Here is a 53,104-nt window from a genome sequence, read left to right as displayed (position 1 = left end):
GCATGTCGACGAAGGGCATGGCATGCGTCGCGTCGAAGTGCGCTGCGCGAGCTGCGATTCGCACCTGGGCCACGTCTTCCCCGACGGCCCGAAGCCGACCGGCCTGCGCTATTGCATCAATTCGGCCGCGCTGGACTTCCACCCCGTCGCCGAAGTGGGCGGCGGCTAGATCAAGCCTGCGTCAGGCCCGACAGCGCCGCCACGTGCGCGACGCTGCATTCGGCGAGCGCCTGCAGGTCGTATCCCCCCTCGAGCAACGACACCACCCGGCCGCACGCGTGGCGGCCGGCGATGGCCGTCAGTTCACCGGTGAGCCAGGCGTAATCGTCGGCCTGCAATTGCAGTTGCGCGAGCGGATCGCGCCAGTGGGCGTCGAAGCCCGCGGACACGATCACCAGTTGCGGGCGGAAATCCTCCAGCGCGGGCAACAGGCGCTCGCGCCACGCAGCGCGGAAACCTTCGCCGCCCGAACCGGGCGGCAGCGGCGCGTTGAAGATGTTCCCGTCGCCGCGTTCTTCGACGTAGCCGGTGTCCGGATACAGCGGCGACTGGTGCGAACTGAGGTAAAGCACGCGCGGGTCGTGTTCGAAGATCGCCTGCGTGCCGTTGCCGTGGTGCACGTCGAAATCGATGATCGCCACGCGATCCAGCTTGCCGTGTTCGATGGCGTGCGCGGCGGCCACCGCGGCGCTGTTGAACAGGCAGAAGCCCATCGCCACGTCGCCCGTCGCGTGGTGGCCGGGCGGACGCACGGCGCAGAACGCCCGCGTGGCACCGCCATGCAACACCGCATCGGTCGCGGCGACGGCGGCGCCGGCCGCGCGCAACGCAGCTTCGGCCGACGCGGGCGAGAGCACGGTGTCGGCATCCAGGTGCACGCGCGCCCTGGGCTGTGTATCGAGCACGGTGGCGATCAATTCCGGCGTATGCACGCGCAACAACTGGCCGCGCGTGGCGCGCGGCGCTTCGTGCCAATCCAGTGCGGGGAACGCGGCGTGCAGCGCATCGAGCACGGCGCGCAGGCGTTCGGGGCGTTCGGCGTGGCCCGGGCCGGTGTCGTGCGCCAGGCACGCCGGGTGGGTCCAGGCCTGCATCATTTGCGGCGCTCGTGTTTCCACAGCACTTCGCCGTGCCCCGAGTCGCGCGCCAGCACGCGCGCGAGCACGAACAGCAGGTCGGACAGGCGATTGAGGTAGCGGATCGCTTCGCCGCGCACGGCGTCGTGGCGCGCGAGGGTAACGGTTTCGCGTTCGGCGCGGCGCACGATGGTGCGCGCAAGATGGCAACGCGCCGCGGCTTCGCCGCCGCCGGGCAGGATGAAATCCTTCAGCGGCGGGAGCGGATCGTTGAAGGCATCCAGGTGCCGTTCGAGCGCATCGATGTCGCTTTCCTGGATCGCCGCATGCCCCGGGATGCACAGCTCGCCACCCAGGTCGAACAACTGGTGCTGCACGGTCGTCAGCAGCGCGGCGATGGCCTCGCCCTGCGGCGCCGGCATGGGTGCGGCGAGCAGCAGGCCGATCGCGGAGTTGGCTTCATCGACGGTGCCGTAGGCCGCAACGCGCGCCGAATCCTTGGCCACGCGCGTGCCGTCGCCGAGACCGGTCGTGCCGTCGTCGCCGGTCTTGGTGTAGATCTTGCTGAGGCGATTGCCCATCGACGCGCGTCGGCAGGGCGATCAGACCGTCTGCGCGCGCAGCGCCGGCACGTGGCGGCGCAACAGCGCGAACCCGCCGAACAGCAGCGCCGAGTAGAACAACGTGCCGAGCACGGTCCACTGGAAGAAGGGCAGCGCCTGCACGTAGCAGGGGACGATCCCCGTCGTGCACGCCGGGTAGCCGGGCACCATCTGTGCGGTGAGCCACACGCCGAAGTTGCTCACCAGGAAGAACAGCACCGAGCCGGCCAGCGAATAGCCCAGCACGCGCGCGCCGGTCACCTTGCCGCGCAGGCCGAAGCCCAGCAGCGTGGTCAGCGCGATGCACGCGTAGACGATCCAGAAGCTCGGCGTGGAGAAGTATTCGGCATACGAGCCGCCCATCCGCTGCGCGAGCACCAGGTCGGACACGAACATGCCCGCCAGCGGCACCAGCACCGCCCACTTGCGCGCGGCGAAGTAGGCACCGCCGAACAGCGCGATGGCCTCGACCGGCGAGAAGTTCGGCGGATGCGGCAAAAGGCGCGTCAGCGCGGCGATCAGGATCAGGCCGGCCAGGGCGATGGGACCGGGCGCGATGGCGGCGGAAGAAGAAGGCTCGCGATTCATGCGTTGACGGGCGATGGAGCGGATGGACCGTTAGCATACTCCACCCGCCCCCACGGACCTCCTGCGCCCATGCCCACCCCCCGTTTCGATGTGGCGATCGTCGGCGGCGGGCTCGTGGGCGCAAGCCTTGCCATCGCGCTGGACCGCATCGGCCGCAGCGTCGCGCTGGTGGAGGCCGCACCGCCTGGCGCACCGCCGGCCGTGTTCGACGAACGCAACCTGAGCTTTGCCGAGGCGACCGTCCACGGCTTGCGCGCGCTGGGCGTGCTGCAACGCCTGCGCGCGCCCGTCGGGCTCATCCGTCGCATCCATGTCAGCCGCGCCGGCGATTTCGGGCGCGTGGTGCTCGATGCCGCCGAACACGGTCGCGAGGCCTTCGGCCAGGTCGTCGTCGCGCGCGATTTCGGCCTGGCGCTCGAAGAAGGTCTGACTGCCTGCACGCACGTGACGCGGTTTCGCCCGATGCGCTTCGAAGGCACGTCGATGGGTGAAGACGCGCGCGTCCTGCACTTGCGCGACGCGCAGGGCGACGCGCATGCCATCGAAGCGCAATTGCTCGTCGGCGCCGACGGCACGCGCAGCGGCGTGCGCGACGCATTGGGCATCGGCGCCGACGAACACGATTTCATGCAGACCCTGTTCGTCGCACGCATCCGCGCCGAACGTGCGCCAGACGGCACCGCCTACGAGCGCTTCGGCGCGAACGGCCCGACGGCGCTGTTGCCGCGCGGCGATGGGCATTTCGGCGTCGTGCATGGCGTTGGGCGCGTCGAAGCGGACGCCGTTGCGGCGCTACCCGAAACGGCGTGGCTCGAACGCCTGCAAGCAGCGTTCGGCTGGCGCGTCGGACGACTGCTGTCGAGCGGCCCGCGCAGCGCGTATCCGATCTTGCAGGTCGTCGCGCACGCATTGACCGCGCAGCGTGCGGCGATCGTCGGCAACGCCGCGCAGACGCTCCATCCCATCGGCGCGCAAGGATTCAACCTGGGCCTGCGCGATGCGTTGACGCTCGCCGAATTGATCGAAGCCGGCGGCGATGCGGGCGAGCCGGCGCTGCTCGCCGAACACGCGCGGCGTCGCGCGGACGATCGCGAACGCACGCTGCAATTCTCCGGCGGCCTCGCGCGCCTGACGGCGAACGACGGCGCAGCGATGCGCCCGCTGCGCAGCCTCGGGTTCGGCGCCGTGCAACATCTGCCGGCGCTGCGCGCGCAACTGGTCGGCGGCGCACTGGGCTATCGCGGCGACGTGCCGCGCCTGTGCAGGGGCGAGGCATGAGCCGTCGCGGACGCCTGGATGCGGTGATCGTCGGCGGCGGCGTCGTCGGATGCGCCGCCGCGCTTGCGTTGGCGAAGCAGGGGCTCGAGGTCGCGCTGCTGGAAGCGCATGTGCCCGCCGCGTGGTCGCCTGCCAAGCGCGACCTGCGCGTCTATGCCTTCGCACCCGACAACGCCGCGCTGCTCGATCGCATCGGCGTGTGGCGCGGCGTGCGCGAAGCGCGCCTCCAACCCTATCGCCGCATGCGTGTGTGGGACGCGGCGGGCGGCGGCGAATTCGCATTCGACGCGGACACGCTCGCGCGCGCCGAACTCGGGTGGATCGTCGAACACAATCTCCTCGTCGACCGCTTGTGGAACGCGTTGCCCGCCGCCGGCGTGCGCGTGCAGGCACCTGCGCGCGCCGAAGGGATCGAAGCGCACGACGAAGGCGTGCGCGTGCGACTGGACGATGGCGTGACGCTCGATGCGCGCGTGGTCCTCGCCGCCGACGGCGCGGAGTCGGCCGTGCGCACGATGGCCGGGTTCGAGACGGACCTGCACGATTACGCGCAGAAGGGCATCGTCGCGTACATCGCGAGTGAACGCCCGCACGAAGACACCGCGTGGCAACGCTTCCTGCCGGGCGGCCCGCTCGCGCTGTTGCCCTGTACGCCCGGAGACCATGGCGAGCACCTGAGCTCGATCGTGTGGACCTTGCCCGACGCCCAAGCGCAACGCCTGCTCGCACTGGACACCGACGCCTTCGGCCTCGAACTCACCAACGCCTTCGAACATCGCCTCGGCGCGCTGAAGCTGCATTCCACGCGCGCGGCCTTCCCGCTGCGCCGGCAACTCGCGAACGATTACGCCAAGGGCCGCGTGCTGCTGCTGGGCGACGCCGCGCACGTCGTGCATCCGCTGGCGGGGCAGGGCGTGAACCTCGGTCTGCGCGACGTATGCGCCCTGGTGCAATCGATCGAAGACGCCAGCGCACGACGCACCGACTGGACCGCGCCGCATCGCATCGCGCGTTGGGCACGTGCGCGTCGCAGCGAGAACGCCACCAACGCGCACGCCTTCAGCGCCATCAATGCATTGTTCTCGAACGACGACATGGCCACCACGCTGCTGCGCGGCCCGTTGTTGGGCCTGGCCGGCAAGATGCCGCCGCTGGCGCATGCCCTCTGGCGACACGCCGCAGGGGTGTGATCCAACGAAAACGCCGGCAAATGCCGGCGTTTTCGTTCCCGGGTCGCAACACCTGGTTACTGCAACCAGCCCTTCATTTCTTCCTTGGACAGGCGTCCGTTGTGGTTGGTGTCGACCACGTGGAATTCGCGCATCAAGTCGTCGTTGCCGCTCGCGCGGACTTCAGCACGACTGACGCTGCCATCGCCGTTCTTGTCGAGCGCGCTCCAGTCGACCTTGTAGTTCGACGAAATCGAATCCGGCGCGTGCTCATGCACGCTCACCGGCGCGCCCGGCGGCGGAGGCGGTGCAGCCGGCGGCATCGGTGCGCCCGGCGGCGGAGGCGGCGGCGTCGGCGCTTCCGGCGGCGCGGGGACACCGGACGGAGGCGGCATCGGCGCAGCCGGCGGCATCGGCGGTTGATCCGTCGGCGGCATCGGGGGCGCGGGTGTCGGCGGCGTGGGTGGAGTCGGCGGCGTCGGCGGCATGGGCGGCATCGGCTGCGTCTGCGGATCCGTCGGCGGCGGCGTGGTGGTGGTTTGCGCGAAGGCCGGCGCGATCGCCAGCGCCGCGAGCAAACCAAGGAACAACGGGGTCTTGCGGGTCATTGCGAGCACTCCCTGCGATGGATTGCGCGACCGTAGGAGCGCGGGGATCAAACGCCCGTCAATTCACGCGACCGCCGATCGCCGCCGTTCAGCTGCCGCGCGCCATCGCGAAGACCGTGATCTCTTCGCGGTCGTGATAGAGCTGTTTGGCGCGGATGCGCAACGGACGCTGGCTCTGCTGTTCGAACAAGGCCAGGCACTCGCGTGTTTCGTCCCAGCGTTTCTTCATCGGCAACTTCAGGTTGAACACCGCGTGCTTGCACCAGCCTTCGCGGAACCATTGCGCCATGCGCGCGGCGACGCGCTTGGGCGACTCGACCATGTCGCACACCATCCAGTCGAGCGGCTTGGGCGGTTGCCACTGGAAGCCGTCGGCGCGCAAGTGTTCGACCAGGCCGCTGTCGAGCACGTGCTGGCGCAGCGGGCCGTTGTCGATCGCGGTGACGCGCACGCCATGTCGCGTGAGCACCCAGGTCCAACCACCGGGCGCGGCGCCGAGATCGGCCGCGCGCATGCCCGACTGCAGCCAGCGCGCGCGTTCGTCGGGTTCGAGCAGGACGAGGAAGGCTTCGTCGAGTTTGGATGCCGAGCGCGACGGCGCGTCCTGCAGCGTGCGCAAACGCGGGATACCCAGGGGCCAGGGCGACGCATCGCGCGGATGTCCGCTGGCGAGCAGCACGTGGTCGCCGGTGAGGAAGCACACATGCAGGCTGGGCAAGGCCACGTCGGCCTGCGCCGTCAACAAGCCCGCCTTGCGCAAGGCCGGCCGCAATGCGTTGCCGAAGCTGCGCGCGAGGCCGGCGAGTTGGCGCGCTTCATCCGAATCGGGATGTTCGACGATCAGATCGCCGAAGGCCGCGCGTTCGAACAGGGCCGCCACGATCGGCGTGATGCGGTCCTTTGCGTCGAGCCCGCGCAGATCCGCGAGCAGGCGCAGCTTCTGCCGCGCGAAGATGATGTCGCGCAAGGGCAGTGCCTGTGCGAGTGCGTGGCCCTGCGTGCTGAAGAATTGCACGAAGCCGGTGTTGCGTTCCGCGCGCGCCCAACCGGCATCGCCGGCCTGCGCCGCGCGTTCGCCGAGCTCGGCGGCCAGCTCCGGTTCGAAACCGGGGCGGCAATAGCACAGCAGTCCGTTGGCGCGTTCGGCTTCCACGCTCAGTAGAACGCGCCGCCGGACGCGCCGTAACGGCGCAGCACGTCGCACGCGGCGTCGCGATGCAGGTCGCGGGTGACGGCGATGCCGCGGCGTTCGAGTTCGCCAACCCAGTCGTTCGGCAAGGGGCCTTCGTCGAATTCGGTCAGGCGCATGACGTCTTCCGAACGCGCGCCGATGAGCAAGGCATCGATGCCGGCCCAGAAGGTCGCGCCGTAACACTGGCAACACGGCTGCGCGGAGGTCGCGAGCACGATGGGGCCTGCGCCTTCGCCGGGCGCTGATTCGTTGAGACGCATGCGTTGCATGCGTTGTTGCGCGAGCATGTACGCCATGATTTCGGCGTGCGCGACCGAGCACGCATGCGGCTCCACGCGATTCACGCCGACGGCGATGATGCGATCGTCGGGCCCGAAGACCGCCGCGCCGAACGGGCCGCCGGTGCGTGCTTCGACGTTGCGCGCCGACAGATCGATCGCCAGCGCGACCTTGTCGGCATCGCTCGCATAGGTGCGCGTGGTGTCGACCGCGTCGTGCACCCAGGCCGGCAAGGTGAGGTGGACCTGCGCGTAAAGCATCAGCGCACCGACGAGGCTGGCGCGGGATCGATCACGGGATCGATCGCTTCGCGCTTGGCGATGCATTTGTCTTGCACGCAGCGACATTGCGTGCCGACGCACTTGGGCTTCGCGCTGCAATCCGCATCGACCTTGCACGTCATGTCCGCAACGCGCTGCGGCGGCGGCAGCTGTTGCGAAGGATCCTGCGCCGCCGGCGCGGCGCAGGCGGCGAGCGCCATGCACGCGCACAGCATGGGCAGGCGCAGCGCGTTCATCCCTTCGTCGCCCAGTTGTCGCGCAAGGTGACGCTGCGATTGAACACCGGCGCGTCGCTGCGGTGGTCGCGGCGATCGGCCACGAAGTAACCGAGGCGTTCGAACTGGTAATTCTGCTCGGGCGCGGCGAGCGCGGCGGCCGGTTCGACCCAGGCGCGCACGACGGTGCGCGATTCGGGATTGAGGTGATCGCGGTAGGTCTTGCCGTCGGTGTCGTCGTCGGGATCGGGGACGCTGAACAGTCGGTCGTACAGGCGGACTTCCGCTGCGACCGCGTGCTTCGCACTGACCCAGTGGATCGTGCCCTTCACCTTGCGGTCGGCGCCGGCCATGCCGGGGCGCGATTCGGGATCGAGCCAGCCGCGCAATTCGACCACGTTGCCGTCGGCGTCCTTGATCACTTCATCCACGCGCGCGATGCCCGCGCCGCGCAAACGGATTTCGCCGCCGGGCACCAGGCGCTTCCAACCCTTCGGCGGGACTTCGGCGAAGTCGTCCTGCTCGATCCACAGCTCGCGCGAGAACGGAATCTCGCGCTCGCCCTGCGTTTCGTCCTTCGGATGGTTGGCGAAGCGCAGCGTCTCTTCGTGGCCTTCGGGCAGGTTCGTGAGCACGAACTTCAACGGCGCAAGCACCGCCATGCGGCGCGGCGCATGCGCGTCGAGGTCTTCGCGCAACGTGTTCTCGAGCACCGAGAAATCGATCAGCGAGTTCTGCTTCGACAGGCCCAGGCGCGAAACGAACAGCTTCAGCGCCGATGCCGTGTAACCGCGGCGGCGGATGCCCTGCAGGCTCGGCATGCGCGGGTCGTCCCAGCTCTCGACCAGGCCGTCCTGCACCAGCGCCATGAGCTTGCGCTTGCTCATCACGGTGTAATTGAGGTTGAGGCGCGAGAACTCGATCTGGCGCGGCTTGCTCGCTTCGAAGGGCAGGCCCTTGCCGGTGAGCGGCGCGACCAGTTCGGGGTGGTGCGCGAGGTCGACCTTGTCCACGCACCAGTCGTACAGCGGGCGATGGTCTTCGAACTCGAGCGTGCACAGCGAATGCGTGATGCCTTCGACCGCGTCGCTCAGCGAGTGCGCGTAGTCGTACATCGGGTAGATCGGCCAGGTGTTGCCGGTCTGGTGGTGTTCGGCGTGCTTGATGCGATACAGCGCCGGATCGCGCAGGTTGATGTTGCCGGCGGCCATGTCGATCTTCGCGCGCAGCGTGCGCGCGCCATCGGGGAATTCGCCGGCGCGCATGCGGCGGAACAGGTCGAGGTTTTCTTCGACGCTGCGGTCGCGATACGGGGAGTTGCGACCCGGCTCGGTCAGCGTGCCGCGGTATTCGCGCACCTGCTCGGCGGTGAGGTCGCAGACGAAGGCGTCGCCCTGGGTGATCAGCTTTTCGCCGGCCAGGTACAGGACCTCGAAGTAATCCGAGGCGTGGCGCAGGTCGTGCCATTCGAAGCCCAGCCAGCGCACGTCGTCCTTGATGGCCTCCACGTACACCGGGTCTTCCTTCACCGGGTTGGTGTCGTCCAGGCGCAGGTTGCACCAGCCGCCGAATTCGGCGGCGATGCCGAAGTCGGTCCAGATGGCGCGCGCGTGCCCGATGTGAAGGAACCCGTTGGGCTCCGGCGGGAAGCGGGTCTTGATCGACGCGTGGCGGCCGGTGGCCAGGTCCTCGCGGACGATCTGCCGGATGAAGTCGGTGGGGCGCGGGGCGTCGGCGGCGTCGGCGGCCGGGGGGGCGGGGGCTGTGGACACGATGGGTTCTGGAGGCGGGCCCGGCGAGCCAGGCGTAATGTGACGGGCAGCGAGTTTAGCCGACGGCCTGTCCAGGCACCGGTTTGCGTTGAATGGCATGAAAGTTGCGACACAGTTCTCCAACCGGGGGTGACCGCGTATGCGGGTCGTGTACGAAGCAGCGCACGTGATCGATGCCCATCTGGTGCGCCACGCACTGGAAGCGGCGGGCATGCACGTGTTCGTGCGCGGCGAGGCGCTGCTCGGCGGGCTCGGGGAACTCGGGGTTTTCGGGCTGGTGCAGGTCTGCGTGCTGGAGACCGACTGGGCGCAGGCGCGCGCGGTGGTCGAAGGCCTCGCCCTGTCGGTCGCGTCGGGGGATGCGCCGGAGGTGCCCCCACTTCCCTTGCCGGGATTGGCCACCTGAACGCGCGGCCGACCATCGGGGGAAGGTCGGCCAGGGCGAACGCCTTCGGCGAAGGGCGCGCGGCCGTCCTGTGCGTCCTTGCCTGGGTCATGGCCTGGGGAATGGCGTTGCTGCCGGTCGATGCGGCCGCGGTCGCCCATCGGCCCGTCGTCACGCGCGTGGTCGAAGGCGACAGCGTGCGCGTACCGCCCTCCGATACGCCTGTCCGCATTCCCCTGCGCCTGAACCGCGGGGACGCCAGCATCGACCGCCTGTGGGTGCAGCGGACGATGGTCGACGAGATCTGGCTGGAAGCCCGCGCGGGGCATGGCACGTGGCGCTCGCCGGTGCAGTCCTTCTTCCGCCCCGAGGATGACGGCCCGTCGTTTCCGACAGGCTTCGCGTTCCAGCTTCCGCCGGGCGTGGAAGACGTCGACCTGATGGTGTCCACCCACGCGCCTGTGCGGCTGCGGCCCACCTCGCAGACGGCGACCGCCGTGGCCGAAATGCAACAGCGCGGCAGCGCGCTCGCCGGCGCCAATTACGCGAGCCTGGCCGTGCTCGCCTTCATCGCGTTGTCGTTGTTCGCGGCGGTGCGCGATCGCATCTATCTCGCGTTGCTGGCCTTGTCGGTGACGGCGTTCGCGTGGTTCGTCGCATCGAACGGGCATTTGTTCGCGTGGCCCGGCGTGCGTTGGTTCGCGCTGTGGGGCGCGCAGGGCGTGTGGGCGCTGCAGTTGTTGCATTGCGCGGCCGCGACCTGGCTCGCGCAGCGCTATGCGGAACTGGAAGTCGCGCAGCGCAGGCTCGATCGCGCCGGCGATTACTTGCGTTACGTCGCGCTCGGGCTCGCCGCGATCGCGCTGCTGCGACTGGAATTCCTGTCGATGCCGCTGGCGTGGGCAGCCGCGCTCACCGGCGGCGCGACGATGGCCTACATCGTCGCCACCGCCCTGGTCGCGGTGCGCCGCCGCATCTGGAACAGCTTGTCGGTGCTCACCGTCGTGCTGGTCCTCGCCGGTGCGTTCGCGTTGCGCGCGTTCATGCCCTTCGGCATCCACGGGTTCTGGGTGCGCTATGGACCGCAACTCGCGCTGACGGTGTGCGTGTTGCTGGTGGCGGTCGGCATGATCGGGCGGATCGCGCACGTGCGCGACGAACGCGATCGCGAACGCCTCGCACGCGGCGACAGCGAACGCCGCCTGGAACGCGAAGCCGCCCGCGTGGACCTGGTGCAGCAACTGCAACGACGCCTGCGCGAGTTGCCCGCGGGGGACCTGGAATGGGCGGCGTTCCGCAGCGTGTTCGAACGCCTGCTGCCGCTGCTGCGCCTGGAATCGGCGGCGTTGGTCGCCTACGGCTTCCACGGTTTCGACCTGTTGCTCGCCGAACCGATTTCGAGCAAACCGCATTACACCGACCTGCTCGCCACGCGCATGGGCATGATGAAAGGCCTGGCGCGCACGCAGGCGCCGGTGCAGTTGCAGCTCGGCAACGGCGAGGCCCTGCACTTGTTGCACGGCGTGGTGCCGCTGCCGATTCGCCCGCCGTCGTGGGGGGTGTTGCTCCTGCAGCGCAGCGACGGCTCGAGTTTCACCGACGAAGAACTCGCGCTCGCCAGCGACTTCGGCCGCCTGGCGGTGCAACACGCCGACGAAGCGGCGGCGGCCCTCAACTTGCGGCGCTCGGCCGAACTGGACGCGCTGACGGGCACCTTCAACCGCCGCACGATCGACCTCTGGCTGTCGCGCTCCTTCTCCGAAGCGCATCGCGAAGACCAATTGCTGTCGGTGTTGTTCGTCGACATCGACCACTTCAAATCCATCAACGATTCGCACGGCCACGCCGCGGGCGATGCGGTGCTGCGCCAGGTGTCCGACGTCTTGCGCAAGGAATTGCAGCCGACCGATCTGCTGGGCCGTTACGGCGGCGAGGAATTCGTCATCGTGCTGCCGGGGCGCAACGGCGACGACGCGCGCCAACTCGGCGAACGCATCCGCGCGGCGATCGAACTGGTGCGCCTGGATTACGAAGGCAAGCCGATCCGCATCACTGTCAGCGTCGGCGTGGCCACGCGCCTGCCGCGCGAGAACGAACCGGCGGCGGCCGTCGCGCGCGCCGACCAGGCGCTGTATGCGGCCAAGCGCGGCGGACGCAACCGGGTGAACGTGGCGCCGGCGGTGTTCACGTGAAGCAAGAGCGGGAATGGGGAATGGGGAATAGTTGATTCGTTACGGGTGTCGGCGACGCTGCAACGGCGACGGAAGTACTATTCCCAATTCCCAATTCCCAATTCCCCATTCCCGAGCCCCATGCTCACCCTCGTCATCGGCAACAAGAACTACTCCTCCTGGTCGCTCCGTCCCTTCCTCGTGCTGCGCACCTTCGGCGTGGCGTTCGATGAAGTGCGCATCCTGCTCGATACGCCGCACTTCCAGCAGGACGTCGTTAAGTGGGCGCCCAACCTGCGCGTGCCCGCATTGCACGACGATGGGCTTGTGATCTGGGATTCGCTGGCGATCTGCGAATACGTCAACGAGCAATACCTCGATGGCAAGGGCTGGCCCTCCGACGTTGCGGCACGCGCGCAGGCGCGTTCGGCGGCCGCGGAAATGCATTCGGGCTTCATGGCGCTGCGCAAGCAGTGCCCGATGAACATGCGCCGCACGCCCGACAACTATCGCTGGAACGAAGAGGGCGAGCGCGACATCCAGCGCGTCCAGGCGTTGTGGCGCGAATTGAAGCAGGCGCATGGGCAGGGTGGTCCGTTCCTGTGTGGCGCGTTCTCGATCGTCGACGCGATGTTCGCGCCGGTGGTGTCGCGCTTTTTGTCCTACGGCGTGCCGATGGACGACACGGCGCGCGCCTTCAGCGATGCGATCCAGTCGCTGCCGGCCTGGCAGGAATGGCGCGACGCCGGTTTCGCCGAGGTCGAATATCTCGAGGACACGGAGAAGTTCCGCGCATGACCGCCGCCGCCCCGCGCGGCGCGCTCGCGACGATGCTGCTCGGCGCGGTGCTGATCAGCACGTCGGCGGTGTTCGTCCGCTGGGTCGAGATGGGGCCGACGGCCTCGGCGTTCTGGCGCATGGCGCTGGCCACCGCGATGTTGTTGCCCGTGCTGGCGGTCGCCGTGCGGCGCGGTGCATCGACGTTCAAACCCACGCCGCGCGTCCTCGGCCTGGTCGCCATCGCCGCGGTGTTCTTCGCGCTCGATCTGTGGATGTGGCATCGGAGCATCCTGTACGTCGGCGTGGGCATGGCGACTTTGCTCGGCAACTTCCAGGTATTCGCGCTCGCCACTTATGGCGCGTTGGCGCTCGGCGAACACGGGGGCTGGCGTTTGTGGGCAGGTTTGTCGCTCGCGATCGCGGGCCTGGCGCTGATGCTCGTGCCGGGTTGGTCGCACTTCGATGAAAACTTCCACGTCGGCGTGTGGTTCGGCCTCGGCACCGCGGCGGCGTATGCGGGCTTCCTGATCGCATTCCGCAAGGCGCAGGCCACGCGCGGCGGGGCATCGAACGAATCGCTGTTGTGGTGGATGTGCCTGTGCACGGCGTTGTTGTTGCTGCCGATGACGCTCGCCGGTGGCGAAGCGCTGCCGCCGCGCAGTGGTGCCGACTGGGGTTCGCTGCTCGCCTATGCGTTCATCGCGCAGGTGTGCGGTTGGCTGGTGATCGGCAGGGCGATGCCGAAGTTGTCGGCCGGCGTGTTGGGCCTGTGCCTGTTGCTGCAGCCGCTGATGGCTTACGTCTGGGACGCAAGCCTGTTCGGCACGCGCCTGGATGCGCTGGGCATCACGGGGCTCGGCCTGTCGCTGGCGGGCATCTTCCTCGGGCTGACGCGCGGCACGCGCGCGGCGGCGTGAGCGGTCACTGCCGCGCGATCGAACACACGTAGACGACTTCGCATGCGCCGTTGCCGCTGTCTTCGCGCGTGAGCGAACTGCGCCAGTGCCATCCATCCGGCGCGTCGGCCTCGACGAGCCAACCGTCGATGCGGACGTTGTCGCCGCTGCGCACCTGCGACAGCACGCGCGCGGCATCGGCGTTGGCCGGGATCATGTGCATGTTCGCGCTGGAGCGGATGATTTCGCGCGTGGGGATCGGCGGCGCACCGCGCCAGCGATAGTGGTACCAACGATTCGACTGGTCGATGTTCAGTTGCGACAGCACCGTGTCTTCGCGCATGCGGCCCCAGCCCAATGCCAGGTCGGTGGGCGAGAGGTCGGCCTCGCGGCCGAGCGTGTAGTCCTCCCGCGACAGCACGCGCGCATCGACGCTGAAGCCCGCGAGCGGCTGCAAGCGCGCAGGCTCCAGGCGGATGTCGCCGAAGCCTTCCGGCACCGGGCTCTGCAGGGGCGCATCGCCGGCGGGCACGCGCGGCGGCGCGGGGCACGAAATGGAAGCGCCGGCAACGGCTGCCGGCGCTTCGGGCGTGCGATGCCACCACCACCAGCCGATGACGACGACCACCACGACGACGGCCCATTTGCGCAGGCTCATGCACGTTTTCCTTTCGCGACGGCTGCGCGCTTGACCGGTGGCGGCCCGAGCTGCGCCATGGGCGTGAACAAGTCCGGCGGCAGCGTGCGGAAAATTTCGGCGAGGCGCCCGAGGAACGCGCCCATCGCCGAACTCTTGCGCCACACCATCGCGATCCTGCGACTGGGCTGCGTGCCGCGGAAGGACAGCAGATGGATGTCGTTGGAGCGCGCGACCGGCGGCTTCACCGCGAGCGTGGGCAGCAAGGTGACGCCGACATTCGCGGCGACCATCTGCCGGAGCGTCTCCAGGCTCGTCGCCTGGAAGTCGCGCATTTCGCCTGCGCCGGCGAGTTGGCAGACATCGAGCGCCTGGTCGCGCAGGCAATGACCGTCTTCGAGCAGCAGCAGGCGTTCGTCGGCGAGATCCTTCAGCGACAGGTCGCTGCGCCTGGCGAGCTTGTGCGTTTCGGGGACGGCGAGCAGGAAGGGCTCCTCGAACAGGAATTCCACGTGCAATTGGTCGTCGTGCACCGGCAGTGCGAGCAGCCCGGCATCGAGCCGGCCGTCGCGCAGGCGCGAGAGGATGACATCGCTCTTCTCTTCGACGAGCAGCAGTTCGAGATTCGGAAAGCGCGCGCGGATGCGCGGCACCACGTGCGGCAACAGATACGGACCGAGTGTGGGGAACAGGCCCAGGCGCACGGTGCCCGCTTCGGGATCGCGGCTGCGGCGGGCGGCTTCGCGCATCTGTTCGACCTCGGCCACGATGCGGCGCGCGCGATCGGCGATGTCTCGACCGGCCGGCGTGAGCATGACCTTGCGCGGCGCGCGCTCGACGAGCGAGACGCCGAGCTCTTCCTCCAGTTTGCGGATCTGCGTGGACAGCGTCGGCTGGCTGACGAAGCTGGCTTCGGCTGCGCGGCCGAAGTGCTTGTGGTCGGCGAGGGCCACCAGATAACGCAGGTCGCGGAGGTTCATGAACGATAGCCTATACCTATCGTCAACATCCAAACAATCGACTTGCCGTATGAGACGACGAACGGCAGACTGCCTGTCTTCGCTGGGGGAATGCACCCGGCGGCCCCATGTTTCTCCCTACCCCCTGTGCGATTAGGAGCACTCCTGCATGCTGACCGTCGGCGACAAGTTCCCCCAGTTCAACCTGAAGGCCACCGTCTCGAACGACCTGAACAACGCGTTCGTCGACATCACCAACGAGACGTACAAGGGCAAGTGGCTGGTCGTGTTCTTCTACCCGAAGGACTTCACCTTCGTGTGCCCGACCGAGATCACCGGTTTCGCCAAGCTCGACCAGGCCTTCAAGGATCGTGACGCGCAGCTGCTGACCGGTTCGACCGACAGCGAGTTCGTGCACCACGCCTGGCGCACGCACCACAAGGACCTCAACAGCCTGCCGTTCCCGATGCTGGCCGACATCAAGCGCGAGCTGACCTCGGCGCTGGGCATCCTGGGTTCGGATGGCGTGGCGCAGCGCGCGACGTTCATCGTCGACCCGAACGGCGAAATCCAGTTCGTCTACGTGACCGCCGGTTCCGTCGGCCGCAACCCGGAAGAAGTGCTGCGCGTGCTCGATGCGTTGCAGACCGACGAGTTGTGCCCGTGCAACTGGAAGCAAGGCGAAGAGACGCTGAAGGTCGCCTGAGAAAGCGACACCCTTCGCCCCGCGCGCGCCGTGCCCCCTCGCGGCGTCTCCCTCCCCCGAAACGCGCGGGGCATTCGTGGCCGGGCATCCCCCGGCCACGTTCTTATCGGAGCCACGGAATGAACCTGCAGGACCTGCGCAACACGATCCCCGATTACGCCAAGGATCTGAAACTCAACCTCGACTCGGTGCTGAGCGAAACCGGCGCCGCCGGCCTGGACGCCAAGCGCATCCGCGTCATCGCGCTGGCCTGCGCGATCGCAGCGCGCCACCGCCCGCTGGTCGAAGCCATCGAAGCCTTCGCCGCCGAGCAGCTTTCGCCGGAAGAAATGAACGGCGCGCGTTCGGCTGCCGCGATCATGGCGATGAACAACATCTACTACCGCGCCACCCACCTGATCCACAACGACGAATACGGCACGATGCGCGCGGGCCTGCGCATGAACATCATGGCCAACCCCGGCGTCGACAAGATGACCTTCGAACTCGCCTCGCTCGCCGTGTCGGCCATCAACGGCTGCGGCGCGTGCCTGGATTCGCACGAACGCACGCTGCGCATGCACGACATCAGCGCGCAGGGCGTGCAGAGCGCGCTGAAGATCGCGGCGGTGGTGCATGCGGTTGCGGTGACGTTGGAGCAGTCTGGGCACTGATCCACAGGATTGCACGCTCAGAAGTTTCTCCGTTGGTCCATTGAAGCCTCGGCGCGACGTCGAGGCTAACGCCGCTGCCTGCAGGTCATTTCGAAACGTAACGTCCGGTAACCGTTAAGAGGGTCTTAACCCTCGCGGTTTCATCTACGACCGGAGTACGCAAGGAATGAACCAACGTCATCCCGTTTCCCGCCGCGCCTTGTCGCGCCGGTTCCAGCGCACGGCGCTCGCCGCGGCCCTCGGCTTTTGCTTCGCGACGAATGTCCACGCACAAAGTTCGGTGGGTTCGATCTTCGGCGACACCAGCGCAAACGCGTCCGTCCAGATCGAGAACGTCGACACCGGTACGCGTCGCGAGATCACCGCCGACGCCACGGGTCGCTTCACCTTTCCGCAGCTGGCGCCCGGCCGTTATCGCGTCATCTCCGGGGGCGCGACCAAGGACGTGCAGGTCAAGGTCGGTACGGGCAGCGAGGTGGATTTCACGCGCGCGGCCAACGAGCTGGCGACGGTCGTCGTCGAAGGCGCGAGTACATTCAATCCCGTCGACGTCTCGTCGGTGGAATCCACGACGGTCTTCACCGCCGCGCAGCTCGAACAACTTCCCATTTCCCGCAACGTGACCAGTGTTGCCTTGCTCGCACCAGGCACGGTGCGCGGCGACACCGGTCTCGGGAACGGCAACCTTGCGTCGTTCGGTGGTTCGTCGGTCGCCGAGAACGGGTATTACATCAACGGCTTCGACGTCACCAACATCCGCAACTTCCTCTCGTTCGCCGAATTGCCGTTCGACGCGATCGCCGAGCAACAGGTCAAGACAGGTGGTTACGGCGCCGAGTACGGTCGTTCGCTCGGTGGCGTGATCGGCCTGGTCACCAAGCGCGGCACGAACGAATGGAAAAGCGGGGCGAGCATGTATTGGCGCCCGGGTTCGCTTGCCGAGAACGGCACCGACGTGCTGAGCCGCGATCCTGCGCGCATCGGCACCAATGATCCGCTGTATGTCTATCGCTCCGACAACACGTCCGATCGCCTGAGCTACAACGTCTGGGGCGGCGGCGCGCTGATCAAGGACAAGCTCTTCATGTTCGGCCTGGTGGAAGGCCAGGACGATACCGATGACATCTACGGGAGGGACATCAGCGAACATCGCAAAAACGACTCGCCCAGCGCCTTGCTCAAGCTCGACTGGAACATCACCGACAGCCACATCGTCGAATTCACCGGCATCTACAACAAGTCCGAGCAGACCACGCACCACTACGCCAATCCCACCGGGGTTCTGAACTCGGGCCAGCACGGCACCTTGCTCAATACCTCCACGCTGGAAAACGGTGGCGAGGTCTACATCGCGAAGTACACCGGCTATCTCACGGATTCGTTCACCATTTCCGCGCAATACGGCTACCTCAACAACGTCAACAACTTCCAGTCGGAGTTGCCCGGCGCCGACTGCCCGGCGATCTACGACAGCCGCGCCCCGGGCCTGCCGCTCAGGAAAGTAGGGTGCTGGACGGAAGCGCAGTTCACGGTTCGCGACGCCGCCTTCGGGGGCCAACCTGACGAGGACACCCGCAATGCCTGGCGCATCGACGCCGAATGGCAGGCGGGCGACCATCGCCTGCGCTTCGGCCTGGACCACGAAAAGTTCGAGTCGACGCACGCCGGCACCACGTACAGCGGTGGCAACTACTACCGCTATTTCCGCGCGTCCGACATCTTCGGTGCCGGGGCGACGGGCGACGTCGTCCGCCACCGCACGACGTATTCGGAAAGCGGTGCGTACAACGTCGTGAACAACGCGGCGTACGTGGAAGACAACTGGCAGGTCAACGACAAGTGGATGGTGTATGCCGGCCTGCGCGCGGAGACCTTCGAGAACAACAACGCGCAGGGACAGACGTTCATCGAATCGGACACGCTGTTCGCCCCGCGCCTGGGCTTCTCGTGGGACGTGTTCGGCGATTCGAGCTTCAAGGTGTTCGGCAACGCGGGCCGCTATTACATCCCGGTGGCGAGCAACACCAATATCCGCGCCTCGGCGACCGAGTACTCGACCGAAACCTGGTACGTGCTCGATGGCGTGAACCCCGACGGCACGCCGATCATCGGTGCCGTCGTCGACCCCACCGCCGTCAACGGCTCGCTGTTGCCGCCGGATCCGCGCACCGTGGCCGCGACGAACCTCGACCCGATGTACCAGGACGAATACATCCTCGGCTTCCAGAAGCAGCTCACGCCGAACTGGATGCTGGGCATGCGCGCGATCCACCGCGACATCAAGGCGGGCATGGACGACATCTGCTCGAAGAACGGCTTCAACCAATGGGCGGCGGACAATGGTTTCAACCCGACCTTCGCGGCAGACGGCTTCGGCATCGACATGCCGAACTGTTTCATCGCCAACCCGGGCAAGGATGTCACGATCGCGCTGGATCCGACCAACTCCGGCACGCTCCAGCTCTACAACGTGCCGGCGCACTATCTCGGCCTGCCCGAATACCAGCGGACCTACAACGCGGTCGAATTCTTCTGGGAGCGTTCGAAGGCCGACAACTGGTACCTGCAGGGCTCATATACATTCGCGAAGAGCCGCGGCAACGCCGAGGGGTACGTCAACTCCACGCTCGAGCAGGAAGACGCAGGCCTGACGCAGGACTTCGACTTCGCGGCCTTCGAGCAGGGCGCCTACGGCTACCTGCCGAATGATCGCCGGCACTCGCTGAAGTTGTTCGGTTCCTACGACCTGAGCGACCAATGGTCGGTGGGTGCGAACCTGCTGGTCCAGTCGGGCCGTCCGGTGAGCTGCTACGGGTTCATCCCCACCGAGGCCCTCAACATCGGCGCGCCCGACGAGGACACGCTCGGTCTGTACAGCGCATCGAGCTTCTATTGCCCCGACGCAAACGGCCAGTTCGCGGTCGCAGCCGCCGGTCCGGATGGCGTCATCGGTACGGCCGACGATACCGAGCGTCGCTATCGCCTCGGTAATCGCGGTGACCAAGGGCGTACCCCGTGGACGCAAACGATTGACCTGGGCGTGTCCTACACCCCGACGTGGGCGCAGAAGAAGCTGACCCTGCAGATGACCGTGCTGAACGTCCTGAATGCGCAGACGGCGACGGAATGGAATGAAACATCGCAGACCACTCGCCTGGATGCCTCAACGCGTCCGGATTACCTCAACGATGTGAACTACCAGACCCCGCGTTCAGTGGAGTTCGTGGCGCGTTACCGCTTCTGATCACCCCGGAGGGCGGCCGTGGTGCGGTCGCCCTCCAATGCGGGGTGAGTCACGCTCACTAGGACTTTCGTCATGGGTCCTTCCCGGTGCCCCGACGTACTCTCGGCGGCTTCGCCCCTGGAGCCACCCTCGATGCCCTTGCTTCGCCGCAGTCTCCTCGCCACCGCGCTCGTCGCCTCGCTCGGCGTCGCGCATGCCGCCGATTCCTCCGGCGTGCCGCAAGGCCCGCTCCCGCGCAACGTCGTGCCGTCGCTGGTTTCGCTCGAGCTCAAGCTCGATCCGAAGCAGGCCAACTTCTCCGGCACCACGCGCATCGAAGCGCAGGTCGCCGAAGCCACCGATTCGTTCTGGATGCACGGCCGCGATCTGAAGATCTCCAAGGCCGAGGCGATCGTCGGCAAGAAGCGCATCGCGCTGACGGCGACGCCGGCCGACGTGTCGGGCGTGCTGAAGATGCAGGCCGCAGAGAAGATCCCGGCGGGCAAGGCGGTCATCGAAATCGCGTATGAGGCCCCGTTCGGCGAGTTGCAGGGCGCGTATCGCGTCAAGCCCGACGGCAACGACTACGTCGTGACGCAGATGGAGCCGATCGGTGCGCGCAACACCTTCCCGTCGTTCGACGAGCCCTCGTTCAAGCAGCCCTGGGACATCACGCTGATCGTTCCGGAGAACGACGCCGCCATCGCGAACAGTGCCGAAGCGAAGACCGAAAAACTGCCCGGCGGTTGGAAGAAGGTCACCTTCAATCGCACGCAGGCGTTGCCCAGTTATCTCATCGCCTTCGCCGTCGGCCCGTGGGATGTGCCGGCTGGTCCGGACATCGGCCCGAACGGCGAGCGCACCACGCCGATCAAGCTGCGTGGCGTGGCGGCGAAGGGGCAGGGCGGCCGCATGCAGTACTCGCTGGCCAACACGCCGGAAATCGTGAAGGCGCTGGAAACCTATTTCGGCACGCCGTATCCCTTCGACAAGCTCGACAACGTCGCGGCGCCCGACTTCTGGGCCGGCGCGATGGAGAACGCGGGCATGATCGTCTACCGCGACAGCCTGATGTTCCCCGACGAGAAGTCCTCGGTGTCGCAGCGCCAGTCGTTCTGGGGCGTGAGCGCGCACGAACTCGCGCACCAGTGGTTCGGCGACCTGGTCACGATGCGCTGGTGGGACGACCTGTGGCTCAACGAAGCCTTCGCCACCTGGATGGGCAACAAGATCCACGGCCAGTTGCGCCCCGAGGCGCATACCGACCGCGGCCTGCTCGAAGGCGCGATCGGTGCGATGGGCGCCGACAGCCTGTCCAGCACGCGTCGCATCCATGAGCCGATCCACGACTTCACGCAGATCCAGTCGGCCTTCGACGGCATCACCTACCAGAAGGGCGGCGCGGTGCTCGGCATGTTCGAGCGCTACATCGGCGAGGACCAGTTCCGCACCGGCATCCGCAACTATCTGCACGACCACGCGCGCGGCAATGCCACGAGCGCCGACCTGATCGCCGCGGTGGCGAAGCAGAGCGACGATCCGGTCGCCGTCGATGCGGCGTTCAAGAGCTTCATCGACCAGCCGGGCGTGCCCTTCCTGAAAGTCGCCGTCGAATGCGGCGCGGGCAAGCCGGCGCTGGTGGTCGCGCAGCAGCGTTACCTGCCGCTCGGTTCGTCGGCCAGCGCGAACATGACGTGGGGCATCCCGCTGAGTGTGCGCTATGCGGACAACGGCACGATCCGCGAGCAGAAGGGCATCATCACGGGCCAGTCGGCGCGTTTCGAACTGAAGGACGCCACGTCCTGCCCGCAGTGGGTCATGCCGAATGCGCACGGCGCGGGCTATTACCGCTTCGCACTGGAGCCGAAGTTCCAGAAGTCGCTGTCCGATGCGTTCGCCAAGCTCGATGAGCGCGAGCAGCGCGTCTACGCCGATTCGGTCACGTCGGCTTACGGCGCGGGCCAGCTCTCGCCGAAGGAACTGCTCGCCGCGCTGCCGCAGTTCACCACCGCGCAGGTGCGCCAGACGGTCACCGCCGGCATGGGTTCGATCGGCTGGATGGACGAACAACTCCTGACCAGCGAAGCCGAACGCACCGCGTTCCGCGCGAAGGCCGCGGAGATCTATCGTCCGCGCCTGACCGGCCTGGGCCTGTCGCCGAAGGACGGCGAGGCCGACGATGATCGCCTGCTGCGCGCGTCGCTCGTGGGCTTCTTCGCCGGGACCCTGAAGGATCCGCAGGTGCGCGCCGAAATGGGCAAGCAGGGTCGTGCGGTCCTCGGCCTGGGCGGCGATGGCCAGTTGCACGCCGACGCGGTGCCGAAGGATCTGCGCGCGGTCGCGCTGGAAGTGGCGGTGCAGGAAGGCGGCAAGGCGGCATTCGATGCCGCCGAGAAGCACTTCCGCGCCAGCCAGGATCCGACGATCCGTTCGCAGTTGCTCTCGGCGATGGGCGCGACCCAGGATGCCCAACTCACCGAACGCGCCCGTGCGCTGGTCTTCGAAAAGGGCCTGCTCCGCCGCAACGAGATCTTCCCGATCGTCGGCGGCCAGACCGACGACGAGAAGACGCGTCCGGCGCTGCGCCAGTGGGTGGATTCGCACTTCAGCGAACTCGAGGCGCGCCTGGCGCCGGCGGGTGCGGCACTGGTCGGCCTGTACTCGGCGGGCATGTGCAGCGATTCGGAAGCGGCCGATGTCGAGTCGCGCTTCGCCGATCGCATGAAGTCGATCGAAGGCGGCCCGCTGGAGCTCAAGCAGACCGCCGAAGCGATCCGCCTGTGCTCGGCGCAGAAGACGGCCCGCAAGGGCATGCCGCTGGCCTTCGAAGCACCGAAGGCGAAAAAGTAAGGAAGGCACGCGCGGCATGGGGCGCATCTTGGTTAGGATGCGCCCCATGGCCGACCCTTCCCCCGTTCGCGTCGACGACCTGCTGAAGGACGCGCGCGCGAAGGTCGAACACGCCGACGCCGAATGGCTCCTCGCCTTCGTGCTCGGCAAATCGCGCAGCTGGTTGTACGCACGCGGCGACGATCCCGTCGCCGACGATGCCGCGCAACGCTACGCATCGCTGCTCGCACGGCGCATCGCCGGCGAACCGCTCGCCTATCTCACCGGTCGCAAGGGCTTCTGGCGTTTCGAACTCCAGGTCACGCCCGATACGTTGGTCCCGCGTCCGGAAACCGAACTCCTCGTCGAACTCGCCCTCGCGCACCTCTCGCGCGAAGACGTCATTCGCGTCGCCGATCTTGGAACCGGCAGCGGCGCGATCGCGCTGGCCATCGCCTACGAACGGCCGCGCGCGGAGATCATCGCCGTCGACGACAGTGCCGCCGCGCTCGAAGTCGCGCAATCCAACGCACGCGCATTGCGGTTGACCAACGTCGAATTCCGCAACGGCCATTGGTGCGAACCGCTGGGCGATGGTTTGTTCGACGCCATCGCGAGCAATCCGCCGTACATCGCGCTGGGCGACCTGCACCTGGATGCGTTGCGCTATGAACCGGCGTCCGCGTTGTCGTCCGGCCACGACGGCCTCGATGCGATCCGCGACATCGTGCGCACCGCGCCCGCGCACCTCAGGCCCGGCGGTGCGTTGCTCATCGAACACGGCCGCGACCAGGGCGCCGCGGTGCGCGCGTTGTTCACGCAAGCGGGCTTGATCGACATCGACACGGGCCTGGACATGGAACGCCGCGAACGCGTGACCAGCGGCATCAAACCCGGCGGACCATCGCTGGGCTAGACTCCCAGCCTCACCTGGATCTTGCCCAGCGGCGGAGGCCGATCATGTTGCGCGAACTGTATCCCGACCTCCAGCCGTTCGACACCGGCACGCTGAAGCTCGACGCGCGCCACACGATGTATTACGAACAGTGCGGCAATCCCGACGGCAAGCCCGTCGTGATGTTGCACGGCGGGCCGGGCGGCGGTTGCAGCGACAAGATGCGTCGCTTCCACGATCCGAAGAAATATCGAATCGTGTTGTACGACCAGCGCGGCAGCGGGCGTTCGACGCCGCACGCGGATCTGGTCGACAACACGACCTGGCACCTGGTCGCCGACATCGAAACGCTGCGCGAAAAGTTGCGCATCGATCGCTGGCAGGTGTTCGGGGGTTCGTGGGGTTCGACGCTCGCGCTGGCCTACGCCGAAAAACATCCCGAGCGCGTGACCGAACTGGTGCTGCGCGGCATCTTCATGCTGCGCCGCTGGGAGCTGGAGTGGTTCTACCAGGAGGGCGCCTCGCGCCTGTTCCCCGATGTGTGGGAACACTATCTCGCGGCGATTCCACCGGTGGAACGGCACGACATGATGAGCGCCTACCACCGTCGCCTGACCAGCGAGGACGAGGCGACGCGCCTGGCCGCCGCGCGCGCGTGGAGCGTGTGGGAGGGCGCGACGAGTTTCCTGCGCATGGACCCGGATTTCATCAGCGGCCACGACGAGCCGGAATTCGCGCTGGCCTTCGCGCGCATCGAAAACCATTACTTCGTCAACGGCGGGTTCTTCGAAGACGAAAACCAGCTGCTGCGCGACGTGCACCGCATCGCGTCGATCCCGGGCGTCATCGTCCATGGCCGTTACGACGTGGTGTGCCCGATCAAGAGCGCGTGGGAACTCAAGCAAGCGTGGCCTGGCGCGGAGCTGGTGATCACGCCGACGTCGGGCCATTCGGCCTTCGAACCGGAGAACACCGACGCGCTGGTGCGCGCGACGGACAAGTTCGCCTGATGCTCCCTCCCCTGCGAAGGCAGGGGAGGGCTGGGGTGGGGTTCAGTCGGCTCGCAACGAACCATCCGGATTTCTTTCAAGCATCCAAAGCCCCGCCCACAACTTCAGATCGAGCTCGTAACCCTCGCGCGATTTCTGCATCAGCCACGCCGCGGCACCCGCCCGCGGCACCGCATGCACGATGATGTCTTCACCATCGACGCCACCGCCCGGCCCGGTGCGGACCAGGCCTTCGGCACGCACGAACGCGATGCGCTCGTTGCTCATGCCCGCCGACGTCGGCCCGACCAGCAACACTTCGACATGCGAAGGCCGCCAACCGGTTTCTTCCTCGAGTTCGCGCGTCGCCGCCAGTTCCAGCGTGTCGTCGCCCGACTGATCGCCGACCAGGCCCGCCGGCATCTCGATCGTCTTCGAGCCCAGGGGTACGCGGTATTGCTCGACGAACAACACCTCGTCCTCGGGCGTGGCCGCGACGATGATCACCGCCATGCCGTCGCCGTGCGTGCGTTCGCACGATTCCCAATGGCCGCGTTTCACAAGGCGCAGCCACTGGCCTTCGCAGAGGGTCGTTTTTTCGTCGTTCGTCGGGCGGTCCATGCCCCGATGCTATCCCGCGACGGTGACCGAAGTCTGCACGCCGGAGGCTTCCTGCAGCCGGCGACGCGTCAGCGGGCCGAAACGCAGGGATTCGCACAGGCCGATCAACGCCGCGCCGTCGGCCTGGCCGCGATGGAAGGTGGCGTGCGACAGCGGCGCATCGAGTGCGATCGTCGTCAGCTGGCGCCAGAGCAGCGCCTGTTCCTTGTTCGCGCGCAATTTCACCGCCACTTGCGCAGCGCCGCGGATGCGCAGGAACTGCACTTCGTCCACGCGCGCGAGCAGCGCATCGAGGCTGCCGAAATGCGCGAGCAGGATCGCCGCGGTCTTCGGGCCCACGCCCGGCACGCCGGGGATGTTGTCGACGCTGTCGCCGGTCAGCGCGAGGTAGTCGGCGATCTGGTGCGCTTCGACGCCGTGTCGATCCTTCACGCCCGCCATGGTCCAGCGCACGTTCTTGGCGTAATCCCATTGCTCGTCCAGCCCGGCGAGCAATTGCGAGAGATCCTTGTCGGCCGACACGATCACCGCGCGGTGGCCCGCGGCGCGCCCGACATGCACCGCGGTGCCGATCAGATCGTCCGCTTCGTAATCCGAATGCGCGAGCACGGCCAGGCCGAGCGCGCGGCACAGGGCTTTGCAATGCGCGAACTGGCGCTTGAGCTCTTCCGGCGCCGATTCGCGATTGGCCTTGTAGGCCGGGTAGAGCGCGTTTCGGAAACAACTGTCGAGCGCTTCGTCGAAGGCGATGGCGATCTGGCGCGGGCGCTCGCGTTCGAGCAGCTCCAGCAGGAAGCGCGCGAAACCGTGGACGGCGTTGGTCGGCCAACCGTCGGCGTCGTGGAATTCGTTCGGCATCGAATGCCATGCGCGGAACACGTACATGCTCGCGTCGACCAAGTAGAGCGGCGGCTGCACGGAGGCCGGTGCGTTCATGCGGGGCTCCAGTCGGTGAGCAGTGCTTGCGGATCGGGGCGATCGCGCTCGGGTGCGTCGAGTTTCGGCGTGCCGATGTGGATGAAGCCGACGACGTGTTCGTCTTCCGCCAGGCCGAAGACCTGCGCGATCGCCGGATCGTAGGCCGGCCAGCCCGTGAGCCATTGCGCGCCGAAGCCGCAGGCCTGCGCGGCCTGCAACAACGCGAAGCACACGCAGGACGCGGCGCTGAAGCGTTCGGAAGCGGGGATTTTTTCGTCGGGACCTTGCTTGGCGACGACGATCAGCACCAGCGGCGCATGCGCGAAACGGTTGCGGTCTTTTTCGATCGCACCTTCGCCGGCCTGCGGATCGCGTTCGAGCGTGCGCGCCGCGAGGCGTTCGCCCAGCGCATGGCGCGCGTCGCCGGCCACGCGGATGAAGCGGAAAGGCACGCGCTTGCCGTGGTCGGGCACGCGCACGGCGGCGGACAGGATCCGCGCAAACGTGGCCGGATCGGGACCTGGTTCACCCAATTGCTTGGCCGGCACCGACCGTCGCGCGTTCAGGAAATGCAGTTCGTCGGATGGTTTGGGGTCAACTGGGGACATGGGTCACAGAACCGGAATTTCGAAGGTGAGTTGACACAACGCGACACTATGCTGCCCCTCAGTGTCGCATTTGGTCACATGGTGTCGCGGTCAGGGAGATCGACATGTCGGGGCAGGCAACGGGGCTGGACACCACGCAGCGGGCCAATCCGGCAGGCGTGCTGGAAGAAATGAAGCGCCTGGCCGTCGAACAACTCGGCGGCGTACCCAGCGCATTGTACGCGCCGGTGGCCGAGGCCCTGGATGATGCCGCGCGCCGCGCCGGCCTGATCCAGATCCGCCGCGGCGACCACATCGCGCTGCTCAACCTGCGCCAGCGCAACGCCGGCAACGTGATGCGTTTCCGCCAGTTGATCGCGCAGGGCTTCGAGGATTTCCGCGCGCTGCCCAACCGCATGCGCAACGGCCAGCAGCTCGGCCTGGTCGAAGACCGCCACCTGGGTTTCCATTACGCGGGCCAGAAGCTCGCCGAATCCATCGGCCAGCGCTACGTGCGCCAGTTGGAGATGCTCGACCAGCGGCTGGAAGCCCTGGCGCAGGAACTGGGCGCCAATTCTTCGTCCAACCCGATCGGCGCCACGCGCCTGGCCGGTGCGTTCCTCGCGACCTTCCACGACGCCGACCTGCCCGAAACGCTGCGCCCGCTGCTGTTCCGCCAGTACGAACACGAACTCTCGCGCGTGCTGGGCGACCTGTATGGCCGCATCAACACGCTGCTCGCGGCGGCCGGTTACGGGCTCAAGCAGACACCTGCGCCGGCCACGGCGTCCGCGGCCGAGAACATCGATTCCATTTCCGCGGTGCCGCATCAGCCCGGCAACGCCCGCCACGCTTCCCCCGATGTCGATGCGATGGAACGCTTCGGAGACCTGCGCGCCATGTTGCATGCCTGGAGAGAGGGATCCTCGCCCGCCGCCCGCACGGAGGCGCGCGCCACCACATCGGCCTCCGGCGCACCGCGTCGCGACCTGCGCTCGGCCGAAGTCATCAGCGTGACCTCCTTGCTGCAGCGCGACGGGCCGGAGCCCTATGCGCGTGCGCTCGCCGGTGCCGGTTCGCTGGCCGACGCGATTCGCGACCAATTGACCGAAGGCGCGCGTCGCCTCGGCTTGGACCCGGACCAGACGCAGATCGGCGCGCAGGAGAACGATGCGATCGACCTGGTCGGCCTGTTGTTCGAATCGCTGTTCCAGACCCACGCGATGCTCGACCGCGCGCGCCGCGTCTATGCGCGCCTGGTGCTGCCCTACGTGAAGGTGGCGCTCAGCGACGACGGCCTGTTCCTGCGCCGCGACCATCCCGCGCGTCGCCTGTTCGACACGATCACCGAAGCCTGCGAAGGCAACGACGGCGCCACGCCGCAGGATCGCGAACTGCTCGAACGCGCCGCCGGCATCGCGCAGCGCATCGTGGCCGATTACAACGAAGACCTCGAGATCTTCGCCCTGGCCAGCGCCGAACTCGAAGCGCTGCTCGACCAGCAGCGCAAGCGCGTGGACATGCTCGAAAAGCGCGCGGCCGAAGCCGTGCACGGCAAGGAACGCCTGCTGCAGGCGCGCCTGCAGGCCGGCGCGGCGCTCAACCAGCGCCTGCGCACGCCGCTGACCGAAGCGGTCGCCGAATTCCTCGTCGAACATTGGCAGCACCATCTGTTGCAGACGCTGCTGCGCGAAGGCCGCGAATCGCCGAAGCACGCCGATGTCCTCGCGCTCGCCGATGCGCTGATCGTCGTCGACGGCCTGTCCGCGCAGGCGCGCGGTGGCGTCGTGGCCGATCGCCTGATCGCGCTGCAGCCGGCCATCGTCGAATGCCTGGTGGCCTGCGGCCACGACGAACACGGTGCGAACGACTGGCTCGCCGGCGTCGTGCGTGCGCTCGCGCAGCCCGATTTGCCGCGCATGGTGCGTAATCTCCCGCCGCCGGTCGTCGCCGACGACGATTCGGAGCAGGGCGCGCTGCGCGTGGTCGGTGGCCATGCGGGCCTGGACTTCGATCCGGAAGTCGCCCAGCGCATGCGCCTGCTCGCCCCCGGCGAATGGCTGCGCCTGCTCGACCAGCAGGGCGAACACGTGGCGGCGAAGGTCGCCTGGGTCAGCCCGCTGAGTGGCCGCTTCCTGCTCGTCAACCGCCGCGGCGCGCGCGTGCTCGTCGCTTCGGCCGAGCAACTCGCGGCGCTGGTCGCCGAAGGCCGCCTGGTCGCGGGCACCGAGCAAGCGCCCTTCGACGAGGCCATGCGCCAGATGCGCGCGCGCCTCAACCGGGCCGTCGGGCAGAACTGATCCGCGCAAGGCCGGTGCGTCGCGCTAGGATGCAGCGGCGCACCTGGAACCCGAGGCGGATCGATGACGGTCGAAGTGGGAGTCGCGCGGGAAACCGCGCACGGTGAGCGGCGCGTCGCGCTGACACCCGAAACCTGCAGGAAACTCGTGAAGCTCGGCGCGAACGTCCGCATCGAGCGCGGCGCCGGCGCGTCCGCCGGGTTTCCCGATGCCGATTACAGCGAAGCAGGCGCGCAGGTGGTCGACGACGGTCACCACGCGCTCGGCGCCGCCGATGTCGTCTTGTGCGTGCAGCCGCCCGATGCGGTGCGCCTGTCGCAGTTGAAAGAAGGCGCGGTCCTCGTCGGCCTGCTGCAACCGCAGGGCGACGCCGCGCGCGGCGCGCAGATCCAGGCGCGCAAGTTGCTCGCCTTCCCGCTGGAACGTTTGCCGCGCACCACGCGCGCGCAGGCGATGGACGTACTGAGCTCGCAGGCCGGCATGGCCGGTTACAAGGCCGTGCTGATCGCCGCGCAGCTCACCCCGCGCTTCTTCCCGATGCTGACCACCGCCGCGGGCACGATCCGCCCCTCGCGCGTGCTGATCGTCGGCGCGGGCGTGGCGGGCCTGCAGGCGGTGGCGACCGCCAAGCGCCTCGGCGCGCAGGTTGAAGGCTTCGACGTGCGGCCCGAAACGCGCGAACAGATCGAATCGCTTGGCGGCAAGTTCCTCGACCTCGGCGTCAGCGCTGCGGGCGAAGGCGGCTACGCACGCCAACTCACCGAAGAAGAACGCGCCGAACAGCAACGGCGCCTTGGCGAATACCTGAAGAACATCGACGTCGTCGTCTGCACGGCGGCCGTGCCGGGCCGACCGGCGCCGAAGATCGTGACGGCCGCGATGGTCGCGGGCATGCGCCCGGGCAGCGTGATCGTCGATCTCGCGGCGGAAACCGGCGGCAACTGCGAACTGACGCAACCGGGCGAGACGATCGACAGCAACGGCGTGGTCATCGCGGGGCCGTTGAACCTCGCGAGCATGGGCGCGCTGCACGCGAGCGAGATGTACGCGCGCAACGTCTACAACTTCGTTGCCCTGTTGTTGAAGGACGGTGCGCTCGCGTTCGATTGGGGCGATGAGTTGCTTGCGAAGACCGTTTGGCCGGAGCGTGCAACACCGGCGTAAGGCGCACAGCGCAGCCGAGATGGCTGCTGCTTCGACAACGATCGGGGCAGTGCGAAGCTTGCTTCGCACCGGCAAAGCAAATGCCCGGGCGAAGCCCCCGATCGAGAGCCAACGCACGAAAGGTGATGCCCCAGCGTTGTGAGTTTCAAATTTTTTTCCCAAAAAAATTTGGAACTCACAACGTTCGGGCGGCGCGAAAGCAGAGGGTGTAGCCCCTTGAGACGCGTCAATCCTTCGGCGGATGCGCATCCAGCCAAGCCTTCCGCTGCTCCGGCGTCATGTCGTGCCACTTTTCCTTGAGCGCATGACGCTCCTCCGGCGGCATCGAACGCATGCGCTCGAACAGCTCGCGCGCCTGATCGCGCTGGTCGGGCGAAAGGTGATCCCAACGACGCATGCCCTTGTGCGCGGCTTCGCGCTGTTCGGGCGTCATCGTCGTCCACCGGCGCGCGTGCTCGAGCATGCGCCGGCGCTGGTCGGCGTCGGCGTTGTTCCAGCGATCGCGGATGGGTGCGATGAGCATGTCGCGTTCGGCCGGGGAAAGTTGCTCCCATTGCGCAGGGGCAGGCGCGGGCGCGGCCGTCTGTTGCGCGAACGCAGGCGCCGCGAGCAGCAGGAGCAGGGCGAGCCAGGGGTGGCGGCGGATCATCGGATTACTCCATGGCCATCAGGGCGGCGTCGTCGGACGCCAGCCACACGTAGAGATCGGGGTTTTCTTCGAGCGTCGAAGCGATGAGGGGATCCTCGTTCGTCGTCGCGCTGGTCGAAGCGGTGCTGTTCGAAGCCGGTTGCACGGCTGCGACCATCGGTGCGTGCGTCGTCGGCGGCAGCGAACGCAGCTGCATGCCGAGCACGAGCGCGCCCACCGTGGCCGCGGCCGCGAGCGGGATCGCCAGGCGCCATTTCGATGCGGGCGCCTGCACGCTTTCGCCACGCAGCGCCTTGTTGCGGCGCTGCTGCAATTGCGCGCGCACGCGAGGCGAGAGATGGTCGAGCGCCTGCGCATGCAATGCGCGGATCGCGTCGTCCTGCTTGTTTTTTTCGCCGATGTTCATGCGAATTCCTCCAGTTGCGCCTGCAAGGCTTCGCGGGCGCGGAACAAATGTGTTTTCACCGCCCCTTCGCTGCACCCCATCACGCGTGCGGTGGTCGCGACGTCGAGTTCTTCGATCACGCGCAGGGTGAAGGCTTCGCGTTGGCGAGCCGGCAATGCGCGCACCGCCTGTGCGATGCGGGCATAGGCTTCGCGGCTGTCGTGCTTGCGGGAAGGATCGGATTCGGGATCGAGCGTGGGGACGCGTTCGCTCCAGTCGATCGGGTCTTCGTCGGCGTGGCTCGACTGCGGTCGCAGCCAACGCAGGCGGAAGCTGCGGCGGCGCTGCGCATCGACGATGCGGCTGCGCAGGACGCTCCAGAACAACGGCGTCCATTCTTCCGGCGGTTTGTCGGCATAGCCCAGCATTTTCAGCATCGCGTCCTGCACGACATCCAGCGCGTCGTCGCGATGGCGCAGGCCCAGTTCGGCGAAACGGAACGCGCGCGGCGCGATGCCATCGAGGAAGGCTTCGAGCGTGCGCGGCCGCGCCGCGTCGCGCACGGGCGCGTCGACTGCCGGGAAGGCGGTCATCGGATCGTCGGCATCGTCGGTCACTCGAAGGAACATAGCAGTCGGTCGGTCGGCCGGTGGTGGCGGCCCGGAGGATCCGGCCGGTTGGCCAGGCCGCCCGCACCGCCTGCGAGGTGGGGAACGCGGCCGCGGCCGGGGCGTTGACCCGGCGCGCGCCGGGTTCACCTGTCGTTATGATGGCCGCACACGACGACTGGGGCAGACGGCATGGCGGCGGACGGGTTCGTGGTGCTCTACATCTTCATGCTGGCCGCCATCGCGGGCCACGTGATCATTTCCCGGGTCCCGGTGATCCTGCATACGCCCCTGATGTCGGGCTCGAACTTCATCCACGGCATCGTGCTCATCGGCGCGATGGTCGTGCTCGGCCACGCCGACACGACGCTGGAGAAGGCGATCGGGTTCGTCGCGGTGCTCCTGGGCGCAGGCAACGCGGCCGGCGGCTACGTGGTGACCGAACGCATGCTCGAACTGTTCAAGGCGAGCAAGAAGCCGGAGGCCAAGCCGTGATGGCGTCCTGGCAGACGCTCCTCGCCGCGACGAGCTACCTCGTCGCCGCCACCCTGTTCCTGCTCGGCCTGCAACGCATGGCCTCGCCGGTGACCGCGCGCAGCGGCATCCAGTGGGCGGGCGTGGGCATGGTGATCGCGACCGTGGCGACGTTCGTGTTGCCCGGGTTGCACAACCTGGCGCTGATCGTGATCGCGCTCGTGCTCGGCACCGTCGTCGCGTGGGTGTGGGGCAAGCGCGTGGCGATCACCGACATGCCGCAGATGGTCGCGTTGTTCAACGGCATGGGCGGTGGATCGGCGGCGGCGATCGGTGCGGTGGAGTTGCTGAAGCTCGGCGAGCCGGGGCAGCGCATGGGAGACGTGACCCTGCGCGTCATCAACGTCGACGGGCTGCAAGTCGGCCTGGCGCTGCTTGGCGCGCTGATCGGTGCTGTTTCGTTGACCGGTTCGATCATCGCGTGGGCGAAGCTCGACGGGCGCATGGACAAGCGTTACACGTTCCCGGGACAGCAGGTCGTCAATCTGGTCTTGTTCCTCTGCGCCGTCGTGCTCGGCGTCATGATGTTGCACGGCTTCCTCGCCGATCATTTCATCGACCGGACGTGGGTCGTCGCGTTCTTCGTCGCCGCGCTCGCCGTGGGCGTGCTCATGACGCTCCCCATCGGCGGCGCCGACATGCCCGTCGTCATCTCGCTCTACAACGCCTTCACCGGCCTGGCCGTCGCCTTCGAGGGCTACGTCCTCGGCAACCAGGCGCTGATCATCGCCGGCACGATGGTCGGCGCGGCGGGCATGCTGCTCACGCGCCTGATGGCCAAGGCGATGAACCGCAAGATCACCAACGTGTTGTTCTCGAATTTCGGCGCGACCGGCGAAGCGCAGGAAATCTCGGGCACCCAGAAGCCGATCGAAGCGGGCGACGTCGCCGCGATGATGGCCTACGCCGAACGCGTGGTGATCGTGCCCGGCTACGGCATGGCCGTCGCGCAGGCGCAGCACAAGATCTGGGAACTCACGCAGCGGCTCATCGCGCGCGGCGTCAAGGTGAAGTTCGCCATCCATCCCGTCGCCGGCCGCATGCCGGGCCACATGAACGTGCTGCTCGCCGAAGCCGGCGTGCCCTACGACCTCATCGCGGACATGGACGACATCAACCCCGAATTCCCGAACACCGATGTCTCGCTGGTCATCGGCGCGAACGACGTCGTCAATCCCGTCGCGAAGACCGACCCGGCCTCGCCGATCTACGGCATGCCGATCCTCGACGTGAACCAGAGCAAGCAGACGGTGGTGATCAAACGCGGCAAGGGCACGGGCTTCGCGGGCATCGAGAATGCGCTGTTCTACGCCGATAACACGCGCATGCTCTACGGCGACGGCGCGGAAATGGCGAGTGCGCTGGTCAGCGAGCTCAAGGCGCTGGACGGCGGCGGTCACTGACCGCCGCAGAACTCAATGACGCAACGCGCTGCGCGCGATGAACGCGCACGCGATGCCGATCGACACGTGCACGAGGATGCTCGCCACCGTCCACGCCGTGAAGCGGATCGGCGAAGGCCCGGCCGCCGACAGCGGCACGACCACGAAATTCATCGCCGCGTACAGGCACAGGCCGTACGCCGGTCCCCAGCGCCAGGGGCGCCGCATGAGCGACGGCGAACGCGAGGCGACCAGCGCATAGGCGAGCACCATGCACGCGGCGATGAAATAGTGCGCGATCACGCCGACCGCCGCGGTGCGCAGCCCGCCATCGAAACTCGCATCGCCGTACACGCCGGCGGCGATCGACTGGAAGATGCGCACCGGCGGCACCGACGCTGCGACCGCCCACCACGTGCAGGCGAACACCAGGTCGAAAGTCCCCACCGCCAACCCGCCCAACAGTGCGCGGGGGAGTTGGAGGCGGGGTGGGGAAACCTGCAGGTCGGCGTACAGTCGCGTCATTGCGTGCAGAGCGTTCCGGTGATTTCGGTGGTGACCACCGGACCGGTCGTGCCGAAGACGAACAATTCGCCGGTGGCGCCCGCGTAGCGGCCCGTGCCCGAGACCACCGCGTGGTGCGCGATCACGCGGCCCGTGCCGGTGATACCTGCTTCGCGCATGACCAGGGTGCCGTCGCGCAATTCGTAGCGGAACGGACCGCTGTAGGGCGTCCACTCGGGCGAGGTGGACGCGGGCGTGCCCACGCCGTCGGCGCGGAAGTGCGATGTGCCGCGGAATCCGTGGTTGCCTTCCACTTCACCGAGGAAGCACGAGGGTTCGCCGGCATCGCATCCCGTGGTGACGCGCACCTCGGTCATGTCGGCGTGGATGGACTTGCAGTTTTCCTGCGGGCCGGCGAAGGCCGCAGGTGCGATGGCGAGTGTGCACAGCGCCACCGCGAAGCGGATTGCATGCGTCATGGCTGTCTCCGAATCCGGCGAACCGATCGCCGGTGGAACGCATGCTTGGTCTTGCACGTGGTCCCCCGCGAGCACCGCCTGCGCGGCGCGCGAGGGAACCAATCAACGTGCGTGCGCGCGTGCGATCACGGCGCAGCCGATCCCGATGCCCGCGAACGTCGCCAGGCAAGCGATCGTCCACGACAGCGGCGCGCTGCTGGTGCGCGCGGTCGCCGCCGAGAAGTACGGCACGATCACTTCGAACAACAGGCCATACATCGCCATGCCGTACGCACTGCCGGCGATCCACGCATGTCGATGCAACTGCGGCCAGCGCGTCGTCAGCCGCATGTAGCCGGCGACCATCGCCGCGACCGTCGCGCAATACAGCAACGCGCCGGCAATCGCCGAATCGACGCCACCGGCGTGCGCGGCATGCGAACCGACGACCCACGAGGCGATGCCTTGCCCGATGCGCACCGGCGGGACGCCCGCATACAGGAACCAGTACAGGGAGGCGAAGGCCAGGTCAGCCAGCGCAAATGCGCTGCCGCCGAGCGCCATGGACGCCCAGGCGGGCCAAGCGCGGGGCGCTGCAGAAAGGACCGGGGCGTGGGACCAGGCGGACCGAACGTGCATGGCGGACCTCGTGCAGGCAGGATTGGCCTCATCACACGCCCGTGGATTGGCACTGGCAAGGGCCAATCGACCGGGCCGGAATGGGGCCATTCCCTCCGGAGGTCGGCCATGCACCTGCAACTCGACGGACGCGGTCCCCTGCATGCGCAACTGACCCGCGCGCTGAAGACGGCCCTGGCCGGCGGCCGCCTCGGCCAGGGCAGCCGCTTGCCGCCGACGCGTGCGCTGGCCCGCGACCTCGGCCTGTCGCGCAACACCGTGCTGACCGCGTACGAACAACTGCGCGCCGAGGGATTCATGGCGGCGCGCGTGGGGTCGGGGAGTTTCGTCTCGGCGCCCTTGCTGACCGAAGCGGCGAACGACGCACCCCCGGCGATCGCGCCACCGCAAACCGCCTACGCACGACGCGCACGCAACGCCGACATCCGCCGCCTGTTGCGCAACAAGCCGCGCGAAGCGGTGCGCTTCTCGTTCCAGTACGGCCTGCCGCTGGTGAATCCCGCGCTGACCACCGCGTGGGCGCGCGAACTCGCGCACGCCGCCGCATACACCGCACCCGACTATCCCGATCCGCAGGGCCTGCCCGCATTGCGCGAAGCGATCTGCGATTACCTCGCGCGCCGTCGCGGCGTGCAGGCGGTGCCCGACGATGTGCTCGTCGTCGGCGGCACGCAGCAGGCGGTGTCGCTCGCCGCGCGCATCCTCCTCGACGCCGGCGATCTGGCAGTCGTCGAAGAACCGCAGTACTTCGCTTTGCGGAAAGTGCTGCAAATCCACGGCGCGCGCCTGCATGGCGCGGAGGTCGACGAAGACGGCCTGCGCCCGGATCGTTTGCCCGCCGATTCGCCGCGCATGATCTGCGTGACGCCGTCGCATCAATTCCCCGGCGGTTCGGTGTTGTCGCTGTCGCGGCGCCTGGAATTGCTGCAGTACGCACGCATGCACGACAGCTGGATCTTCGAGGACGACTACGACGGCGAGTTCCGTTACGACACGCAACCGCTCGCCGCGCTGCGTTCGCTCGATCGCGATGGACGCGTGATGTACGTCGGCACGTTCTCGAAGACCTTGTTCCCGTCTTTGCGCCTCGGATACATCGTGATGCCGCCGGCGCTGCGCGAGGACCTGGTCACCGCGAAGTGGGCGCAGGATTTCGGCAGCTCGGCGATCGAGCAGGCGGCGCTCGCGCGCTTCATGGCCGGCGGCGGATTCGAACGCCACCTGCGTCGTAGCGCGCGCACCTTGCAGGAGCGGCGCACGCTGTTGCTCGACGGCTTGCGCGAAGTCGGGAAAGGGCGGCTGGAAATCGCCGATTCGCACGCCGGCATGCACCTGGTCGTGTGGCTGGACAAACCCGACTCGGCGCTCGATGCCATCCTCGCGCATGGCCAATCGCTCGGCCTGGGCCTGTTCACGCTGCGCCCGCACTACCTGCGGCGGCCGCAGCGCGCGGGTTTGCTCATGGGGTTTTGCGGCCTGTCGGCCGCGCAGATCCGCGAGGCGATGCCCTTGTTCGCGGAGGTGCTCGACCGCGCTTACGCCTGACGATCAGCGCGAAGCGATCGCCGCGACGATCAGGCCGAACCCGATCCACGCCCAGTCAGCGGGCGTGTTCGCCAGATGGGTGAGCGTCCACGCGAGCGAGGGCCCGAGCTTGGTCATCGTTTCGCCGAAGCCGAGCCCGAGCATCCCCGACAGATGCGCCGAAACGATGCCCCATTGCGCAAGCGCGATCGCCAGGGCGGTCGCGGCCACGCCGGTGCCCATGCGCACCCAGCCGCGCGGCGCGCGCCCGAGGCGAAGCAGCCAGGCCGCGTCGAGCGCGGCGATCACCGCCATCCAGCCGCATTGCGAGGACGTGAACATCGCCGCGGCGACCCAGGCCGCCGCGATCCCGGTGCTGCCGACCAGGGCGAGCGCGGCCCCCATCCATGGCGAATGTTGCGTTTCCTGCGGCGCCATCGGGCTCCCCTGCGTGATCGCACAGCATACCGGCCGCGCAGGGCCTAGAATGCACGGCCTTGCGGCGCACGCCGCACGCCCCCACTTCCATCGCATGTATTCCCGCAGCAGCGAACCCGTCCGCTTCGAGCGCGATTGCGCCGTCGTCCTCGTGCCGCAAGGTGAAGAAGTCACCTTGCCCGCGGGCAGCATCGGCTACATCACGCAGGCGCTCGGCGGCAGCTACACCGTGTTCGTCGAAGGCAATCTGTTCCGCGTGGCCGGCCGGGATGCCGACGCGATCGGCAAGGAGCCGCCCGAGCCGCTCGAACTCGCCGCCGGTGCCTCCGACGATGAAGTCGAGAAACTGGTGTGGCGGCAATTGCGCACCTGCTTCGACCCCGAAATCCCGATCAACGTCGTCGACCTGGGCCTTGTGTACGAAGCGACGGTGAAGCCGCGCGAGGACGGCACGCGCGAAGTCGCCATCCGCATGACGCTCACCGCGCCCGCGTGCGGCATGGGCGACATCCTCGTCGACGATGTGCGCAGCAAGCTGGAAATGATTCCGACGGTCACCGAGGCGGACGTCGAGCTGGTGTTCGACCCGCCGTGGAACCGGATGATGATGTCGGAAGCCGCGCGCCTGGAAACCGGGATGCTCTGACGCGTCAGAGTTCTTCGAAGCGGTTGGCCGCGACGTTCTTGCGCACCTTGTGGATGTCCCACACGCGGCCGTTCATCGCGATGTAGACCCCCGGCGGCAGGCACTGCACCGCACCCACCGCGGTGCCCACGTTGAATTCGGCATCCGAGCCGCGGAAACGCGCGGGGCTCAGCGCACCCGTCAGCACGATGGTGCGATCGGTCAGCGATTCCAGCACCTGCGCGGTTTCGACCATCGTGTCGGTGCCGTGCGTCACCAGCACGTGCTTCGCCGGCTGCGCGGCGATCGTCGCGCGGATCAACTCGCGGTCTTCCTGCGAGATGTGCAGCGAATCCTTGCGGATGATCGGGATCACGTTGAACTGGAACGCGACGCCGAGCTCGCGCAGGATGCCGCCGATCTGCGGCTCGCCGATCTGGTAATCCGACTTGTCGTCGAAATAGATCTTGTCGATCGTGCCGCCGGTGGTGACGATGCAGAGCTGGTCCATGGGCGGCGATTATAGGTGCCGGCTCCCATGGGCGCCTACCGACGTCCGCCGAAGCGCGCCTGCAGCCCCGGCAGCGTGGCGCCGGCGAAGACCACGAGCGCGAGTACGATCTCGATCAGCGCCAGTTCCCGATGGTCCGGCCGCGACCAGGCCACCATCACCCCGTGCGAGAACCACCCGAGCGAGAACAGGCCCGCCCAGAACGCCGGCTTCTGCCCGCCATTCCAGTTGAATGCCGCGAGCAACAGCGGCGGGCCGGCGAACCACGCCAGCGCGTGCCAGCCTTCGGGCAGGAACCAGAACACGAACAGCGCGACCAGGCCGAACAGGCCGGCAAGCAACACGCGTGTCGGAAAACTCATGCCGCGCTCCCGTCGAACAATTTCCGCGCCAGTTCCGCCACGCGCCGACCGAGTGCGCGCGCCAATTGCGCTTCCTCGTCGCTGGGGCGGGGATCGTCCTGCATCCCGGCATGATGGCTCGCGCCGTAGGGCGTGCCGCCCGTGCGCGTGGAATTCAGGCCCGGCTCGGTGTACGGCAAACCGGTGATCACGCAACCGTGGTGCAGCAGGGGCAACATCATCGAGAGCAGCGTGGCCTCCTGTCCGCCGTGCAGCGTGGCGGTGGAAGTGAAGACCGCAGCGGGCTTTCCGACCAGCGTGCCGCTCGCCCATTCGGCGCCCAGGCCATCGATGAAATGCTTCAACGGCGCGGCCATGATCCCGAAACGCGTCGGGCTTCCGAGGACCAGGCCCGCGCATTCGGCAAGATCTTTGCGATGCACGTAGGGCGCGCCTTCGTCGGGCTCCGGTGGTGCCGCGACTTCGGTCACCGGCGCCACGGGCGGCACGCAACGCAGCCGCGCGGCCATGCCGTCGACTTCCTCGACCCCGCGCGCGACCTGTCGCGCAAGCCGCGCGACGGAGCCGCCGCGGCTGTAATACAGCACCAGCACTTCGGGCATCGGGGCCACCTCCGTTGCGCAGGATAGCCGAGCGGTGGGGTAGGCTTCCGCGGATGGAGCCCCTGGACACCGTTTATCGCTGGACCGGATACCTGCGCGACCGCCATCGCCTGGGCACGTTCTTCCGTTTCCTCTGGAACCGGTTCATGGGCGACAACCTGTTCCAGGCCGCGGGCGCGCTGTCGTACACGACTGTGTTCGCGCTGGTGCCGCTGTTCGTCGTGGGCTTCGGCGTGTTGTCGGCCTTCCCGGTGTTCGACCTGTGGCGCGATCGCCTGGTCGATTACATCTTCTCGAACTTCGTCCCGAGCTCGGCGCGCGCGGTGGAAGCCTACCTGCGCCAGTTCTCCGCGAACGCGGGGCAACTGACCGCGGCGGGCATCGTGGCCCTGGTCGTCTCCTTGCTGATCACCTTGAACAGCGTGGAGATGACCTTCAACCAGATCTGGCGCGTGCCGACGGCGCGGCCGAAGTTCGCGCGCTTTTTGGTGTACTGGACGGTGTTCACGCTCGGCGCGCTGGTGGCGGCGACGAGCCTGGCGCTGTCCTCGCGCTTCTTCGCGATGGCGGTGTTCGAAACGCAGGCAGGCCAGTGGCTGGAACAAGTGCTCGTGCGCGCCACGCCCTTCGTCATCGAATTGCTGGCTTTCGCCACCGTGTTCAAGGTGGTGCCGCATCGCACCGTGTTGTGGCGGCATGCGTTCGCGGGCGCGTTCCTCGCGGCGGTGTTGTTCGAAGGCGTGAAGTTGTGGCTCGGCGTGTTCATCGGCAACTTCAGCAGCTACGGCAAGGTGTACGGCACGCTCGCGTTCCTGCCGATCTTCCTGGTGTGGATCTACCTGGGGTGGACGTCGATCCTGCTGGGCGCTTCGTTCGCCGCGTCGATGTCGTCGTTCCGCTACCAGCCGGCCTCCATGCGCCTGCCGGTCGGTTACGAGATGTATGGATTGCTGCGCATGCTCGGCCGTTTCCACGCGGCGCGCGCGCAGGGCAAGGGCCTGCACAGCCAGGAGATCCAGGCGCTCGAACCGGTGCTCACCGATTCGATGGTGCAGGAGATGCTCGGCCAGTTGTGCCTGATCGGCCTGCTCAGCCGCGCCGAGAGCGGCGAGTGGCTGTTGGCGCGCGATCTCGACGATCTCACGATGGGCGAACTTTACGAGGCCTGCCAACTGCGCATTCCCGTGGCCGAAGCGCATGTTCCGATGCGCGACGATGCCCTGGGCCAGCGCGCGTACCATACGCTCGACGAGCTGCGGCTCCCGCTGCGCGACCTGCTGAAGAAGAAGGTGTCTTCGATCTATGACTCACCGAAATAAATACGTGGCGCTCGCCGTTGCGATCGCGATGCTCGCGGGCTGCAAGCAGCCTGCCGCGCCGGAGCCGACCACCACGAAGCCGGCCACCGTCGCCGCACCCGCCACCACCGCGGCGCCGGCATCGGCCTCGGCGCAGGTCGCCAGGACCAAGGACGTGCCGACGCTGTCGATCGCCACCGTCGACGGCAAGCAGTTCGACCTGGCGGCGCATCGCGGCAAGTGGGTCGTCGTGAATTTCTGGGCGACGTGGTGCAACCCGTGCCTGAAGGAAATGCCGGCACTCTCGGCGCTCGACACGATGCGCGAATACATCGAAGTCGTCGGCCTGGCCTACGAGGACACCACGCCCGCGCAAATGCAGGCCTTCCTGAAGAAGCACCCGGTGTCCTATCCGGTCGCGCTGGTCGATGTGTACAACCCGCCGAAGGATTTCGAAACGCCGGCCGGTTTGCCGATGACCTACCTCATCGCGCCCGATGGCAAGGTCGCCAAACGCTTCATCGGTCCGGTGGAGCCGCACGACATCGAGTCGGCCATCGTCGCCAACGGCGGCCCGCAGCCGCCGAAGGGTGCGTGATGACCGCCGCGCGCTTCTTCGTCGAAGGGCGCGTGCAGGGCGTGTTCTTTCGTGCGTCGGCGCGCGAGCAGGCGCAGGCGCTCGGCCTGCGCGGCTACGCGCGCAACCTGCACGACGGCCGCGTGGAAGTGCTCGCGGTCGGCGATGTACAGGCGGTCGAGCGATTGGAACAGTGGTTGAAACACGGGCCGCCGTCGGCCCACGTCGAACGGCTGGAACGCATCGCCGCCGACGAAGGCGAAGCGGGGCCGGAGTTCGACACGGCCTGAGGCCGGGCGCTAAACGTCGATCGACTTGATCGGCGCGACCACGGTGAAGCGCTCCTTCTTCGGCTTGCCCGGCAGCGCATCGAGCTGCATCTCCGATTCGGGAAGCCGCGTGTCGGGAAGGCGGTCGAGCAGGTCGCGGATCAAGGTGAGCCGCCCGCGCCGCTGGTCGTTGAAATCCACCAGCGTCCACGGCGCATGATGTGTGTGCGTCGCGCGCAGCATGTCCTCGCGCGCCTTGGTGTAGTCGCCGTAACGTGCGCGCGCATCGAGGTCGATCTGCGAAAGCTTCCACCGCTTGAGCGGGTCGGCGCAGCGTTCGAGGAAACGCTCTTCCTGCCGCGCCTGGTCGCAGGACAGCCAGTACTTGAAGAGCAGGATGCCGTCGTCGACCAGCAGTTTTTCGAACGCGGGCGTCTGTTCGAGGAACGCATTCACCTGTGCGGGCGTGGCGAAGCCCATGACGCGTTCGACGCCGGCGCGGTTGTACCAGCTGCGATCGAACAGCACGATGTCCCCGGCGCTCGGCAGGTGCGGCACGTAACGTTCGAAGTACCACGCGCCCAGTTCGGCCTCGTTCGGCTTGCCGAGCGCGACCACGCGGCATTGGCGCGGATTCATGTGTTCGCGGATCGCGTCGATCGCGCCGCCCTTGCCGGCGGTGTCGCGGCCTTCGAACAACACGACGATGCGCTGGCCCGTCTCGCGCGCCCAGCGGGCCATCGAGACCAGTTCGAGCTGCATCGGCGCGAGCGCCGCGTTGTACGCTTTTTTCTTGATGCCTTTCATTTGGCCGCCTTGCGGCGCCGCGGCGCAGGCTGGTTCGCCAGGCCGCGCGCGATTTCGAGCAACGCGCCCTGTTGCCGGGTGGACAGCAGGCGATACGCCGCGAGCAACTCGTGTTCGCCTTGCGTGCGCGACGGATCCAGCGTGCTCGCCAGTTCCGCGAGCAATGCGCCCGCGGGCACGCCGAGCGTGCGGGCGAGGGCATCGAGTTGATCCTTGCCCGGCATCTTCTCGCCGCGCAGCCAGGCCGACACGGTGTTGACGCCCGCGCGCGGAATCGCGGTGGCGAGGTCCGTGGCACTCATGCCGCGCGCTTTCGCGAGCAACCGCAGGGTCGTTGCGAGCGGCATGGTGTTCACTCCTTGAGGCGTGGACGCAGGGTGGCGAGGTTGCAGGGACGCGTGCGCGCATCCAGTTGCGCGCGCAGGATCTTTTCCCACGCGGTGCGACACGCGGATGTCGAGCCGGGCAGAGCGAACAGGAACGTGCCGTTGGCCATGCCCGCGAACGCGCGCGATTGCAGCGAGGACGTGCCGATTTCTTCGATGCTCACCGCGCGGAACATTTCGCCGAAGCCGGGCATCTGCTTGTCGAGCAGGGGCAACAGGGCTTCGGGCGTCGAATCGCGTCCGGTGAAGCCCGTGCCACCGGTGACGAGGATGCCGTCGACGGCGTCGTCGGCGATCCACTTCGACACGATCGCGCGCAGCTTGTAACGATCATCGGGCAGCAGCGCGCGATCGACGCAGCGATGTCCCGCGTCGGTCAGCGCTTGCACGAGGTAGTCCCCCGACGTGTCGTCCGCCGCCGTGCGCGAGTCGGAGACCGTGAGCACGCACAGGGCGAGGGGGACGAAGTCGGCGGGCTGCTTCATACGTTCAATGAATACCACTGCGTGTCGTCTTCATGCCACCCGGCGGCGCGATAAAGCGCGCGGGCCGGGGCGTTGTCGGCCATGGTTTCCAGCATCAGGCCCGCGGCGCCCTGTTCGCGCGCGAAACCGGCGGCGGCATCCAGCAGACCGCGCGCCACGCCGAAGCGGCGCGCGCTTTCGGCGACGAACAGGTCGTTCAGCAACCACGTCCGCGCCGTGCGCACCGACGAGAAGATCGGATAGAGCTGCGTGAAGCCGACGACTTCACCGTCGCGCTCGGCAATCAGGACCACCGACTCGCCGAGCGTCATGCGTTCTTGCAGGTAATCGCGTGCGCGCTGCAAATCGCCCGGCTGCGCATAGAACCGGCGATACGCATCGAACAGCGGCGCGACCGCGTCGAGATCGTCGAGCGTCGCGCGGCGGAGGGTCGTTTCGCTCATCAGGCGTTGTCCGTCAGGCGCGCGAGTTCGTCGGCCTGGTGTTCGCTTTGCAGGCGTTCCACCAGCGGGTCGAGATAGCCTTCGAGCACGTGCGGGAGGTCGTAGAGGGTCAGGCCTTCCACGCGATGGTCGGTGATGCGGCCCTGCGGGAAGTTGTAGGTGCGGATGCGCTGGCTGCGGTCGCCGCTGCCGACCTGCAGCTTGCGGTCCTGCGCCTGCGCGGCTTCGCGGCGTGCGATGTCCGCTTCCACGAGCATCGCCTTCAGGCGCTTCATCGCCTTGTCGCGGTTGGCGTGCTGCGAGCGTTCGGTCTGCGATTCGACGACGATGCCACTGGGCACGTGCGTGATGCGGATCGCCGATTCGGTCTTGTTGACGTGCTGGCCGCCGGCGCCGGAAGAGCGGAAGGTGTCGACCTTCAGGTCGGCCGGATTGACTTCGATCGGGATGCCCGGCGCTTCCTCCGCGATGATCGCGACGGTGGCCGCCGAAGTGTGGATGCGGCCCTGCGATTCGGTTTCCGGCACGCGCTGCACGCGGTGCGTGCCCGATTCGAACTTCAGCTTCGAATACGCACCACGGCCTTCGATGCGCGCGACGATTTCGCGGAAGCCGCCGTGCTCGCCGGGATTGGCCGATTCGACTTCAACGCGCCAACCGTGGCGTTCGGCGAAGCGTGCGTACATGCGATACAGGTCGCCGGCGAAGATCGCCGCTTCGTCGCCGCCGGTGCCGGCGCGCACTTCGAGATAGAGGTTGCCTTCGTCGCGCGCGTCCTTCGGGACGAGTTGCGCGAGCAGTTGCACGTCGAGTCGTTCCAGGCGCTGCGTGGCGGCCGCGATTTCCTCTTCGGCCAGTTCGCGCAGTTCCGGATCGGCGCGCATCGCTTCGGCGTTCGCAAGATCGCTGCGCGCCTGGCCTTCGGCGGCGAGCGCGGTGGCGACGGGTTCGAGTTGCGCGAACTCGCGCGAGAGATCGCGGAAACGCTCGGCGTCGGAGATCGTGCCCGGATCGGACAACAGGCGTTCGACTTCCTCGCGGCGTTCGATCAGCGCTTCGAGCTTGCGGCGCAGGCTGGGGATCATGCGTCGGCGTCGCCGTCGACGGACGCATCGCCTTCGGGCAGCGGCGGGAACAGCTTGTCGGCGGCGCGCGCCAGTTCGGCATCGCCGCTCAGGGCGGCTTCGCGCAGGGCGGCCGTCGGCGGATGCAGCAGGCGATTGACGAGCGTGTGCGCGAGCAGGTCGAGGACTTCCTGCGGATCGCGGCCGGCGGCGAGTTGCGCGCGCGCCTTGTCGAGCGCTTCGGCGCGCGAGCGCTCGCCGTGCGCACGCAGGCGCCGGAGCGGCGCGTGGCGCGTGCTCGCTTGCAGCGATTCGACATAGCGCGCGGTCTGTAGGTCGACGATCGCTTCGGCTTCACGTGCGGCTTCGCGGCGGCTGCGGCGGTTGTCTTCGATGGCGCGTTCCAGGTCGTCGACGGTGTAGAGGAAGACGTCGTCGAGCGTGGCGACGGTGGGATCGATGTCGCGCGGCACGGCCAGGTCGAGCAGCAGCATCGGGCGATGCTTGCGCTGCGCGAGCGCGGCGGCGACGTGTGCGCGCGTGAGGATGGGCTCGCGGCTGGCGGTGGCCGACAACACGATGTCGGCTTCGGACAGATGGCGCTCGATTTCCGTCAGCGGCAGCGCGACGCCACCGTGGCGCGTGGCGAGTTCCTGCGCATGGGCGAGGGTGCGGTTGGCGACGAGCAGGCGCTTGGCCTTGCCTTCGACGAGATGGCGCGCGGCCAGCTCGATGGTTTCGCCCGCGCCGATCAGCAGCACGGTCGCATCCGACAGCCGCGCGAAGGATTCCTGCGCCAGCCGCACGGCCGCCGATGCCACCGAGACCGGATTGGCGCCGATGCGCGTATCGGTGCGCGCGCGCTTGGCGGTGGTGAAGGCATGCTGGAACAGCCGGTCCAGGTGCGATCCCAGCGTGCCGGCGGCGCGCGCGGAGGCCCAGGCGTCCTTCACCTGGCCGAGGATCTGCGGTTCGCCGAGCACGAGCGAATCCAGACCCGTGGCCACGCGGAACAAATGGCGAACTGCGTCCGCGTCCTGGTGTCTGTACAGATAGGCGTGCAGGTCGCCGGCGTCGGGATGGGCGGCCAGCCAATCGGCCAGGGCGTCCCCCCGGTCTTCGGCCAGCGCGTACAACTCGGTGCGGTTGCAGGTCGAGAGCAGCGCGACTTCGCGGACCGCCGGCATCGCGCGCAATTGTGCGAGCGCGCGCGGCATCGCGTCGGCGCCGAACGCAACGCGTTCGCGCAAGCCGACCGGTGCGGTCTGGTGGTTGATGCCGAGGACGATCAGGCTGCTCATGAGGTCGTTCGGTCGCGTGCGTTAAGCTCCCGATGGCCGCACATTCTACCGGGGGCGCGCCCCCGGATTGCCCCCTTTTGCCGGAACACGCCATGCCGCAGTCCCGCACGCCGTTCAACTTGCTGCTGTTGGTCACCGTGGGGCTGGCGGCCGGATGCACCGCCGCGGCAACGCGGGACGCGCCGGCCGCGGGGACGTCCGTCCAGGCCGCGCGCTCGCCGATCGAAGGGACCATGGCGGGCGAATTCGCCCTCCAGGCCGGCCAGCTCGACCAGGCCGCGCAGTACTACCTCGAGGCCGCGCGGGCCACCGACGATGCCGGCCTGGCCGAACGCGCCACCCGCATCGCGCTGCTGGCCAACAACGACCGGCAGGCGGCCGAAGGCCTGGCGCTGTGGAAGCAACGCGCCCCCGATTCGCTGGCCGCGCATGCGGCACAAGCCACGCTCGCCCTGCGCCGCAACGATGCGCGCCTGGCGAAGCAGGAACTGCGCGTCCTGCTCACCGACAAGGGCGACATCGGCTGGCGCCACGCACTGGCCGCGCTCGGTTCGGGCGGCAAGGACCCGAAGCTCGCGGGCAAGTTGCTCGCCGAATTCGTCGACGACCAGGTCATCCCGGACAAACTGCAGGCGTGGCTGGCCTTCGGCGGCCTGGCGATGCGGCTGGAACAACCCGCGCTCGCCGAACGCATCATCGACCAGGTGGTGACGCGCTTCCCCAACGAGCCGCGCGTCGCGCTGCTGCGCGCCAGCCAGTTGCGCGAATCGGGCAAGACCGTCGAAGCGCGCCAGGTGCTCGCCGGCATCGCGCAGACGGCGTATGCCGACGAAGAACTGCGCATGTCCATCGCCGCCGAATACGATGCCATGGGCGATTCGGTGCAGGCCGCCAACGTGCTCGCGCGCGGGCCGCAGGACGATCGCACCTACGGGTTGCGTGCCGCGCTGCTCGCCCGCGCCGACGACGATGCCGCGCTCGGGAAGCTGTACGACGAGCTGAAAAAGGAATCGTCCAAGCCCGATCCCGACCGCCGCCTGCTGCTCGGCCAGGTCGCCGAAATGCTCGAACGCCACCCCGAGGCGCTGCAGTGGTATCGCAGCGTGCCCGGCGGCGAGGCGCGCTGGACCGCACGACTGCGCGAAGCCAACGTGCTGCATGAACTCAAGCGTGCGCCGGAAGCGTATGCGGCGCTGCGCGGCCTGCAGGGCGATGCGACCGTCGACGAAGGCACGCGCCGCGATGCCTACCTGCTCGAAGCCGAACTGCGCGGCAAGGACGCGCAAACGGTGGAAGAGCTCGACGTCTACGCACGCGGCCTGGCCGCGTATCCCGACGATTCGGCGATCCTTTATTCGCGCGCGCTGACGTGGGAGCGCCGCGACGACATCCCGCGCGCCGAGGCCGATTTCCGCCGCATCCTGGTCGCCGAGCCCGACAACGTCACCGCGCTCAACGCGCTGGGTTACACGCTCGCCGATCGCACGACGCGCTTCGCCGAGGCGCTCGAACTGATCGACCGCGCACGCGCGGCCGAACCCGACAGCGCCGCGATCATCGACAGCTACGGCTGGGTGCTCTATCGCCTCGGCCGCAAGGACGAAGCGCTGGTCGAACTGCGCCGCGCGTTCTCGATGCAGAAGGATCCGGAAATCGCCTCGCACCTGGGCGAAGTGCTGTGGATGCTCGGGCAGAAGGACGAAGCGCGCCGGTATTTCGACGAGGCGAAGAAGCTCGATCCGGAAAATCGCTCGCTCAAGCGCGCGCTGCAGACCACGGGCGCATGAGCATGCGCGTTGCGTGGATCGCGATGGTCGCCGTCGCGTTGTCGGCGTGCGTCACGACGCGTTCGAATTCGCCGGCGATGGCCTCGATCGAACAACCGGCGGCCTACCAGGCCACGCGCGAAGCGCAGCTTGCGACGCACGAGGAGTGGGCGATGTCGGGCCGCATCGCATTGTCGAACGGCAAGGACGGCGGCAGCGGACGCATCGAATGGAAACAGGCCGGCGCGCGCTTCGAAGTCGCGCTCGCCGCGCCCGTGACGCGGCAAAGCTGGCGCGTGACGGGTGGCGAGGGCGAAGCGGTGCTCGAAGGGCTCGACGGCGGTCCGCGCACCGGTTCGAACGCGCACGACCTGATACTCGAGGCGACGCGCTGGGATATTCCCGTCGATGCGCTCGCCGGTTGGGTGCGGGGCGTTCCGGGGCCCGGCGCGCAGGTGCGTTACGGCGCCGACGGGCGCCTGGCGGGCCTGGAACAGGACGGTTGGACGGTCGCTTACACGGCCTGGGCGCCGACGCAGTTCGATCCCACGCTCGCGATGCCCGCGCGGCTCGAAGCCACGAAAGGCCAGGCCCGCGTGCGCCTGGCCGTCGACACCTGGACGCTCGAGCCCGCCCCATGACCTGGTCCGAGTGGCCCGCCCCGGCCAAGCTCAACCTTTTCCTGCACATCACCGGCCGGCGGTCGGATGGCTACCACACGCTGCAGACGGTCTTCCGTCTCCTGGATTGGGGAGACACGGTGCGGCTGCGGGTGCGCGACGACGGCGAAATCCGCCGGGTCGGCGACTCGGTCCCCGGTGTCGCGGAAGCCGATGACCTGATGGTCCGTGCAGCCAAGTTGCTCCAATCGGAAGCGAAAACGCCCCTTGGCGCCGATATCGCCGTCGAAAAGCGTATTCCGGCGGGCGGCGGCTTCGGCGGCGGCTCCTCTGATGCCGCCACCGTCCTGGTGGCCCTCGACCGGCTGTGGGGCGCGCGACTGGGCATCGATCGGCTGGCCGAAATGGGCCTGAAGCTCGGCGCCGACGTCCCGGTTTTCGTCCGCGGCGACAATGCCTGGGCCGAGGGCGTGGGCGAAATCCTCACGCCCGTGGACCTTCCGCCGGCCTGGTACGTGCTCGCCGACCCCGGCGTGCAGGTGCCCACCGCCGCCTTGTTCCAAACCCCTGAATTGACGCGCGATTCCCCGCCCGCGACAATGCGCGACTTCGTTTCGGAAGCGGTGCTCGACAATGCGTTCGAGCCGGTGCTGCGCCGCAGCGAACGGGCCGTCGAGGCCGCGTTCGCAGCGTTGGCGCAGGTCGGCACGCCACGCCTGACGGGCACGGGCAGCGGTTGTTTCGTCGAATTCGCCACGCGCGAGTCCGCCGAATCGGCACTCGCCCGCGTGCATCGGGATGCGCCGTCGTTGCGGGCCTGGCTGGCCGCAGGGGTACGGTCGTCGCCCTTGCGCGAGGCGCTCGTTCGGAGCTGAAGGGGCGTCGCCAAGTGGCCTAAGGCACCGGGTTTTGATCCCGGCACTCGCAGGTTCGAATCCTGCCGCCCCTGCCACCCATTCGTGTCCCACCGCAACGGTCAGAGCGCAGCGGAGCCCTCATGCAAGACGATCGCAATTTGCTGGTCTTCACCGGCAACGCCAACCGCCCGCTCGCCGAGGCGGTGTGCAAGGAGCTCGGCGTGCGCATGGGCAAGGCGCTCGTGAGCAAGTTCTCCGACGGCGAAGTGCAGGTGGAGATCGAGGAGAACGTGCGCCGGCAGGAGGCGTTCGTCATCCAGCCCACGAGCGCGCCGAGCGCGGAAAACCTGGTGGAGTTGCTGGTGCTGATCGACGCGCTCAAGCGCGCATCGGTGTCCAGCGTCACCGCGGTGGTGCCGTACTTCGGTTATGCGCGGCAGGACCGCCGCCCGCGTTCGGCCCGCGTGCCGATCACGGCGAAGGTCGCCGCGAAGATGTTCAGCGCGGTGGGCACCGATCGCGTGTTGACGGTCGACCTGCACGCCGACCAGATCCAGGGCTTCTTCGATCTGCCGGTGGACAACGTGTACGCCTCGCCGCTGCTGCTCGCCGACATCTGGCGCGCGCACGGCACGGACAATCTGATCGTGGTTTCGCCGGACGTCGGCGGCGTGGTGCGCGCACGCGCGATCGCCAAGCGCCTGGACGACGCGGACCTGGCGATCATCGACAAGCGCCGTCCGCGCGCCAACGTGGCCACGGTGATGAACATCATCGGCGACGTGAGCGGCAAGATCTGCGTGCTCGTCGACGACATCGTGGACACCGCGGGCACGCTGTGCGCGGCGGCCGCGGCGCTGAAGGCGCAGGGCGCGACCAAGGTGGTCGCGTACTGCACGCATCCGGTGCTTTCGGGTGCGGCGATCGACAACTTGAACAAATCGCAGCTCGACGAACTGGTGGTCACCGACACCATTCCGCTGAGCGCAAATGCGAAGGCTTGCAGCAAGATCCGCCAGCTCAGCGTCGCCGAGCTGCTCGCGGAAACCATCCGCCGCATCGCCTTCGGAGAATCCGTCAGTTCGCTTTACGTGGACTGACATCCCCGGTTCCACCTGGTCGCGGGTGGGACTTTCATCGCAACGAAGTGAGTTCAACATCATGGCAACCGAACACAAGATCACGGCCACTGGCCGCAAGGACGAAGGCAAGGGTGCGAGCCGCCGCCTCCGTCGCGCGGCGCAGATCCCGGCCATCGTCTACGGCGGCACCGCTGCCCCGCAGAGCATCCAGCTGGAGCACGAGAAGACCTGGCTGGCCAGCCAGAACGAGTGGTTCTACTCGTCGATCCTGACGCTCGACCTCGACGGCAAGGCCCAGAAGGTCCTGCTGCGCGACATGCAGCGCCATCCGTACAAGCAGATCATCATGCACCTGGACTTCCAGCGCGTTGATGAGAACCAGGCCATCCGCGTCGCGGTGCCGCTGCACTTCCTCAACGAAGAGAAGTCGCCGGCCGGCAAGGCTGCCGACGTCGTCGTCACGCACGAGCTCAACGAAGTCGAAATCAGCTGCCTGCCGAAGGACCTGCCGGAGTTCATCGAGATCGACCTGTCGGCCCTGGCCGTCGGCGACATCGTCCACCTCTCCGAAATCAAGCTGCCGAACGGCGTCGAGATCCCCGAGCTGAAGCTGGGCAAGGAACACGACGTGGCGGTGGTCATCGCCAAGCACGGCAAGGAAGAAGTGGAAGAGCCGACCGAAGCGCCGGTCGCCGCCGAAGTGCCGGCTGCGAAGGTCGCCAAGAAGGAAGACGAGAAGAAGTAAGTCTTGTCGGGCTTGCGCCTCATCGTCGGGCTGGGAAACCCCGGTCCCGAACACACCCGGACCCGGCACAACGCCGGGTTCTGGTTTGTGGACGGGCTCGCCGAACGGTTGGGCGCGCGTTTCGGCCTGGAGTCCAAGCTCTTCGGCGAGACGGCGAAGGTCGACATCGGCGGGCGCCAGGTCTGGTTGTTCAAGCCCTCGACCTACATGAACCTCAGCGGCAAGTCGGTCACCGCCGCCTTGCGCTACTGGAAGATCGAGCCCGAAGAAGCGCTGCTGGCGCACGACGAGCTCGATCTGCCGCCCGGCGTCGCGCGCCTGAAGTTCGATGGCGGCCACGGCGGCCAGAATGGCCTGCGCGACACCATGAAACTGCTGGGCCACGGCAAGTTCCACCGCCTGCGCATCGGCATCGGCCATCCCGGCCACAAGGACAAAGTCACCCCGTGGGTGCTGGGCAAGCCCGGCCGCGACGACGAGGCCGCGATTTTGCGCGCGCTCGACGATGCGGCCGACGTGCTGCCGCTGGCCGTCGCGGGGGACATCAACGAGGCGACCAAACGCCTCAACACCGGCCCAGCCAACCGCTGACCGGCACGGAGACACCATGGGCATCAAATGCGGAATCGTGGGCTTGCCGAACGTCGGCAAGTCGACCCTGTTCAACGCGCTGACCAAGGCGGGCATCGCCGCGGCGAACTTCCCCTTCTGCACGATCGAACCCAACGTGGGCATCGTGCCCGTGCCCGATCCGCGCCTGAACGCGCTGTCGGACATCGTCAAGCCGCAGAAGGTGATCCCGACCGCCGTCGAATTCGTCGACATCGCGGGCCTGGTGGCCGGCGCTGCCAGCGGCGAGGGCCTGGGCAACAAGTTCCTCGCCCACATCCGCGAGGTCGACGCGATCACGCACGTGGTGCGCTGCTTCGAGCACGGCGACATCATCCACGTGACCGGCAAGGTCAACCCGATCTCCGACATCGAGACGATCGACACCGAGCTGGCGCTGGCCGACCTGGATTCCGTCGAGAAGGCCCTGCAGCGCGCCGAGCGCTCGGCCCGGACCGGCGACAAGGACGCCAAGGCCCGCGCCGAGGTGCTGGGCCGCGTGCGGGCCGGCCTGGATGCCGGCAAGCCGGCCCGCGCGCTGGGTCTGTCCGACGAGGACAGGGCGCAGGTCCGCGACCTGTTCCTGCTGACCCTCAAGCCCGTGATGTACGTGGCGAACGTGCTGGAAGACGGGTTCGAGAACAACCCGCACCTGGACGCCGTCCGCGCCCGCGCGGCGGGCGAGGGCGCCGAGGTGGTGCCGGTTTCGGCCGCCATCGAGGAAGAGCTGAGCCAGCTGGACGACGAGGACCGCGATACCTTCCTGCACGACCTGGGCCTCGACGAGCCGGGCCTGAACCGCGTGATCCGCGCCGCCTACAAGCTGCTGGGCCTGCAGACCTACTTCACCGCGGGCGTGAAGGAAGTCCGTGCGTGGACGGTTCGGGGCGGTTCGACCGCGCCGCAAGCGGCCGCGGTGATCCACACGGATTTCGAAAAAGGCTTCATTCGCGCCGAAACCATCGCCTACGACGACTACATCAAGTACCGGGGCGAGGCGGGCGCCCGCGACGCCGGCCGCCTCCGCCTGGAGGGCAAGGAGTACCGGGTCCAGGAAGGCGACGTGCTGCATTTCCGCTTCAACGTCTGAACCCGGCCACATTGGTGTTGATCAAGCGTTGACTTCGCGCCGTGTCCACGCCAGAATTTCGGGCTCTTTTGGAGGGATACCCAAGCGGCCAACGGGGGCAGACTGTAAATCTGCTGGCTTACGCCTTCGGTGGTTCGAATCCACCTCCCTCCACCAAGACGTTTTACCAGCGGTCTTACCAGCCGATGGCGCAGTACCCAAGCAGGTCTTTTATCCGGCGCGGGAGTAGTTCAACGGTAGAACCTCAGCCTTCCAAGCTGATGGTGCGGGTTCGATTCCCGTCTCCCGCTCCATTGAACGCCGCGACGCAAGAACTGCTGCAAAACATGCTCACGTAGCTCAGTCGGTAGAGCACCTCCTTGGTAAGGAGGAGGTCGCTGGTTCGATTCCAGTCGTGAGCACCACCGCTGCAAGACGCAACACCGAAAAACGTTCGCCCACCGATTTCCACCGAGACAGAGCCATGGCCAAGGGTAAGTTCGAGCGCACCAAGCCCCACGTGAACGTGGGCACGATCGGTCACGTTGACCACGGCAAGACGACGCTGACGGCGGCGCTGACGAAGGTGGGCGCGGAACGTTTCGGCGGCGAGTTCAAGGCATACGACGCGATCGACGCGGCGCCGGAAGAGAAGGCGCGCGGCATCACGATCTCGACGGCGCACGTGGAATACGAATCGGCCAACCGCCATTACGCGCACGTGGATTGCCC

59 protein-coding genes and 4 tRNA genes (1 of these 63 cut by a window edge) are annotated in these 53,104 nt (G+C 67.7%); 34 read left to right on the top strand and 29 right to left on the bottom strand.

The features are described 5' to 3' along the window. On the top strand, window positions 1-169 hold the end of the coding sequence (gene msrB, locus AC1DOM_RS15980; RefSeq protein ID WP_498965073.1) for a peptide-methionine (R)-S-oxide reductase MsrB. 263 nt of this gene lie to the left of the window's left edge; only the last 169 of its 432 coding nucleotides appear in the window; its start codon lies beyond the left edge, outside the window; it ends in the stop codon at window positions 167-169. Window position 170: 1 nt separating this feature from the next. On the opposite strand, the gene AC1DOM_RS15975 is transcribed toward msrB, so the two are convergent. Genes AC1DOM_RS15975 through AC1DOM_RS15965 form a run of 3 tightly spaced genes read right to left on the bottom strand, consistent with a single transcriptional unit; the run spans window position 171 to window position 2,266 of the window. Beyond that, complete coding sequence (locus AC1DOM_RS15975; RefSeq protein ID WP_498965081.1) at window positions 171-1,094, bottom strand: histone deacetylase family protein; 924 nt, start codon at window positions 1,092-1,094, stop codon at window positions 171-173. After that, complete coding sequence (locus tag AC1DOM_RS15970; RefSeq protein WP_498965071.1) at window positions 1,094-1,657, bottom strand: cob(I)yrinic acid a,c-diamide adenosyltransferase; 564 nt, start codon at window positions 1,655-1,657, stop codon at window positions 1,094-1,096. Before AC1DOM_RS15970 ends, AC1DOM_RS15975 begins: the two co-directional genes overlap by 1 nt. Window positions 1,658-1,678: 21 nt before the next feature. Continuing rightward, on the bottom strand, window positions 1,679-2,266 hold the full coding sequence (locus AC1DOM_RS15965; protein WP_498965069.1) for a DUF6580 family putative transport protein: 588 nt from the start codon (window positions 2,264-2,266) through the stop codon (window positions 1,679-1,681). A gap of 69 nt (window positions 2,267-2,335) precedes the next feature. On the opposite strand from AC1DOM_RS15965, the gene ubiH reads away from it, so the two are divergent. Further along, complete coding sequence (gene ubiH, locus AC1DOM_RS15960; RefSeq protein WP_498965067.1) at window positions 2,336-3,544, top strand: 2-octaprenyl-6-methoxyphenyl hydroxylase; 1,209 nt, start codon at window positions 2,336-2,338, stop codon at window positions 3,542-3,544. Beyond that, the gene (locus AC1DOM_RS15955) at window positions 3,541-4,734 is read left to right on the top strand and encodes an FAD-dependent oxidoreductase (RefSeq protein WP_498965065.1); all 1,194 of its coding nucleotides are present in this window, start codon (window positions 3,541-3,543) and stop codon (window positions 4,732-4,734) included. Before ubiH ends, AC1DOM_RS15955 begins: the two co-directional genes overlap by 4 nt. Before the next feature lie 56 nt (window positions 4,735-4,790). Here AC1DOM_RS15955 and AC1DOM_RS15950 read toward each other — a convergent pair whose 3' ends face one another. The 5 genes from AC1DOM_RS15950 to AC1DOM_RS15930 all read right to left on the bottom strand — a co-directional run bounded on the left by AC1DOM_RS15950 (window position 4,791) and on the right by AC1DOM_RS15930 (window position 9,060). Continuing rightward, the gene (locus AC1DOM_RS15950; RefSeq protein ID WP_498965063.1) at window positions 4,791-5,321 is read right to left on the bottom strand and encodes an EF-hand domain-containing protein; all 531 of its coding nucleotides are present in this window, start codon (window positions 5,319-5,321) and stop codon (window positions 4,791-4,793) included. Between the two features lie 88 nt (window positions 5,322-5,409). Then, window positions 5,410-6,474, bottom strand: coding sequence for a 23S rRNA (cytidine(2498)-2'-O)-methyltransferase RlmM (gene rlmM / locus AC1DOM_RS15945; protein ID WP_498965061.1), 1,065 nt, complete (start codon window positions 6,472-6,474; stop codon window positions 5,410-5,412). A 2-nt stretch (window positions 6,475-6,476) separates the two neighbouring features. Continuing rightward, window positions 6,477-7,052, bottom strand: a complete 576-nt coding sequence (locus AC1DOM_RS15940; RefSeq protein WP_498965059.1) for a nucleoside deaminase — start codon at window positions 7,050-7,052, stop codon at window positions 6,477-6,479. Continuing rightward, window positions 7,052-7,309, bottom strand: a complete 258-nt coding sequence (locus tag AC1DOM_RS15935) for a hypothetical protein (protein WP_498965057.1) — start codon at window positions 7,307-7,309, stop codon at window positions 7,052-7,054. The genes AC1DOM_RS15940 and AC1DOM_RS15935 overlap by 1 nt, the downstream gene beginning before the upstream one ends. Next, window positions 7,306-9,060, bottom strand: a complete 1,755-nt coding sequence (locus tag AC1DOM_RS15930; RefSeq protein WP_498965055.1) for a glutamine--tRNA ligase/YqeY domain fusion protein — start codon at window positions 9,058-9,060, stop codon at window positions 7,306-7,308. Before AC1DOM_RS15930 ends, AC1DOM_RS15935 begins: the two co-directional genes overlap by 4 nt. Before the next feature lie 139 nt (window positions 9,061-9,199). On the opposite strand from AC1DOM_RS15930, the gene AC1DOM_RS15925 reads away from it, so the two are divergent. From AC1DOM_RS15925 to AC1DOM_RS15910, 4 genes are all read left to right on the top strand, one after another. After that, window positions 9,200-9,466 (top strand): putative signal transducing protein, encoded by a 267-nt coding sequence (locus AC1DOM_RS15925; RefSeq protein WP_498965053.1) that lies wholly within the window; start codon window positions 9,200-9,202, stop codon window positions 9,464-9,466. A gap of 101 nt (window positions 9,467-9,567) precedes the next feature. Further along, the gene (locus tag AC1DOM_RS15920) at window positions 9,568-11,637 is read left to right on the top strand and encodes a diguanylate cyclase (RefSeq protein ID WP_498965051.1); all 2,070 of its coding nucleotides are present in this window, start codon (window positions 9,568-9,570) and stop codon (window positions 11,635-11,637) included. Between the two features lie 120 nt (window positions 11,638-11,757). Beyond that, window positions 11,758-12,414 (top strand): glutathione S-transferase family protein, encoded by a 657-nt coding sequence (locus AC1DOM_RS15915; protein WP_498965048.1) that lies wholly within the window; start codon window positions 11,758-11,760, stop codon window positions 12,412-12,414. Further along, window positions 12,411-13,313, top strand: a complete 903-nt coding sequence (locus AC1DOM_RS15910; RefSeq protein ID WP_498965046.1) for a DMT family transporter — start codon at window positions 12,411-12,413, stop codon at window positions 13,311-13,313. The genes AC1DOM_RS15915 and AC1DOM_RS15910 overlap by 4 nt, the downstream gene beginning before the upstream one ends. Window positions 13,314-13,317: 4 nt before the next feature. Here the strand turns inward: AC1DOM_RS15910 and AC1DOM_RS15905 are convergent, their stop codons facing one another. Beyond that, window positions 13,318-13,950, bottom strand: a complete 633-nt coding sequence (locus AC1DOM_RS15905; RefSeq protein ID WP_498965044.1) for a hypothetical protein — start codon at window positions 13,948-13,950, stop codon at window positions 13,318-13,320. Continuing rightward, on the bottom strand, window positions 13,947-14,909 hold the full coding sequence (locus AC1DOM_RS15900; RefSeq protein ID WP_498965042.1) for a LysR substrate-binding domain-containing protein: 963 nt from the start codon (window positions 14,907-14,909) through the stop codon (window positions 13,947-13,949). The genes AC1DOM_RS15905 and AC1DOM_RS15900 overlap by 4 nt, the downstream gene beginning before the upstream one ends. Before the next feature lie 148 nt (window positions 14,910-15,057). On the opposite strand from AC1DOM_RS15900, the gene AC1DOM_RS15895 reads away from it, so the two are divergent. From AC1DOM_RS15895 to pip, 6 genes are all read left to right on the top strand, one after another. Beyond that, window positions 15,058-15,594, top strand: coding sequence for a peroxiredoxin (locus AC1DOM_RS15895; protein WP_498965040.1), 537 nt, complete (start codon window positions 15,058-15,060; stop codon window positions 15,592-15,594). A gap of 119 nt (window positions 15,595-15,713) precedes the next feature. Beyond that, window positions 15,714-16,247: an alkylhydroperoxidase, AhpD family gene (ahpD, locus tag AC1DOM_RS15890; protein ID WP_498965038.1), complete on the top strand. Its 534-nt coding sequence runs from the start codon at window positions 15,714-15,716 to the stop codon at window positions 16,245-16,247. Window positions 16,248-16,413: 166 nt separating this feature from the next. Beyond that, window positions 16,414-19,491: a TonB-dependent receptor gene (locus AC1DOM_RS15885; protein WP_498965036.1), complete on the top strand. Its 3,078-nt coding sequence runs from the start codon at window positions 16,414-16,416 to the stop codon at window positions 19,489-19,491. A 132-nt stretch (window positions 19,492-19,623) separates the two neighbouring features. Beyond that, window positions 19,624-22,320: a M1 family metallopeptidase gene (locus AC1DOM_RS15880; RefSeq protein WP_498965034.1), complete on the top strand. Its 2,697-nt coding sequence runs from the start codon at window positions 19,624-19,626 to the stop codon at window positions 22,318-22,320. 46 nt (window positions 22,321-22,366) lie between these two features. Next, window positions 22,367-23,215, top strand: coding sequence for a peptide chain release factor N(5)-glutamine methyltransferase (prmC, locus tag AC1DOM_RS15875; RefSeq protein WP_498965032.1), 849 nt, complete (start codon window positions 22,367-22,369; stop codon window positions 23,213-23,215). 47 nt (window positions 23,216-23,262) lie between these two features. Continuing rightward, on the top strand, window positions 23,263-24,204 hold the full coding sequence (gene pip, locus AC1DOM_RS15870; RefSeq protein WP_498965079.1) for a prolyl aminopeptidase: 942 nt from the start codon (window positions 23,263-23,265) through the stop codon (window positions 24,202-24,204). A gap of 42 nt (window positions 24,205-24,246) precedes the next feature. Here the strand turns inward: pip and AC1DOM_RS15865 are convergent, their stop codons facing one another. From AC1DOM_RS15865 to AC1DOM_RS15855, 3 genes are read right to left on the bottom strand one after another with little or no spacing between them, the layout of a single operon-like run. Further along, window positions 24,247-24,804 (bottom strand): NUDIX hydrolase, encoded by a 558-nt coding sequence (locus AC1DOM_RS15865; RefSeq protein ID WP_498965030.1) that lies wholly within the window; start codon window positions 24,802-24,804, stop codon window positions 24,247-24,249. Between the two features lie 9 nt (window positions 24,805-24,813). Further along, on the bottom strand, window positions 24,814-25,740 hold the full coding sequence (locus AC1DOM_RS15860; RefSeq protein WP_498965028.1) for a 5'-3' exonuclease: 927 nt from the start codon (window positions 25,738-25,740) through the stop codon (window positions 24,814-24,816). After that, the gene (locus AC1DOM_RS15855; RefSeq protein WP_498965027.1) at window positions 25,737-26,330 is read right to left on the bottom strand and encodes a nitroreductase family protein; all 594 of its coding nucleotides are present in this window, start codon (window positions 26,328-26,330) and stop codon (window positions 25,737-25,739) included. Before AC1DOM_RS15855 ends, AC1DOM_RS15860 begins: the two co-directional genes overlap by 4 nt. 104 nt (window positions 26,331-26,434) lie before the next feature. Here AC1DOM_RS15855 and AC1DOM_RS15850 point away from each other — a divergent pair, with 104 nt between their 5' ends. Continuing rightward, window positions 26,435-28,609, top strand: coding sequence for a DUF1631 family protein (locus tag AC1DOM_RS15850; protein ID WP_498965025.1), 2,175 nt, complete (start codon window positions 26,435-26,437; stop codon window positions 28,607-28,609). Window positions 28,610-28,672: 63 nt separating this feature from the next. Further along, entirely contained in the window at window positions 28,673-29,773 is a 1,101-nt protein-coding gene (locus AC1DOM_RS15845; RefSeq protein WP_498965023.1) for an NAD(P) transhydrogenase subunit alpha, read from the top strand. A gap of 226 nt (window positions 29,774-29,999) precedes the next feature. On the opposite strand, the gene AC1DOM_RS15840 is transcribed toward AC1DOM_RS15845, so the two are convergent. Genes AC1DOM_RS15840 through AC1DOM_RS15830 form a run of 3 tightly spaced genes read right to left on the bottom strand, consistent with a single transcriptional unit; the run spans window position 30,000 to window position 31,436 of the window. Next, a complete protein-coding gene (locus tag AC1DOM_RS15840; RefSeq protein WP_498965021.1) occupies window positions 30,000-30,422 on the bottom strand; it encodes a DUF3106 domain-containing protein in 423 nt (140 codons plus the stop codon). A gap of 4 nt (window positions 30,423-30,426) precedes the next feature. Further along, window positions 30,427-30,828 (bottom strand): hypothetical protein, encoded by a 402-nt coding sequence (locus AC1DOM_RS15835; RefSeq protein WP_498965019.1) that lies wholly within the window; start codon window positions 30,826-30,828, stop codon window positions 30,427-30,429. Next, window positions 30,825-31,436 (bottom strand): RNA polymerase sigma factor, encoded by a 612-nt coding sequence (locus AC1DOM_RS15830; protein WP_498965017.1) that lies wholly within the window; start codon window positions 31,434-31,436, stop codon window positions 30,825-30,827. Before AC1DOM_RS15830 ends, AC1DOM_RS15835 begins: the two co-directional genes overlap by 4 nt. A gap of 171 nt (window positions 31,437-31,607) precedes the next feature. Between AC1DOM_RS15830 and AC1DOM_RS15825 the strand changes: the two genes are divergently transcribed. Together AC1DOM_RS15825 and AC1DOM_RS15820 are read left to right on the top strand one after the other, a co-directional pair. Continuing rightward, entirely contained in the window at window positions 31,608-31,910 is a 303-nt protein-coding gene (locus tag AC1DOM_RS15825) for an NAD(P) transhydrogenase subunit alpha part 2 (protein ID WP_498965015.1), read from the top strand. Beyond that, window positions 31,910-33,352 carry an NAD(P)(+) transhydrogenase (Re/Si-specific) subunit beta gene (locus tag AC1DOM_RS15820; RefSeq protein ID WP_498965077.1) on the top strand — a complete coding sequence of 481 codons (1,443 nt, stop codon included), beginning with the start codon at window positions 31,910-31,912 and terminating at the stop codon, window positions 33,350-33,352. The genes AC1DOM_RS15825 and AC1DOM_RS15820 overlap by 1 nt, the downstream gene beginning before the upstream one ends. Window positions 33,353-33,364: 12 nt before the next feature. On the opposite strand, the gene AC1DOM_RS15815 is transcribed toward AC1DOM_RS15820, so the two are convergent. The 3 genes from AC1DOM_RS15815 to AC1DOM_RS15805 form a co-directional block, all read right to left on the bottom strand. Next, window positions 33,365-33,856, bottom strand: coding sequence for a hypothetical protein (locus AC1DOM_RS15815; protein ID WP_498965013.1), 492 nt, complete (start codon window positions 33,854-33,856; stop codon window positions 33,365-33,367). Beyond that, the gene (locus tag AC1DOM_RS15810) at window positions 33,853-34,314 is read right to left on the bottom strand and encodes a hypothetical protein (protein ID WP_498965011.1); all 462 of its coding nucleotides are present in this window, start codon (window positions 34,312-34,314) and stop codon (window positions 33,853-33,855) included. Before AC1DOM_RS15810 ends, AC1DOM_RS15815 begins: the two co-directional genes overlap by 4 nt. Before the next feature lie 102 nt (window positions 34,315-34,416). Continuing rightward, the gene (locus tag AC1DOM_RS15805) at window positions 34,417-34,857 is read right to left on the bottom strand and encodes a hypothetical protein (protein WP_498965009.1); all 441 of its coding nucleotides are present in this window, start codon (window positions 34,855-34,857) and stop codon (window positions 34,417-34,419) included. Between the two features lie 183 nt (window positions 34,858-35,040). Between AC1DOM_RS15805 and pdxR the strand changes: the two genes are divergently transcribed. Continuing rightward, window positions 35,041-36,477: a MocR-like pyridoxine biosynthesis transcription factor PdxR gene (pdxR, locus tag AC1DOM_RS15800; RefSeq protein WP_498965008.1), complete on the top strand. Its 1,437-nt coding sequence runs from the start codon at window positions 35,041-35,043 to the stop codon at window positions 36,475-36,477. Window positions 36,478-36,480: 3 nt separating this feature from the next. On the opposite strand, the gene AC1DOM_RS15795 is transcribed toward pdxR, so the two are convergent. After that, on the bottom strand, window positions 36,481-36,894 hold the full coding sequence (locus tag AC1DOM_RS15795; protein WP_498965006.1) for a hypothetical protein: 414 nt from the start codon (window positions 36,892-36,894) through the stop codon (window positions 36,481-36,483). A 94-nt stretch (window positions 36,895-36,988) separates the two neighbouring features. Here AC1DOM_RS15795 and sufT point away from each other — a divergent pair, with 94 nt between their 5' ends. Next, window positions 36,989-37,540 carry a putative Fe-S cluster assembly protein SufT gene (gene sufT, locus AC1DOM_RS15790; RefSeq protein ID WP_498965003.1) on the top strand — a complete coding sequence of 184 codons (552 nt, stop codon included), beginning with the start codon at window positions 36,989-36,991 and terminating at the stop codon, window positions 37,538-37,540. A gap of 4 nt (window positions 37,541-37,544) precedes the next feature. Here the strand turns inward: sufT and AC1DOM_RS15785 are convergent, their stop codons facing one another. From AC1DOM_RS15785 to wrbA, 3 genes are read right to left on the bottom strand one after another with little or no spacing between them, the layout of a single operon-like run. Beyond that, window positions 37,545-38,030 carry an asparaginase domain-containing protein gene (locus tag AC1DOM_RS15785; protein ID WP_498965001.1) on the bottom strand — a complete coding sequence of 162 codons (486 nt, stop codon included), beginning with the start codon at window positions 38,028-38,030 and terminating at the stop codon, window positions 37,545-37,547. Window positions 38,031-38,065: 35 nt separating this feature from the next. Beyond that, the gene (locus tag AC1DOM_RS15780) at window positions 38,066-38,392 is read right to left on the bottom strand and encodes a DUF2069 domain-containing protein (RefSeq protein WP_498964999.1); all 327 of its coding nucleotides are present in this window, start codon (window positions 38,390-38,392) and stop codon (window positions 38,066-38,068) included. Continuing rightward, on the bottom strand, window positions 38,389-38,994 hold the full coding sequence (gene wrbA, locus AC1DOM_RS15775) for an NAD(P)H:quinone oxidoreductase (protein WP_498964997.1): 606 nt from the start codon (window positions 38,992-38,994) through the stop codon (window positions 38,389-38,391). Before wrbA ends, AC1DOM_RS15780 begins: the two co-directional genes overlap by 4 nt. A 53-nt stretch (window positions 38,995-39,047) precedes the next feature. Between wrbA and AC1DOM_RS15770 the strand changes: the two genes are divergently transcribed. The 3 genes from AC1DOM_RS15770 to AC1DOM_RS15760 are packed head-to-tail and all read left to right on the top strand — an operon-like array spanning window position 39,048 to window position 41,159. Next, window positions 39,048-40,313 (top strand): YihY family inner membrane protein, encoded by a 1,266-nt coding sequence (locus tag AC1DOM_RS15770; protein WP_498964996.1) that lies wholly within the window; start codon window positions 39,048-39,050, stop codon window positions 40,311-40,313. Next, window positions 40,297-40,890, top strand: coding sequence for a TlpA family protein disulfide reductase (locus AC1DOM_RS15765; RefSeq protein ID WP_498964994.1), 594 nt, complete (start codon window positions 40,297-40,299; stop codon window positions 40,888-40,890). Before AC1DOM_RS15770 ends, AC1DOM_RS15765 begins: the two co-directional genes overlap by 17 nt. Then, complete coding sequence (locus AC1DOM_RS15760; RefSeq protein WP_498964992.1) at window positions 40,890-41,159, top strand: acylphosphatase; 270 nt, start codon at window positions 40,890-40,892, stop codon at window positions 41,157-41,159. The genes AC1DOM_RS15765 and AC1DOM_RS15760 overlap by 1 nt, the downstream gene beginning before the upstream one ends. Before the next feature lie 9 nt (window positions 41,160-41,168). Here AC1DOM_RS15760 and ppk2 read toward each other — a convergent pair whose 3' ends face one another. Genes ppk2 through hemA form a run of 6 tightly spaced genes read right to left on the bottom strand, consistent with a single transcriptional unit; the run spans window position 41,169 to window position 45,624 of the window. Then, window positions 41,169-41,945 carry a polyphosphate kinase 2 gene (gene ppk2 / locus AC1DOM_RS15755; protein ID WP_498964990.1) on the bottom strand — a complete coding sequence of 259 codons (777 nt, stop codon included), beginning with the start codon at window positions 41,943-41,945 and terminating at the stop codon, window positions 41,169-41,171. Beyond that, window positions 41,942-42,292, bottom strand: coding sequence for a helix-turn-helix domain-containing protein (locus AC1DOM_RS15750; RefSeq protein WP_498964988.1), 351 nt, complete (start codon window positions 42,290-42,292; stop codon window positions 41,942-41,944). The genes ppk2 and AC1DOM_RS15750 overlap by 4 nt, the downstream gene beginning before the upstream one ends. Window positions 42,293-42,297: 5 nt before the next feature. Next, window positions 42,298-42,816 (bottom strand): molybdenum cofactor biosynthesis protein B, encoded by a 519-nt coding sequence (gene moaB, locus AC1DOM_RS15745; protein WP_498964986.1) that lies wholly within the window; start codon window positions 42,814-42,816, stop codon window positions 42,298-42,300. Further along, a complete protein-coding gene (locus tag AC1DOM_RS15740; RefSeq protein WP_498964984.1) occupies window positions 42,813-43,259 on the bottom strand; it encodes a GNAT family N-acetyltransferase in 447 nt (148 codons plus the stop codon). Before AC1DOM_RS15740 ends, moaB begins: the two co-directional genes overlap by 4 nt. Next, entirely contained in the window at window positions 43,259-44,344 is a 1,086-nt protein-coding gene (gene prfA / locus AC1DOM_RS15735; RefSeq protein ID WP_498964982.1) for a peptide chain release factor 1, read from the bottom strand. Before prfA ends, AC1DOM_RS15740 begins: the two co-directional genes overlap by 1 nt. After that, on the bottom strand, window positions 44,341-45,624 hold the full coding sequence (gene hemA, locus AC1DOM_RS15730) for a glutamyl-tRNA reductase (protein ID WP_498964980.1): 1,284 nt from the start codon (window positions 45,622-45,624) through the stop codon (window positions 44,341-44,343). The genes prfA and hemA overlap by 4 nt, the downstream gene beginning before the upstream one ends. Window positions 45,625-45,716: 92 nt before the next feature. Here hemA and AC1DOM_RS15725 point away from each other — a divergent pair, with 92 nt between their 5' ends. The 12 genes from AC1DOM_RS15725 to AC1DOM_RS15670 all read left to right on the top strand — a co-directional run. Continuing rightward, complete coding sequence (locus AC1DOM_RS15725; RefSeq protein WP_498964978.1) at window positions 45,717-47,411, top strand: tetratricopeptide repeat protein; 1,695 nt, start codon at window positions 45,717-45,719, stop codon at window positions 47,409-47,411. After that, window positions 47,408-48,031 carry a lipoprotein insertase outer membrane protein LolB gene (lolB, locus tag AC1DOM_RS15720; protein WP_498964976.1) on the top strand — a complete coding sequence of 208 codons (624 nt, stop codon included), beginning with the start codon at window positions 47,408-47,410 and terminating at the stop codon, window positions 48,029-48,031. The genes AC1DOM_RS15725 and lolB overlap by 4 nt, the downstream gene beginning before the upstream one ends. After that, on the top strand, window positions 48,028-48,885 hold the full coding sequence (gene ispE, locus AC1DOM_RS15715) for a 4-(cytidine 5'-diphospho)-2-C-methyl-D-erythritol kinase (protein ID WP_498964974.1): 858 nt from the start codon (window positions 48,028-48,030) through the stop codon (window positions 48,883-48,885). The genes lolB and ispE overlap by 4 nt, the downstream gene beginning before the upstream one ends. Then, window positions 48,886-48,962, top strand: a tRNA-Gln gene (locus AC1DOM_RS15710). 45 nt (window positions 48,963-49,007) lie between these two features. After that, window positions 49,008-49,967, top strand: coding sequence for a ribose-phosphate diphosphokinase (locus AC1DOM_RS15705; RefSeq protein WP_498964972.1), 960 nt, complete (start codon window positions 49,008-49,010; stop codon window positions 49,965-49,967). Window positions 49,968-50,028: 61 nt separating this feature from the next. Further along, a complete protein-coding gene (locus tag AC1DOM_RS15700; RefSeq protein WP_498964970.1) occupies window positions 50,029-50,694 on the top strand; it encodes a 50S ribosomal protein L25/general stress protein Ctc in 666 nt (221 codons plus the stop codon). A gap of 3 nt (window positions 50,695-50,697) precedes the next feature. Continuing rightward, complete coding sequence (pth, locus tag AC1DOM_RS15695; RefSeq protein ID WP_498964968.1) at window positions 50,698-51,285, top strand: aminoacyl-tRNA hydrolase; 588 nt, start codon at window positions 50,698-50,700, stop codon at window positions 51,283-51,285. Between the two features lie 16 nt (window positions 51,286-51,301). Continuing rightward, a complete protein-coding gene (gene ychF, locus AC1DOM_RS15690) occupies window positions 51,302-52,393 on the top strand; it encodes a redox-regulated ATPase YchF (protein ID WP_498964966.1) in 1,092 nt (363 codons plus the stop codon). Window positions 52,394-52,463: 70 nt separating this feature from the next. After that, window positions 52,464-52,549 (top strand) — tRNA-Tyr (locus AC1DOM_RS15685). A 63-nt stretch (window positions 52,550-52,612) separates the two neighbouring features. Then, window positions 52,613-52,686: transfer RNA gene (locus tag AC1DOM_RS15680), tRNA-Gly, on the top strand. A 35-nt stretch (window positions 52,687-52,721) separates the two neighbouring features. Further along, a tRNA-Thr gene (locus tag AC1DOM_RS15675) sits at window positions 52,722-52,797 on the top strand. Beyond that, on the top strand, window positions 52,788-53,104 hold a 317-nt coding region (locus AC1DOM_RS15670; protein WP_498964964.1), incomplete at its 3' end, for a GTP-binding protein. The genes AC1DOM_RS15675 and AC1DOM_RS15670, both read left to right, overlap by 10 nt.

The organism is Lysobacter sp. P5_B12, assembly GCF_056400425.1.
The sequence above is the reverse complement of the archived record's forward strand: the minus strand, read 5'-3'. Positions and strand labels throughout refer to the sequence as shown.

Excerpts from the sequence above, each read along its gene's own strand:
- AC1DOM_RS15975 (WP_498965081.1), bottom strand. The coding sequence starts at position 1,094 with ATGCAGGCCTGGACCCACCCGGCGTGCCTGGCGCACGACACCGGCCCG.
- AC1DOM_RS15970 (WP_498965071.1), bottom strand. The coding sequence starts at position 1,657 with ATGGGCAATCGCCTCAGCAAGATCTACACCAAGACCGGCGACGACGGC.
- AC1DOM_RS15965 (WP_498965069.1), bottom strand. The coding sequence starts at position 2,266 with ATGAATCGCGAGCCTTCTTCTTCCGCCGCCATCGCGCCCGGTCCCATC.
- ubiH (WP_498965067.1), top strand. The coding sequence starts at position 2,336 with ATGCCCACCCCCCGTTTCGATGTGGCGATCGTCGGCGGCGGGCTCGTG.
- AC1DOM_RS15955 (WP_498965065.1), top strand. The coding sequence starts at position 3,541 with ATGAGCCGTCGCGGACGCCTGGATGCGGTGATCGTCGGCGGCGGCGTC.
- AC1DOM_RS15950 (WP_498965063.1), bottom strand. The coding sequence starts at position 5,321 with ATGACCCGCAAGACCCCGTTGTTCCTTGGTTTGCTCGCGGCGCTGGCG.
- AC1DOM_RS15940 (WP_498965059.1), bottom strand. The coding sequence starts at position 7,052 with ATGCTTTACGCGCAGGTCCACCTCACCTTGCCGGCCTGGGTGCACGAC.
- AC1DOM_RS15935 (WP_498965057.1), bottom strand. The coding sequence starts at position 7,309 with ATGAACGCGCTGCGCCTGCCCATGCTGTGCGCGTGCATGGCGCTCGCC.
- AC1DOM_RS15925 (WP_498965053.1), top strand. The coding sequence starts at position 9,200 with ATGCGGGTCGTGTACGAAGCAGCGCACGTGATCGATGCCCATCTGGTG.
- AC1DOM_RS15920 (WP_498965051.1), top strand. The coding sequence starts at position 9,568 with ATGGCGTTGCTGCCGGTCGATGCGGCCGCGGTCGCCCATCGGCCCGTC.
- AC1DOM_RS15915 (WP_498965048.1), top strand. The coding sequence starts at position 11,758 with ATGCTCACCCTCGTCATCGGCAACAAGAACTACTCCTCCTGGTCGCTC.
- AC1DOM_RS15910 (WP_498965046.1), top strand. The coding sequence starts at position 12,411 with ATGACCGCCGCCGCCCCGCGCGGCGCGCTCGCGACGATGCTGCTCGGC.
- AC1DOM_RS15905 (WP_498965044.1), bottom strand. The coding sequence starts at position 13,950 with ATGAGCCTGCGCAAATGGGCCGTCGTCGTGGTGGTCGTCGTCATCGGC.
- AC1DOM_RS15900 (WP_498965042.1), bottom strand. The coding sequence starts at position 14,909 with ATGAACCTCCGCGACCTGCGTTATCTGGTGGCCCTCGCCGACCACAAG.
- AC1DOM_RS15895 (WP_498965040.1), top strand. The coding sequence starts at position 15,058 with ATGCTGACCGTCGGCGACAAGTTCCCCCAGTTCAACCTGAAGGCCACC.
- ahpD (WP_498965038.1), top strand. The coding sequence starts at position 15,714 with ATGAACCTGCAGGACCTGCGCAACACGATCCCCGATTACGCCAAGGAT.
- AC1DOM_RS15885 (WP_498965036.1), top strand. The coding sequence starts at position 16,414 with ATGAACCAACGTCATCCCGTTTCCCGCCGCGCCTTGTCGCGCCGGTTC.
- AC1DOM_RS15880 (WP_498965034.1), top strand. The coding sequence starts at position 19,624 with ATGCCCTTGCTTCGCCGCAGTCTCCTCGCCACCGCGCTCGTCGCCTCG.
- prmC (WP_498965032.1), top strand. The coding sequence starts at position 22,367 with ATGGCCGACCCTTCCCCCGTTCGCGTCGACGACCTGCTGAAGGACGCG.
- AC1DOM_RS15865 (WP_498965030.1), bottom strand. The coding sequence starts at position 24,804 with ATGGACCGCCCGACGAACGACGAAAAAACGACCCTCTGCGAAGGCCAG.
- AC1DOM_RS15860 (WP_498965028.1), bottom strand. The coding sequence starts at position 25,740 with ATGAACGCACCGGCCTCCGTGCAGCCGCCGCTCTACTTGGTCGACGCG.
- AC1DOM_RS15855 (WP_498965027.1), bottom strand. The coding sequence starts at position 26,330 with ATGTCCCCAGTTGACCCCAAACCATCCGACGAACTGCATTTCCTGAAC.
- AC1DOM_RS15850 (WP_498965025.1), top strand. The coding sequence starts at position 26,435 with ATGTCGGGGCAGGCAACGGGGCTGGACACCACGCAGCGGGCCAATCCG.
- AC1DOM_RS15845 (WP_498965023.1), top strand. The coding sequence starts at position 28,673 with ATGACGGTCGAAGTGGGAGTCGCGCGGGAAACCGCGCACGGTGAGCGG.
- AC1DOM_RS15840 (WP_498965021.1), bottom strand. The coding sequence starts at position 30,422 with ATGATCCGCCGCCACCCCTGGCTCGCCCTGCTCCTGCTGCTCGCGGCG.
- AC1DOM_RS15835 (WP_498965019.1), bottom strand. The coding sequence starts at position 30,828 with ATGAACATCGGCGAAAAAAACAAGCAGGACGACGCGATCCGCGCATTG.
- AC1DOM_RS15830 (WP_498965017.1), bottom strand. The coding sequence starts at position 31,436 with ATGTTCCTTCGAGTGACCGACGATGCCGACGATCCGATGACCGCCTTC.
- AC1DOM_RS15825 (WP_498965015.1), top strand. The coding sequence starts at position 31,608 with ATGGCGGCGGACGGGTTCGTGGTGCTCTACATCTTCATGCTGGCCGCC.
- AC1DOM_RS15820 (WP_498965077.1), top strand. The coding sequence starts at position 31,910 with ATGGCGTCCTGGCAGACGCTCCTCGCCGCGACGAGCTACCTCGTCGCC.
- AC1DOM_RS15815 (WP_498965013.1), bottom strand. The coding sequence starts at position 33,856 with ATGACGCGACTGTACGCCGACCTGCAGGTTTCCCCACCCCGCCTCCAA.
- AC1DOM_RS15810 (WP_498965011.1), bottom strand. The coding sequence starts at position 34,314 with ATGACGCATGCAATCCGCTTCGCGGTGGCGCTGTGCACACTCGCCATC.
- AC1DOM_RS15805 (WP_498965009.1), bottom strand. The coding sequence starts at position 34,857 with ATGGCGCTCGGCGGCAGCGCATTTGCGCTGGCTGACCTGGCCTTCGCC.
- pdxR (WP_498965008.1), top strand. The coding sequence starts at position 35,041 with ATGCACCTGCAACTCGACGGACGCGGTCCCCTGCATGCGCAACTGACC.
- AC1DOM_RS15795 (WP_498965006.1), bottom strand. The coding sequence starts at position 36,894 with ATGGCGCCGCAGGAAACGCAACATTCGCCATGGATGGGGGCCGCGCTC.
- sufT (WP_498965003.1), top strand. The coding sequence starts at position 36,989 with ATGTATTCCCGCAGCAGCGAACCCGTCCGCTTCGAGCGCGATTGCGCC.
- AC1DOM_RS15785 (WP_498965001.1), bottom strand. The coding sequence starts at position 38,030 with ATGGACCAGCTCTGCATCGTCACCACCGGCGGCACGATCGACAAGATC.
- AC1DOM_RS15780 (WP_498964999.1), bottom strand. The coding sequence starts at position 38,392 with ATGAGTTTTCCGACACGCGTGTTGCTTGCCGGCCTGTTCGGCCTGGTC.
- wrbA (WP_498964997.1), bottom strand. The coding sequence starts at position 38,994 with ATGCCCGAAGTGCTGGTGCTGTATTACAGCCGCGGCGGCTCCGTCGCG.
- AC1DOM_RS15770 (WP_498964996.1), top strand. The coding sequence starts at position 39,048 with ATGGAGCCCCTGGACACCGTTTATCGCTGGACCGGATACCTGCGCGAC.
- AC1DOM_RS15765 (WP_498964994.1), top strand. The coding sequence starts at position 40,297 with ATGACTCACCGAAATAAATACGTGGCGCTCGCCGTTGCGATCGCGATG.
- AC1DOM_RS15760 (WP_498964992.1), top strand. The coding sequence starts at position 40,890 with ATGACCGCCGCGCGCTTCTTCGTCGAAGGGCGCGTGCAGGGCGTGTTC.
- ppk2 (WP_498964990.1), bottom strand. The coding sequence starts at position 41,945 with ATGAAAGGCATCAAGAAAAAAGCGTACAACGCGGCGCTCGCGCCGATG.
- AC1DOM_RS15750 (WP_498964988.1), bottom strand. The coding sequence starts at position 42,292 with ATGCCGCTCGCAACGACCCTGCGGTTGCTCGCGAAAGCGCGCGGCATG.
- moaB (WP_498964986.1), bottom strand. The coding sequence starts at position 42,816 with ATGAAGCAGCCCGCCGACTTCGTCCCCCTCGCCCTGTGCGTGCTCACG.
- AC1DOM_RS15740 (WP_498964984.1), bottom strand. The coding sequence starts at position 43,259 with ATGAGCGAAACGACCCTCCGCCGCGCGACGCTCGACGATCTCGACGCG.
- prfA (WP_498964982.1), bottom strand. The coding sequence starts at position 44,344 with ATGATCCCCAGCCTGCGCCGCAAGCTCGAAGCGCTGATCGAACGCCGC.
- hemA (WP_498964980.1), bottom strand. The coding sequence starts at position 45,624 with ATGAGCAGCCTGATCGTCCTCGGCATCAACCACCAGACCGCACCGGTC.
- AC1DOM_RS15725 (WP_498964978.1), top strand. The coding sequence starts at position 45,717 with ATGCCGCAGTCCCGCACGCCGTTCAACTTGCTGCTGTTGGTCACCGTG.
- lolB (WP_498964976.1), top strand. The coding sequence starts at position 47,408 with ATGAGCATGCGCGTTGCGTGGATCGCGATGGTCGCCGTCGCGTTGTCG.
- ispE (WP_498964974.1), top strand. The coding sequence starts at position 48,028 with ATGACCTGGTCCGAGTGGCCCGCCCCGGCCAAGCTCAACCTTTTCCTG.
- AC1DOM_RS15705 (WP_498964972.1), top strand. The coding sequence starts at position 49,008 with ATGCAAGACGATCGCAATTTGCTGGTCTTCACCGGCAACGCCAACCGC.
- AC1DOM_RS15700 (WP_498964970.1), top strand. The coding sequence starts at position 50,029 with ATGGCAACCGAACACAAGATCACGGCCACTGGCCGCAAGGACGAAGGC.
- ychF (WP_498964966.1), top strand. The coding sequence starts at position 51,302 with ATGGGCATCAAATGCGGAATCGTGGGCTTGCCGAACGTCGGCAAGTCG.